Below are 56853 nucleotides of genomic sequence, written 5' to 3'. Positions count from 1 at the left end.
CCCAGCATTCACGATGCGTTTTCACGCATCAGTGAAGGGACGTCGGAAGTGTTTGGTATTACCAGCGAACGACCGGTGACGCTGCGCGCTACGCCGGTGATCCAACAATCTTGGCTCGCGCCAAGGCTCGTGGCCCTGCATCGACAGAAACCAACGATTTTGCTGCGCTTGGTCAGCGCGATTTGGCCCGACGACTTTGGGCCTGAAGGGGCCGACATCGAGATTCGCTATGGTCGGGGTGAGTGGAGTGGGCTCGAGATGTTGCCGCTGGGCGACGAGCACTTGCTGCCCGTGTGCGCCCCTGCGCTGGCGCGCTCGCTCAACGTGCCTGCAGATTTGGCCGGGCATACGTTGTTACACGCGGTGGGCTTTGGCGTTGGGTGGCCTGGTTGGCTGCAAGCGGCGGGAATAGCCCATCTAGAGTCCGAATGTCGCTCCCTCACCTGCGATAATCAGGTGATGACGCTAGCGCTCGCTAGCCAGGGCGGTGGGGTGGCGCTCACGCATCACCGACTGTTGGAGCAGCGTGAGGATTTGGTGGCCCCCTTCGATATGAGTGTACCCAGCGATGAGCGTTTCTGGTTGGTGCGGCCCAGCAAGCGCCAAGTCAGCGACGAAGCCGCAGACGTGTGGGCGTGGCTGGCAGCGTCTCGCGAGTTGCCTTGAGTCATCCAGCAGTGATTACGACTGCTGGACAAGAAATTTGCCCTTTTTCTTGCCATTTTGGTGCAGCCATGAAGAATGATGCGCCTTCATTGTTTCAAAAAGGCGTGTTTCGTATGGATGTTACTCTTCCTCCTCTGTTGACCGCGATGGTGGATCGCGGCAACGGGCTGTTATGGGGCAGTGTACTGATTTACCTGCTCATCGGCGCTGGCCTCTATTTTACGGTCATGACCCGCGCCATTCAGATTCGCTATTTCGGTCATATGTTCAAGCTGCTGCGCGGCTCGCGGCAAGCCAACGGCGGGATCTCGTCGTTTCAGGCGCTCTCGACCAGTCTGGCTGCCCGCGTCGGTACGGGCAATTTGGCGGGTGTGGCGGTCGCCATCTATTTTGGTGGCCCAGGGGCTATTTTTTGGATGTGGATGACGGCCATGGTCGGCATGGCGACCAGCTTCGTGGAGTCCACGCTGGCCCAGGCGTACAAGACCGACCATGGCGACAATACTTTCCGCGGTGGCCCGGCGCGCTATATCGAGCGCGGTTTGGGCCTGCGCTGGTTAGCGGTGCTGTTTTCGATCTGCCTGATCATTGCGTTTGGGTTGGCGTTCAACAGCGTGCAGGCCAACTCCATCGCGCAGGCCATGGAGCAGGCGTTTGCCATTCCCACCTGGGCCATGGGGCTCGTCTTGATGGCCATCGTTGCGCCGATCATCTTCGGTGGTCTGAAATCGATTGCCAAAGTCGCCGAGCTGGTGGTGCCGCTGATGGCGCTGCTGTACCTGATCTTGGCGCTGGTCGTGGTGGCGCTTAATATCAGCGACCTGCCCGCGGCCATCATGACGATCGTGCAGAGCGCGTTTGGTATCGAGCAGGCAGCAGGTGGAGCGGTTGGCTATGCGATTTCTCAGGCGATCATGAACGGGATTCAGCGCGGACTGTTCTCCAATGAAGCGGGCATGGGCTCGGCGCCTAACGCGGCAGCGACCGCCAGCACCCGTCCGGATCACCCGGCGGCTCAGGGCTTCATTCAAATGCTGGGCGTTTTTCTGGACACCCTGGTGATCTGTACCGCGACGGCGGCCATCATCATCATGGCAGGCCCTGAGCTTCTGGCGGGTGAAGAGAATAACGGCATACAGCTCACGCAAATGGCGCTGTCTAGCCATGTGGGTGACTGGGGCGGTATGTTCATTGCCATCGCCATTTTACTATTTGCCTTCACCTCGGTAATTGCCAACTACTCCTACGGCGAATCCAATATCGAGTACTTGGCAGGCCGTCGTGCGCCCCTGGCGGTGATGGTGTATCGCGTCGCCGTGCTGGGCATGATCATGGTCGGTTCGGTGGCAAGCCTGGGGGCCATCTGGAATTTTGCCGATCTCTCCATGGGCATGATGGCGATTATCAACCTCGTGGCGATCCTGCTGCTATCGCCCATCGCTTTTGCGCTGTTCAAAGATTACGACATCCAGCTCAAAGCGGGTAAAGAGCCGGTCTTCGACCCCAACCAGTTTCCGAAACTGGCGAACAAAGTAGATCCGAACGCCTGGCCGACTAAGAAATAGCCACGCATTAGCCTGCTAGGCGTCATCCGCCCCACGCGATGCTGCGATAAAAGCAGCCACGCGTGGGGCTTTTTCATGGGTGGATAGTTCGATTTTGTCGAATGTAACTCGGAAAACGTTGCGCTTTTGCTTACCGAAAAGCGACGTAGAATAGCGCTTAACCTTCCCACTGATTTTTAAGGAGTTTTCATGACCACCCATGCCCTATTAGTGACGTCTTCGATTTTGGGTGATAACGGCCAGTCCAATGCGTTAGCGAGCCATTTTCGACAGCAGGCCGCGGCACGCGAGGGCGTCAAGGTGACCCATCGCGATGTCGTTGCCAACGCGCTGCCGCACCTGGCCATCGAAGAGTTGGGCGCGTGGCAAACGCCTGCTGACGAGCGCACCGCCGAGCAGCAGGCGCTGGCCGCCCACTCGGATGAGCTGCTGGCAGAGCTGCGCGCTAATGATGTGCTGGTGTTGGCGGTACCGATGTATAACCTGGGCATTCCTTCCCAGTTGAAAGCCTGGTTCGACCGCGTGCTGCGCGCCGGTGAAACGTTCCGCTACACCGAAAACGGCCCTCAGGGGCTGATCGAAGGCAAACGGGCCATCATTCTGGCCGCGCGTGGGGGCCAGTACGCAGGCACCGAGTTCGATAGCCAAACGCCGCACCTGACAACCATGCTAGGCCTGATGGGCATCAGCGATGTGGAGGTGGTGTTTGCAGAAGGCCTGAACATGGGCGATGCTCACCGCGATACCGCGCTGAAAGAAGCCTTCCAAGCCATCGATCAGCTCGTCGAAGCACTCTAAAATCGACACCTGCTAACGAGGTCGCCATGCCACGCCCCGAACTGCTCGAACAGATCTACACCATCGTCGATCAGATTCCGGCAGGGCGAGTCACGACCTATGGGCGCATCGCTAAGATGACCGAAGGGGCCACGCCGCGCATGGTGGGGTCGGCCATGCGCCACTTGCCTGAGGGGCATCAGCTACCCTGGCATCGTGTCATTGCCGCGTCACTCAAACTGGCTGACCACGGCGGCGCGGCACGCCAGCACGAAAAGCTGCGTGCCGAGGGCGTCGCGTTCGATGCCAAAGGCCGCGTACCGCGCCACCTCGTTTGGCCGGATGAGTAGCTTTGTGGTGAATGGTGATTTGTAAGTGGTGAATGGAGTGGAGTGAATAGCTAGTTGTGAATGGCTAGTTGTGAATGGCAAAACGCCGCCCGGTGGGCGGCGTTTTTTTTGCGCGGTGATGTTGGTCGACTGGCTTTTAGTCTTCCTGCTTACTGCCGGACTTCCACGACCAGTCGCGCCAGCGTAGGTCGAAGAGATCCTTGCGGCGGTCTTTGAGGTTGGTGACCGAGCCTTCGGCGCGCACCACGGTGAGGCGGGTGAGGTCCAAGTCGGAGAAGAAGATCATCTCCGTGTTGGGCGTGGTTTCGGCCAGCACCGCATCGTGGGGGAACGCGAAGTCGGAGGGCGTGAACACCGCCGACTGCGCGTATTGGATATCCAGGTTCTCGATGGACGGCAGGTTGCCGACGCTGCCGCAAATCACCACGTAGCACTCGTTTTCGATGGCGCGGGCCTGGGCGCAGTGGCGTACCCGCAGGTAGCCGTTTTTGGTATCGACCCAGAACGGCACGAAGAGAATGTCCATGTCCTGGTCGGCCAGCAGGCGGCCCAGCTCCGGGAATTCCACGTCGTAGCAGATGAGAATGCCCACTCGGCCCGCGTCGGTGTCGAAGACCTGCAGATTGTCGCCCCCTTCGATCACCCAGTCGCGGCGCTCCTGCGGGGTGATATGTAGCTTGAGCTGCTTCTCGACCTCGCCATCGCGGTGGAACAGGTACGCTACGTTATAAAGACGGTCGTCTTCGCCCACCTCGATCATCGAGCCACCGATGATATTGATGTTGTAAGAGACCGCCATGCGGGAAAGCTCGCTCTTGAAGCGGTCGGTAAAGCCCGCCAAAAAGCGAATGGCCGCCGTTTGGTCTTTTTGGGCAGCCCGGTCCTGAAGCCCCATGAGTGGCGTGGTGAACAGCTCCGGGAAAACGGCAAAGTCGCTCTGATAATCCGACAACGCATCGACGAAATACTCGATTTGCTGCAGCGCAGCCTCCACGGAGGCGAACTCACGCATTTGCCACTGCACCGCGCCCACGCGTACCTGAGTGGGGCGAGTGTCCAGCACGTTTTCAGCGGGCTCGAACAGAATGTTGTTCCACTCCAACAGCGTGGCGTAGCCTCGGGACTGCTCATCTTCCGGCAGGTACTTGCGTAACAGACGTTTGACCTGGAAGTCGTTGGCAAGCTGGAACGACAGAATCGGATCATAAATCTCTTTGCGGGAGACTTTGTCGATGTACTGGGCAGGCGTTAGCTCGACGGCGTGCTGGTGATACTCGGGAATACGTCCGCCCGCCAAAATAGCCCGCAGGTTGAGCGAACGGCACAGCTCTTTACGCGCTTCGTACAGGCGGCGGCCCAGGCGGTAGCCGCGATAGTCTGGGTGGATCAGTACATCCAGTCCGTACATGGCATCGCCTTCCGGATCGTTCAGGATGATTTCACGATGGCCGATCAAATCGTCGTATTTGTGCGGGTTGGAGAACTCGTCGTAATCCACCTGCACGGTGAGCGCCACGCCGACCAGCACGCCATCCTCCTCGATAGCAATCTGACCATCAGGAAATTCTTGGATCAGCTTATCGATGGTGTGCTTGGGCCAAGCGCCACCAATGTCGTGATACACCGCGTCCATCAGCGACTTCAACTGATCGTAGTCGTCGCTGGCGAGGTTACGCAGATTGAGGTGCAGGTCTTCTAGGGACATAGTTCAGGGGTACCCAGTCGTCGAATGGAGATAGCCTAGTGTATCACTGCTGGGCGCTGCGCGTTTTATGCGGCGCGGCGGCGCGTACCAGCGGGCGCGTCAGCGTTTGGGCCATGATCACCCCGGCGAGAATCAGCAGGCCGCCAATGAAGTGGAAGCCCGATACCTGCTCACCTAATAGCGCCATGGCAATCAGCGCACTAAATAATGGCATGAGGTTGATGAAAATACTCGATTGATTGGCACCGATCTGGCGTACGGCGCGCATCCATAAAAACGTGGTGATGACCGAGGCGGGAATGCCCGCGTACAGGATCAGCCAAACGTTCTGCCCATCCACCGGTGTCATGGGGCCCATGAGATAGGGCGGCAGCAAGAACAACACGGCAAAACAGACCTGGGCATAGAGCATGACCCAAGGAGGCAGATTCATCGCCCAGCGTTTGAGCATCACGCCATAAAGCGCATAGCAAGTGGCGGCGACCACCATTAACGCGTCGCCCTGCGCCACCTCTAACTGCAGCAGAGAAAGTGGGTTGCCGCGGCCCAGCAGCACGGTGACGCCGATAAAGGCGAGCACGCCGCCTACGACACCGCCCAGCGTTGGGGGTTCCTTGAGAATCAAGGCGCTGAGTAGCACCGTCAGGAGCGGAACCATGGCGGCTAAAATGCCCATGTTGGTCGCGGTGGTGGTCTCTGCAGCCACGTAGGCCAGCCCTTGCCACAGCCCCATGCCCAGCAGCCCCAGCAGCGCCAGTTTCGGCCAGTTACGCACTATTTCCTCACGGTGGCGCAGAGCGGCAGGCAGCACGAAGGGCGTCATGACCAGCAGCGCGAGCAGCCAGCGCAAAAAGGCGATGCTGCTGGGGGCAATCGCCCCAACGGTCAGCTGGTTGATGGTCATGTTGCCCGACCAGATCAACACCGTGGCCAGCGGGGGTAAAAAGTACATCAACGGCATAGCGGCTTCCCTTAACTCGGTCCCTTATCGTTAGCCGGTTAATGTGACGCGCTTTGCTACGATGAGCAAGGGGCAGCGGCGTTTCGTGGTAGACCAAAGAGCAGGTTAACGAGCCGCCTAAAAGGCTGTACGTCGAACGCGCCATGTCATACGCTTGTTTGAATATGAGAGGCTAGCCACATCGATAACATTAAAGGAGCGCCGTGATGCACCCAGCGCCAGCTTATCCGCACCTGTTTCGACCGCTGACCGTCGGTCATTTGACGCTGCCCAATCGCGTTTTGATGGGGTCCATGCACACCAATTTGGAAGAGGCGCCGAACGGTTTCGAGCGTTTGGCTGCGTTCTATGCAGAGCGGGCGCGGGCGGGGGTCAGCCTTATCGTGACGGGAGGCATCGCGCCGAACGCCGAAGGCGCCGTCTTTCAGGGAGCCAATGCGCTGACGGACGCCTCGCAGGTAGCGGCGCACCGCCAGGTGGTCGAGGCGGTTCACGCCGAAGGCGGCCATTTATGTATGCAGATTCTGCATGCGGGGCGCTACGCCTACTCTCCAGAGTTGGTCGCTCCTTCAGCGCTGCAGGCACCGATCAACCCCTTTACGCCCCGGGCGCTCTCCAGCGACGACGTCGAGCAGCAAATCGACGACTACGTTCGCTGCGCCATCCTGGCGAAACAGGCGGGCTACGATGGCGTCGAGGTGATGGGATCGGAAGGCTACTTGATCAACCAGTTCATCTGCCGGCGTACCAACCAGCGTGATGACGACTGGGGGGGAGATTTCGAGCGGCGCATGCGTTTCCCCGTCGAGATCGTCAAGCGTATTCGCCAAGCCGTGGGCGAGCGCTTCCTGCTGATCTTCCGGCTCTCGATGATCGATTTGGTAGAGGAGGGCAGCTCCTGGGAAGAAGTCGTGCAGCTGGGTCAAGCCATCGAAGCCGCTGGCGCCAACGTCATCAATACCGGCATTGGCTGGCACGAGGCGCGGGTGCCGACCATCGTGACCAGCGTGCCCCGGGCCGCGTTTACCGAGGTGTCTCGGCGCATGCGTGCGGCCCTGTCGATTCCGTTGATCACCACCAACCGTATCAACATGCCCGAGGTGGCCGAGCGGGTGCTGGCAGAAGGCCATGCGGACATGGTGTCGATGGCGCGCCCGTTTTTGGCAGACCCTGAGTGGGTACGCAAAGCGCAGGCGGGCTTGGCGGATGAGATCAATACCTGCATTGCCTGTAACCAAGCCTGTCTGGACCACACCTTTATGGGTAAGTTGACCTCCTGCTTGGTCAATCCCCGCGCTTGCCACGAAACCGAGATTACCCTGACACCGACGCAAACGCCTAAGCGGGTCGCGGTCGTTGGCGGCGGCCCGGCGGGGTTGGCGACGGCCGTGGCGGCGGCTAGCCGTGGCCACGCCGTGGTGCTGTTCGAGCGGCGCAGCGAGCTGGGCGGACAGTTCAATTACGCTCGTAAAATTCCTGGAAAGGAAGAGTTCAACGAAACGCTGCGTTACTTCCGTGTGATGCTGGAGAAACACGCGGTGGATGTGCGTCTGAATACCGAGGCCACCGTAGACGCATTGGCGGATTTCGATGAGATCGTGGTGGCCACTGGAGTGATGCCCCGTGAACTGGCGCTGTTGGGCGCCGACCATCCCTGTGTGTTGAGCTATGCCGAGGCGATCGAGCAGCCCGAGCGGGTGGGGCAACGCGTGGCGGTCATTGGGGCAGGCGGAATTGGCTTCGATGTGTCTGAGCTGCTGTCTCACGAAGGCCACCCTGCTACGGATATCGACGCGTGGTGCGATGAATGGGGCGTGGATTTGGCAGTGGGCGAGCGAGGCGGCTTGAAAGCGCCACAGCCGCCGCGCTCACCGCGCAGTATCGTCATGCTGCAGCGTAAAAGCTCCAAGCCAGGCAAAAACTTAGGCAAAACCACGGGCTGGGTACATCGTGCTTCTCTAAAGCAGCGGGGTGTGCAGACGCTCACCGGCTGCGAATACGTGCGTATCGATGATGCCGGGTTGCATATTCGTCGCGACGGACAGGAGCAAGTGATCGAGGTGGACACCGTCGTAGTGTGTGCAGGGCAGGAGTCCGTGCGCGATTTGATAGCGCCGCTCACCCAGTTAGGTGGCCGCGTGCATGTCATTGGTGGCGCAGCAGAAGCGGCCGAGTTGGATGCCAAACGTGCCATCGATCAAGGCACGCGGTTGGCGGCAGCGCTGTAACGCGCATCGAGAGCGTGACGTTAACGGCACAATGGCGATAGACTGATGAATCACCCTAACTACTAAGCCACGTTAGGGATTTAAGGCGCGGGTGGCACCCAGCCTGCGCCGCACGACCGTCAGACATAAGGATTATCGTCATGCCCTCGGAGTGTACCCCACGATTTCTCGCCAGTGACAACACCTCCGGTATCTGCCCGGAGGCGATGCAGTACTTACTCGAAGCCAATCAGGCGGATGACCTCGCTTACGGCAACGACCGCTGGACCGCCCGTGCCGCCGACCGTTTTCGGGAAATGTTCGACTACGACTGCGACGTGTTTTTCGTGTTCAATGGCACTGCAGCCAATTCACTGGCGCTCTCCGCGATGGGGCGCAGCTACCACAGCGTGATTTGTCATGAGCTGGCACATATCGAGACCGACGAGTGTGGCGGCCCTGAGTTCTTTTCCAACGGTGCGAAGTTGCTCACCTCGCCGGGGGCAAATGGCAAGTTGACGCCCAAGGGGATCGAAGCGCTGGTCACCAAGCGTAGCGACATTCACTATCCGAAACCGAAAGTCGTTTCGCTCACCCAGGCCACCGAAGTGGGTACCGTCTATTCTCGCGAAGAGCTGCTGGCCATTCGCGCCATGGCAGATAAGCATGACCTTCGGCTGCACATGGACGGTGCACGCTTTGCCAACGCTTGCGCAAGCCTCAATGCATCGCCAGCAGAGCTGACGTGGCAAGTGGGCGTCGATGCACTGTGCTTCTCGGGCACCAAGAACGGCTTGGCGTTTGGTGAGGCGATCCTATTCTTCAATCGCGAATTGGCGGAAGACTTCTCCTACCGATGCAAGCAGGCGGGGCAGCTAGCATCGAAAATGCGCTATGTCTCTGCGCCGTGGTTGGGCTTGCTGGAGAGCGGGGCCTGGCTGACCAACGCCGAACATGCCAACGCCATGGCGCGTTATCTATCGGAAGGGCTACAGGCGCTGCCGGGTGTCTCGCTGATGTTCCCCACCCAGGCGAACAGCGTGTTCGTTGAATTGCCGCCTCACGCCATCGAAGCGTTGAAAGCCAAAGGATGGACCTTTTATACCTTCATCGGTGCTGGCGGAGCGCGGTTCGTCTGCGCTTGGAACACCACCGTTGAATTGCTCGATCAGCTATTGGCCGATGTGAAAGAGGTACTAGGATAGCCTGGCCAAGCGGCTAGAGCACTGCTTACACGCCACCTAAAAGGTGGCGTGTTGCGTTGTAGCGCCGAGTTGGATTCAACGCAACTAAACCTCTCCTCATACGCTCATAAGGGTATCTCAGCGGTCACATGAGCTGCGTTGAAGATAGTGTCATCACTTTTTGCTAATGCTGACTACGCTGATAGAGCGACACCTCGAATAGCACGCCGTCTGGGGTATTGGCTTGGCGGTTGCGCTGGGGGATGGGCCACAGGAGAGTTCCATGAGCATCTTTGATCACGTTCAAGACCGTTTTGCCCGCGTTCAGCAAGAGGACATGAGCCTCGAGGAGTACCTGGCGCTTTGTCGCCGCGACCCCAAGGTGTATGCCAGCGCCGCAGAGCGCATGCTGGAAGCGATAGGCGAACCTGAAGTGATCGACACGGCGAAAGACCCGCGTCTATCACGCATTTTTTCGAACAAGGTGATTCGCCGCTATCCCGCTTTTGCCGAGTTTCACGGTATGGAAGAGGCCATCGAGCAGATCGTGGCTTACTTCCGTCACGCGGCCCAGGGGCTCGAAGAGCGCAAACAGATTCTTTATTTGTTGGGCCCGGTCGGCGGCGGTAAATCCTCGCTGGCCGAGCGCCTGAAGCTATTGATGGAGCGCATTCCCTTCTATGCTATCAAAGGATCGCCGGTCTATGAATCGCCGCTTGGACTGTTCTCACCGGAAGAGGATGGTGAGCTGCTAGAGCAGGAGTACGGCATACCTGGGCGCTACCTGCGTAGCGTCATGTCGCCATGGGCCGCTAAGCGCTTGAAAGAGGCCGGCGGCGATATTTCTCAGTTCCGAGTCGTGCGCCTTTATCCGTCGCGTCTCAACCAAATCGCCATCTCCAAAACCGAGCCGGGGGATGAGAACAATCAAGATATCTCGTCGCTGGTCGGTAAAGTGGACATCCGCCAGTTAGAGCTTTACTCCCAAGACGATCCGGATGCCTACAGCTTCTCCGGCGGGCTGTGCCGTGCCAACCAGGGGCTGATGGAGTTCGTGGAGATGTTCAAGGCTCCCATAAAGGTGCTGCACCCGCTGCTGACCGCTACCCAAGAGGGCAACTACAACCCTACCGAGGGCATGGGCGCGATTCCTTTCGATGGCGTGATTCTGGCCCACTCCAACGAGTCCGAATGGCAGGCGTTTCGTAACAACCGCAATAACGAGGCGTTTCTGGATCGTGTCTATATCGTCAAAGTACCCTACTGCCTGCGGGTGTCGGAAGAGATCAAGATCTATCAAAAGCTGTTGGAAGACTCCTCCCTCAGCGCCGCGCCTTGCGCGCCGGATACGCTGCGCATGCTGGCGCAGTTCTCAGTGCTGTCGCGGCTCAAGGTGCCGGAGAACTCCAGCATCTACTCCAAGATGCGGGTGTATGACGGGGAGAACCTGAAGGACACCGATCCGCGCGCCAAATCGATTCAGGAGTACCGCGATGCGGCAGGCGTAGACGAGGGCATGCAGGGGCTCTCGACCCGCTTTGCCTTCAAGATTCTGTCGAAAGTGTTCAACTTCGACAGTATGGAGGTCGCGGCTAACCCGGTCCATCTGCTTTACGTGCTGGAGCAGGCGCTGGAGCGCGAACAGCTGCCCTCCGAAGTGTTCGAGCGTTACCTGGGCTTCATCAAGGAGTTTTTGGCCCCGCGTTACGTGGACTTCATCGGCAAAGAGATTCAAACCGCTTATCTCGAGTCCTATAGCGAGTACGGTCAGAACATCTTCGATCGCTATGTCACCTACGCCGATTTCTGGATTCAAGACCAGGAGTATCGTGATCCCGAGACAGGCGAGCTGCTCAACCGCCAATCGCTGAACGAAGAGCTCGAGAAGATCGAGAAGCCAGCAGGCATCTCCAACCCGAAAGACTTCCGCCATGAAGTGGTGAACTTCGTACTGCGGGCGCGGGCGCAAAACAACGGTATGAATCCCAGCTGGCAGTCTTACGAGAAGCTGAAAGGCGTCATCGAACACAAGATGTTTGCCAACACCGAAGAGCTTTTGCCGGTGATTTCCTTCAACGCCAAAGCGTCGAAATCGGATCAGAAAAAGCACGAGGATTTCGTGGCGCGCATGGTGGACCGTGGCTATACCGAGAAACAGGTGCGGCTGCTTTCAGAGTGGTATCTGCGCGTGCGTAAGTCTCAGTAGCGGGCTGCTTGGCCCGCATACAAGAGCGCCACGATTCGGCGCTCAAGATCGAGGTGTTGAGGAGGTCGAATGACCTACTTTATTGATCGCAGACCCAACGCTAAGCATAAGAGCGCGGTCAATCGGCAGCGCTTTTTGGAGCGTTACCGCAAGCACATCAAGCGCTCGGTGGAGGAGGCGGTCAACCGCCGCTCCATCACCGACATGGAGCGCGGCGAGAAAATATCGATTCCCACCAAGGACATTTCCGAACCCGTGTTTCAGCACGGCCCGGGTGGGGCACGCAACATCGTCTCGCCGGGTAATAAGGAGTTTTTGGAAGGTGACAAAATCCGTCGACCTAGCGGCCAAGGGGGTGGTGGCGGTGCCGGGGAAGGCGGCGCTTCCAACCAAGGAGAGGGGAACGACGAGTTTGCGTTCACCCTTAGCCGCGAAGAGTTTCTGGAGTTCGTCTTCGATGGCTTGGAGCTTCCCCATTTACAACGCAAGCCGCTCAAGTCGTTGGAAGAGATCAAAATGGTGCGCGCAGGACTGGCGCGGGATGGGGTGCCGTCACGCATCAGTATTACCCGATCGATGCGCGAGGCTTATGCACGGCGCATCGCCATGCGTGCACCCATCAAGCGTGCTTTGAAGGAGGCGCAAGAGGCGCTGGCGGCCGAGGAGCGTAAAGATCCGGTACTGCGTAATCCTGCTCGCGTCGGGGAGCTCAAGGCCGAGATCGAACGGCTGGAAAAACGTATCGACGCCATTCCCTTCATCGATACCTACGATTTGCGCTATCACCAGCTCGCCGCCCAGCCGCAACCATCGAGCCAAGCGGTGATGTTTTGTGTCATGGACGTGTCGGGCTCCATGACGCAGAACCATAAAGACATCGCCAAACGGTTTTTCTTACTGCTCTATCTTTTTTTAGAAAAGCATTACGAGAAAGTCGAGCTAGTGTTCGTGCGCCACCATACAGCTGCTAGAGAGGTGAATGAAGAGGAGTTCTTTTACTCACGAGAAACCGGCGGCACCATCGTCTCCAGCGCGCTGAACCTGGTCAACAAGATCATCGAAAAACGCTACCCCTCTGGCCAGTGGAATCTCTACGTGGCCCAGGCCTCCGATGGTGACAACTGGGACGATGATTCCAATATCTGCCGTGATCTGTTGGTGAAGCAGTTGATGCCTCAACTGCAGTACTACGCCTACGTGGAGATTACCCCGCACGATCATCAATCGCTGTGGCACGAGTACGAAGCCGTAGCGGCGCAGTTTCCCGAGCGTTTCGCCATGCGCCAGATCGTCGATGCGGGCGATATCTACCCCGTTTTTCGTGAGCTATTCAAGCGCCGCATGAGCCAAGAGCGGTAGTGCGAGTCGAGGAGTGCGCCATGAGTGTAAACCGCAAGCCCATCGCCACTGGGTCGGACTGGAATTTCAGCGTGCTGGAGCGCTTCGATGAGGAGCTTGCTAGGCTCGCCGATGAGTATCGGCTAGATACCTACCCCAATCAGATCGAAGTCATCACCACCGAGCAGATGATGGATGCTTATGCCAGCGTCGGTATGCCAGTGGGGTATCACCACTGGTCATTCGGTAAGCAGTTTCTCGCTGTCGAGCAGGCCTACAAACGTGGACAAATGGGATTGGCTTACGAGCTGGTCATCAACTCCAACCCCTGCATTGCCTACTTGATGGAGGAGAATACCTTGATGATGCAGGTGCTGGTCATTGCTCATGCCTGCTACGGTCATAACTCCTTCTTCAAGGGCAACTACCTATTCCGCACGTGGACCGATGCGGAATCCATCGTCGATTACCTCGTGTTCGCCCGCAAATACATCGCGCAGTGTGAAGAGCGCCACGGCGTGCACGCCGTCGAGCAACTTTTGGATGCCTGTCATGCGCTACAAAACTACGGGGTAGACCGCTACAAGCGGCCATCACCCATCTCGGCGGAGGAGGAGGCCAAACGCCAAGACGAGCGCGAAGCGTACCTGCAAACCCAGGTCAACATGTTGTGGCGAACGATCCCCGAGCCGCCAGCTGGCGTCGCGCCGCTCCCGGGAAGCTTGCACAGCGACGATGACCCCTTAGGGCTGCATACGGGGGGTCGCTACCCCTCCGAGCCCCAGGAGAACCTGCTCTACTTCATCGAAAAGAATGCCCCGCTGCTGGCCCCTTGGCAGCGTGAAATCGTGCGTATCGTGCGTAAGTTGGCCCAGTACTTTTACCCACAGCGGCAAACCCAGGTCATGAACGAGGGGTGGGCGTGCTTCTGGCACTACACGCTAATGAATCGACTTTACGATGAGGGTAAGGTCGATGAAGGGCTGATGCTGGAGTTCTTGCAGTCCCACGCGGCGGTCATCAATCAGCCGGGGTTCGATAGCCCCTATTACAGCGGGCTGAACCCTTACGCACTGGGCTTTGCCATCTTCATGGACATCAAACGGATATGCGATGCGCCGACCGCAGAAGATCGGGAGTGGTTCCCCGACATGGCGGGCAGCGCTTGGCGGGAGACCTTAGAGTTTGCGATGCGAAATTTCAAGGATGAGTCGTTCATCCAGCAGTTTCTATCGCCCAAGGTCATTCGCGATCTAAAACTCTTTTTGATCGTCGATGACGATCATGCGGAGACCCTGGAAGTCGCTGCCATTCACGACGACCGTGGCTATAAGCGCGTTCGCGAAGCGCTCGCGAGCCAGTATGCGCTGTCCGTTCGCGAACCCAATATTCAGGTGGTGGAAGCCGCCATTCGCGGAGATCGTTCGCTAACGCTGCACCACATTCAGGATAATCGCCGTCCTCTGGGCAGAAGTGTCTACCCTGTGATTCGTCATTTACAGGAACTCTGGGGCTTTCCTGTCCACTTGATATCAATGGAAGAGGGAAAAGTCACGCGTCGTTACCGTTGGCCCGTCGAAGAGGAGAGCAAAGAAGCGGGTTGATGATGGTATTCAGCCAAGTAATGGGTTTTTCGCCCAAAAAAACCATTACCCCGCGCAGTGCGCGGGGTAATGTCGTTGGCATTGCCAAAAAGCAGCTTACGCTTTTGCGGTCCAGGATTGGCACCAGCCTTCTGGGGCAACGCTATTTTCGGGGAAGAGCTGGCAACCCTCGGTGTCTGCATTGAAGAACATGCAGTTAGAGCAGAGTTCGCCCTCTTCATAAGCGGGGTGGTCACTCGCATCGCTGGCTTCTTCAACGTAGTTGAGCGCCTGAGCAGTAGGAGAGGACGGATCCAAGCGCGGGAGTTCCTGGGCAAAAGCACTCTTAGACAGGATTCCAGCACCAAACGGCAGGGCGGCGAGGCCAAGCACGCTGTTACGCATGAACTTACGACGGCTCTGATTAGCCATGGTGTCTCCTTATCGTCACGGTCTGACGTTTTACTACGGTGATCGGGTGGTGGTCCACCTCTTAAAACTCCGACAATTCTTATAAATCGGAGGTCTAAGGTACATGCTAGCGCATGCTAAAAATTAGTGCGAATAACCTTATAAATAGCGCGACAATTAGCCACGCCGAGCACCAGCGCTTGGCCGAGCCTTACAGGCTGCTATACTCGCCCCGTAGCGTGATAACCACACTTCATGAGCAGCGAGGGCGCCATGCAAAACGCAGTGATCTTGATCAATACCGAAAAAGGCCAGGTAAAAGCCGTTGCCGAGCGCCTAGCCGATGTAGAAGGGATCAGTGAAGTCTACTCAACTTGTGGTCGTTACGACTTGGTGGCCATTGCTCGAACCCGCGACTTCGAGAGCCTCGCCGAGCTGGTGACCGAGCGGCTCAATGCGGTGGAAGGGATCAGCGATACCGAAACGTTGAACGCCATGCAAGTACACTCTCGTCACGACCTGGAAACCATGTTTTCGCTTGGCTGGTAGTACAGGTCAGTGAAACAGTAGCTCATAAATACATAAAAGAAGTGGCTCAAAAGAAAGTGCAGGGGAGTGACGTCGTTGGGGAATTCATTTGTGCGCTGGCGCCGGCAAGGGCGGCGTCTGGGCATTGCTGTGCTGTTTGTCATGGTGGGCACCGGTCTATGGGAGTTCCAAGGACGGCAACACCAAGAGGCATACACCTGGAAAGGCGTGCCTACTTGGGAAACGTTTAGGCCTACCACCATTCATCGGGTGTTGCGTAACGACGGATTTTTGGCAGGGTGGTCGGATGTGCGTGTCGGTGCGCTATGGGTGAGCTATCAAGTCGCTGCCGTGCCGGACGACACGCGCATCGGTGGCCGACCCAATTTTCAAGCAGACTGGAGAACGCTTTGGCCCGTGGGCACCGACAGCTACTCAGGCAGTGGCTATGATCGCGGACACCTAGCTCCCAACTACGCCATTGCTGCGGTGCATGGCCGCCGTGCGCAAATCGATACTTTCTTGATGAGCAACATGGCGCCTCAACGACCTAACTTGAACCGTCAGCTGTGGCAGCGTTTGGAAGAGTCGGTGATGGACCACTTTGCGCCTCGTTTCGAGCGCTTGCAGGTGATCACTGGGCCCATTTACCCGGAGCGCTTCATGGATAACGTGTTCAATCGCGTGGGCTTCGTGGAAGTGCCGATAGCGTTTTATAAAATCATCGTCGCCCCCCACGAGGAAGCGCCTTTGGCGCTAGCGTTCATCATGCCCCAAGAGGTAAGAGGTAACGAGCCGCTGGATGATTATCTCGTCACCATCGATGAGGTCGAGGCGCGAACGGGGCTCAATTTCTTTCCAGACTTAACGCCTGCGATGGAGGCGGTGCTTGAGGGCGAGTTACGCACTCAAGGCTGGGCACTGGAAGAGGTGGCGCGTCGGCCGGGTCGCTACCAGTAAGTCGGCGGGCGAGAGTCGTTTGATTTTCGCTCGTCGTCGTGTATCACCGTAGTAGGGTTTAGGCGCGACAAATCAACATTCGCAGAGAGGAATGGGTCAAATAAAAAGAAGAAGTGCATCAACGTTTCGCACTGACGAAAAAGAAGCGTAAGAACAAAGAGAATAAAAGAAGGAAAGATATGAAAGAGTGATGCGGATGGGAACCCATCATGGTGCCCAGGAGAGGACTTGAACCTCCACGTCCGTACGGACACTAGCACCTGAAGCTAGCGCGTCTACCAATTCCGCCACCTGGGCGCATCATCTTTTCGTTTGTGGTCACAGCGCAACGTTCGTATTCGCATGGTGCCCAGGAGAGGACTTGAACCTCCACGACCATACGGTCACTAGCACCTGAAGCTAGCGCGTCTACCAATTCCGCCACCTGGGCGAACACGAACTCACTGCCGTAGCCTTTGCTACTGACTTGCCGCTGCACCATCGTGACGTCATGAAAAGGGGGTAACATGATGTCAAGTGGTGCCCAGAAGAGGACTTGAACCTCCACGACCATACGGTCACTAGCACCTGAAGCTAGCGCGTCTACCAATTCCGCCATCTGGGCAAGTGGCGCGTATGATACCCGGGTCGCCGCTAAATGCAAGCCCTTAGGCGGATTTTTTAACGCTGAAATACCATTAATGGGACGTTAGGTGGTTGGGTGATTGAACGGGCAGCGCTATACTGCGCCCATGACCAAACAAAACATGCCATGTGTCAGCTCATTAGTCGCTGATGCCGACGCCAGTTGCGTCGATAGTGATTCCCGCCCGCAGTGCCATGGCGCTGCGCCAACTGTCCGCCTCCCGCAAACGCCATCAAGGATGTTGATCGCATGAAGTACTGGACGTTAAGTGATGATCCGCACGCCGAGCGCGAGGCGCAAAAGTACGACAACCCTGCGCCCAGCCGCGAATATCTGTTAGCTGCCTTAGAGAGCTACGGCAAGCCCATCACCCATGAAAACATGAGCCGCATGTTGGGCATCGAGGATGAAGATCATCTCGAAGCCGTGCGTCGACGCATGGCCGCTATGGAGCGCGACGGGCAAGTGCTGCGTGATCGACGAGGTGCTTACGCGCTGATCGATAAGCTCGATCTGATTAAAGGTAAGGTGCTTGGGCATCGCGATGGTTTTGGCTTCGTGCTCAGAGATGATGGCAAAAAGCCGGATCTCGTCCTGCCGCCTCGTCAAATGCGGCGTGTGTTTCACGGGGATCACGTGCTGGTACGCATTAGTGGTCGTGACCGTCGCGGTCGTGATGAAGCGACCATTGCCGATGTGATTGCCCGTAATACTCAAACCATTGTCGGTGTATATCGTAGTAACACGCCGGAGTTTGGGGTGTTGATTCCTGAAAACCCGCGTATTACGCAAGAAGTGATCATCCCACATACCGCCTGTGGGGGTGCCAAAGACGGCCAGGTCATTTCGGCCAAGATCGTGCAGCAGCCCGCCACGCGGGTGCAGCCGGTGGGTGAAGTCATCGAAGTGCTAGGTGAGCGTATGGATCCTGGCATGGAGATCGACATTGCCATTCGCAGTTACGATATCCCTGCCGAGTTTCCGCCAGAGGTACTGGATCAAACCAGCGAAATCTCTGCCGAGGTCTTGGAGGAGGATAAAAAGCATCGCGTCGATCTGCGTGATATTCCGCTTGTCACCATCGATGACGAATCTGCCAAAGACTTCGACGATGCGGTCTGCGCTTGGAAGACCAAATCCGGTAGTTGGAAGCTGTTGGTAGCGATTGCCGATGTGTCGCACTATGTTCGACCCGGCACTGCGCTGGATGATGAAGCGCGTACGCGTGGGAACTCGGTTTACTTCCCCGGTCAAGTCGTCCCGATGTTGCCGGAGCTGCTCTCCAATGGCCTCTGTTCGCTGAATCCGCATGTCGACCGCCTGGTGATGGTGTGCGAGATGAATATCTCCAAAACCGGCGCCATTAGTCGCTACTCGTTCTATGAAGCCGTGATGAACTCCCATGCACGCCTGACCTATAACAAGGTGGCGGCCATGCTGGACGGCGAGAGCGAAGAGGGTGAGGCGCTGCGTCGTGAGCATGCGGAATTGGTCAAGCCGCTCAAGAACCTGCACGAACTCTACGGCCTGCTGCGTACCGCCCGTGAAGAGCGGGGCGCGATCGACTTCGATACCACCGAAACGGCGATCATCTTCAACGATGAGCGCAAGATCGAAAAAATCGTGCCGCGAACGCGTAACGACGCTCACAAGCTTATCGAGGAGTGCATGCTGGCCGCCAACGTGGCCACGGCGCGCTTCCTGGACAAGCACGACCTTCCAGCGCTCTACCGTATTCACGAGCGGCCCACGCCCGAGCGTTTAGACAAGCTGCGCCTGTTCTTGAGTGAGCTGGGGCTTTCCGTGGGTGGGGGCGACGAACCCACGCCGCAAGATTATCAAGCGCTACGCGAAGCCATCGCTGACCGACCGGATGCCGATATCATTCAGACGGTCATGCTGCGCTCGATGAACCAGGCCGTTTATTCGCCTCAGAACGAAGGACACTTCGGTTTGGCGTACCAGGCGTATGCGCACTTTACGTCACCGATTCGCCGCTATCCCGATCTCTTGGTTCACCGCGCTATTCGCTCGGTCATTCGCGGGCCGCGCCAGACCAATACGGTCGTGCGGGTAGAAGGGGCACCGGTAGAGCCGCCGAGCAAGTGGTGCCCCTATACCTTCGAGCAAATGCTGGAACTGGGCGAGCACTGCTCGATGACCGAGCGGCGCGCGGATGAAGCGACTCGCGATGTCGAGAGCTGGCTCAAGTGTGAGTTCATGTCCGATAAGCTTGGGGAGACGTTCGAAGGCACGATTGCCTCGGTGACTCAGTTCGGCCTGTTCGTGCGCCTCGATGACTTCTATGTCGAAGGGTTGGTACATGTAACGTCACTGCCCTCGGACTACTACCACTACGAAGCCGAGAAACATCGCCTGAAAGGGGAGCGCACGGGGACTACCTACCGCTTGGGCGACGGTCTGACCGTTCAAGTGGCGCGTGTCGATATGGACGATCGGAAAATCGACTTTGGTTTGGCCGACGACAAGCCGCGCCCGCGTCGTCAGCCCCGTAAGCGTCGTGGCGAAGAGGGTGGACCCAAAGCGGCCGCCGCCACCGATAAACCGCCAGCGCGTCGCGGCCCGCGCCGCACGCGCAGCGGCTCGCGCAAACCATCAGCGAAAAAGGGGTGAGCATGAAATCGTCGTCGTCTCGACGTCACCCTCAAAAGGCCATCCGCACGCCGGATGGCTTGGATCACGTCTACGGCGTTCACGCCCTCGAGAGTCTGCTCGAGCGGGGAGAGGCACCCCGCGAGCTGTGGGTTCAGCAAGGGGCGGGTAACCGCTTGAAAGAGCTGGTGGCAAGCGCCCAGGCCAGTGGTGCACGCATCAAAGAGCAGCCCCGGGATGTGCTCGATCAGCTCACCCAGGGCGCGGCGCACCAAGGCGTGGTGGCGTTTTGCGCGCCTTTGACGCCCGAAGGGGAAGAGTCGCTGTGGTTGAAATTGCGCGCCTGGCAGGCATCTACACCGCCCCTGCTACTGGTGCTCGATGGCGTCACCGATGTGCATAATTTCGGTGCCTGCCTACGCAGTGCCGATGCCGCCGGGGCCCACGGCGTGATCGTGGCGAAAGATAAAGCCGCACCGCTCAACGCCACGGTCAGAAAGGTGGCCTGTGGGGCGGCGGAAGTCGTGCCGGTCTATCAGGTCACGAATCTATCGCGCACGTTGGCCAAGCTCAAAGATGCGGGTGTCTGGATTACCGGTACTGCCGGTGAAGCAGAGACCAGCGTGTTCGAGATCGACATGACGGGTCCTACTGCACTGGTGATGGGCGCCGAAGGCAAGGGCATGCGCCGGTTGACCCGGGAAGCCTGCGATAATCTCGCCAAGCTGCCCATGGCCGGGCAAGTGTCGAGCTTGAACGTCTCGGTGGCCACCGGTATCTGCCTGTTCGAAGCCGTTCGCCAGCGGCAGCTTGCAAGTTAGCGGCCAGCCCACTAGAATGCTTGCGCCCGTTTATTCATAAGCGGGCGTTCGTATGGATAACTCATCCGTACGATTAACAGTTCTGCTTGATGCGCTATCTCGGCTGTTCGCGGCCTAGAAAGGGCATTTCAGTTAACTCCTTGCTTCCCTGTCGCCGTTGAGGCATCTGCCCCAGCGCGCATCGGAAGCTGCCAAACCGCAAGGAGATTCCATGCGTCATTACGAAATCGTGTTTATGGTCCACCCGGATCAGAGCGAGCAAGTGCCGGCTATGGTCGAGCGCTACACCAGCATCGTTACCGAAAACGCTGGTACTGTGCATCGCCTGGAAGATTGGGGCCGTCGTCACCTGGCTTACCCGATCAACAAGATCCACAAAGCCCACTACGTGCTGATGAACGTCGAGTGCACCGGTGAGACTCTCGAAGAGATCGAGAACATCTTCCGTTTCAACGACGCCATCATCCGCAGCCTGGTCGTTCGCTGCAAAGAAGCGATCACCGAAGCGTCTCCGATGATGAAGCCGGCAGAAGAGAAGCGTCCGCGTCGCGAAGAAAAACCGCGCGCTGAAGCTGAAGAAACTGCCTGATTTTATCCACCGCACGTTTTAAGGAGCTAGTCCATGGCACGTTTTTTCCGTCGCCGTAAGTTTTGCCGCTTCACCGCTGAAGGCGTCAAGCAGATCGACTACAAAGATCTCGACACGCTGAAGGCTTACATCACCGAAACCGGCAAGATCGTTCCGAGCCGCATCACCGGCACCAAAGCACGCTATCAGCGTCAGCTGGCGACCGCTATCAAGCGTTCACGCTACCTGGCACTGCTGCCCTACTCCGATAGCCACCAGTAAGCGTTTGACGTGATGCTGGCACTCGCAAGATGGCTGATGCGTGGCACGCCCTATGCCGCAGGCGGGGCAGCGCTAGCAGCGTTAGTGCCCTGGCTGTTTTGGTTGGGTGCGGCCATCGCAGCGTTAGTGACCTTGCGCAAGGGCTTTGCTCCCGCGCTACCGGTGATTATCGCTGCGGCATTACCAGCTGGTTTCTGGTGGGCGCAGGGCGATGTGATTCCGCTGGCGAGCGTACTACTCGTCTCGCTAATGGCGGTCATATTGCGCGAAAGGATGCGCTGGAGCGAAGCTTTGATCGTTGGCACCTTAGCGGCCGCGGTCATGGTTCAGCTTGGCATCTTCAGCCCGCCGGGTGGCACCGAACTCATGCTGGAGCAACTGCGCGAGAGCTCGCAAGAGATCGACCGCATGCTCACGGAGTTTGCCAACCAAGGCATCGATACGACGACTCTGGCCGCCATGGTCATTGGCGGCGTCACGGGGTTGGTTGTGCTGTTAGCGGCCATCGCATGTCTGGCGCTAGCACGCAGCTGGCAGGCTGGGCTTTATAACCCAGGTGGCTTTCGTGATGAGTTTCATGCCTTGCGTTTGACACCCAAGGAGCTCGCTATCTTAGTGGGGCTTGGGGTGGCAGGCATGGTGCTGGGAGCGCAGGCGCTGGCCATGCTGAGTTGGATTCCGCTGCTGATCGCCGGTATTGCGTTAGTGCACGGGTTTATTGGAATAAAGGGGATGAACGGGCTGTGGCTGGTAGCATTCTATGTGCTGCTGATCACGACCTGGCCCACGATTCTCATTGTGCTGCTGTTGGGGCTGATCGATACATTCGCGAACGTTCGCGCACGCCTTGCCCGCAGCAATTGACAAGAGGTTTACGAGATGGAAGTCATTCTGCTCGACAACATTGGTAAGCTGGGCGGCCTGGGTGACAAAGTCACTGTCAAGCCCGGTTATGGTCGTAACTACTTGGTACCCTACGGTTTAGCCGTACCGGCCACCAAAGAGAACGTAGAAGCGTTCGAAGCGCAGCGTGCCGAGCTCGAAGCACAAGCCGCTGAGCGTAAAGCCGAAGCCCAAGCACGCGCTGAGCAGCTCAACGACATCGAACTGTCGTTGGTGTCCAAAGCCGGTGACGAAGGCAAGCTGTTCGGCTCTATCGGTCCGCGTGACCTGGCCGACGCCATCTCCTCTGCTGGCATCGAAGTTGCCAAGAGCGAAGTGCGTATGCCGCAGGGCCCGATTCGCCAAACGGGCGAATACGACATCGACCTCCACCTGCATGCAGAAGTGGACGCCGTTGTACGCGTGGTCGTTGTCGCCGAGTAATCTCGCTCGCCAACGCTAACGCCTCAAAGGGCGCGGGATCTCCCGCGCCCTTTGTCTTTTATGAACCGCTGACGAGTGTGATTCGGCCAGTGGTGTGAAGGAAGCTGCCCGGCTAAGATAAGCGCCGTTGGCAACGCGTTACATTTAAGGAGCTCGCTATGCAGGACCAGCCCTCTGCTGATCAGGAAACGGCGGCGCTAAAGCTGCCGCCGCACTCGCTAGAGGCGGAGCAGTCGGTGTTAGGCGGGCTCATGCTAGACAATCAAGCCTGGGATAACGTGTCCGAGCGCTTGGTCGCCGACGATTTCTATCGCTATGAGCACCGTTTGGTGTTCAACGTGATGATTCACTTGGCGGAATCAGGGCAGCCGCTCGATGTGGTCACGCTGTCCGAAGCGCTGGAAGCGCGGGACCAGTTGGATACCGTCGGCGGGCTAGGGTTTCTGGCGGAGCTTGCCCGCAATACGCCCTCGGCCAGCAACATACGCGCCTACGCGGATATCGTTCGCGAACGCGCCACGCTGCGCAAGCTGATTCGTGCCGCCAACCAAATCGCCGAAGGGGCGTTCTCACCGCAGGGACGACCCGCCGATGAGCTGTTGAACGAAGCCGAGCGGCTGGTGTTTCAAATTGCCGAAGAGCGCCCCAAAACCGGTGGACCTATCGGTATGAGCGATCTGCTCACCAAAGCGGTCGACCGCATTGATGAGCTATTCAACCTCAAAGGCGAGATGACTGGTCTCTCCACCGGTTTCCGCGATCTGGACGAGATGACCTCGGGTCTGCAGCCCTCCGACTTGGTGATCATCGCTGGGCGTCCATCGATGGGTAAGACGACATTCGCCATGAACTTGGTCGAGCATGCGGTCATCTCTAGCGACAAGCCGGTCATGGTGTTCTCCATGGAGATGCCCGCAGAGTCGCTGATGCTACGGATGCTCTCTTCACTGGGGCGCATCGACCAGACGCGCGTTCGCTCGGGCCAGCTGGAAGATGAGGATTGGCCAAGGCTCACATCGGCTGTCAACCTTCTCAAAGACAAACAGCTGTTCATCGATGATACCGCCGCGCTCTCGCCCAATGAGATGCGCTCGCGACTGCGCCGTATCGTGCGTGAGCACGGCAACATGGCGCTGATCATGATTGACTATCTTCAGTTGATGCAGATCCCTGGCTTTTCCGAAAACCGCACGGGGGAAATCTCTGAGATCTCACGCTCTCTGAAAGGTTTGGCAAAGGAGTTCAACTGCCCGGTCGTGGCGCTTTCGCAGCTTAACCGCTCGCTCGAACAGCGCCCCAACAAGCGCCCCGTGATGTCGGATTTGAGGGAGTCGGGCGCGATCGAGCAGGATGCGGACGTCATTGCCTTCGTTTACCGGGATGAGGTGTATAACCCCGACAACCCAGATAACCAGGGCATTGCGGAGCTCATCATCGGTAAGCAGCGTAACGGGCCGATTGGCACCGTTCACATGGCTTTCATTGGTAAATACACGCGCTTCGAGGATTTGGCGCCCGATAGCTATGGCGAGGCGTTTGGCGATTAACTTGAGCGTCATGGGGGAGAACGTATAATGCGCACCCTCATGAGCAGTTCGCCTCGAGCAGATAGAGAGACAGGAGTAACAAATGGCAGGTGGTTTTAGGCGCGGTAACCGCAAACGTCTTCCGAAACTGGAAGGCCGTGGTGAACTCCAGTCGCTAGAGCGCGAAGGCCCTTTCAAAGAGTGGCTGGGCATGCCCGATCTCTATCGCTACTTTTTGGTGGTGGAGGGGGAGAAGTACAGCTACCAAACCGAAGATGCTGAACTCCCCGTCGTGGTAGGCGACAAAGTGGTGTTTCGCTATAAAGAGACCAAAGGTGGGAACTGGATCGATCGTAACTCGCTGGGCAAAGCAATCGACCCCTCCGAGTATCAATAAGTCGACCGTTAGTTGACGATTGAGACAGGAACTCTTCCCTGTTATTGCCGTCTTAGGCAGTTAGTGCCAAGGTAATATGATTGTCATGGAGCCGCTTCATGCTGTGTTCCATGACGATGACCAATAACAGGAGGGAACCATGGAACTGAAAGCGCTGAAACAGTTCGTCGTGAATCACGACAATTTTGAAATCCGTGTGATTACCCATTCGGGTAGTCGTTTTTACCAAGTCGAGCTTGAAGATGTAGAAGGTGAGCGCCACATGTTGATGCAGCGCGGTAAACCGATGCTGTTTCGCTCACTGGATGACGTTTATCTAGAGCTCAAGCGTGCGGGTATCCATCGCGCCTACTTAGTGCAGCACGTGCCTCAAGATGAGGTGATTGGCCGCGACGCTCATTATAGTGCGCCGCTGACCTCGCGTATGCCGCTCGTCTTTTGATCCAGCCGCTGTATTAGCTGACGGTTTTACCCTGTCGTTTTTCCCACCATCGCCCCAGCCGAATACGGCGACGGGCAAAGAAACGGTAGCCTGCATCCATCATGCTGCGCAGGCCCGGTAAGCAAGATAGCTTTACCAGCCGCCGGTAGCCCAACACCGCATAGAGGGCCCGGCTGGCGTCCATCCCGATGAACCACCTCCCTTCTTGATCTTGCAAATGCAGTTGGCCCATCATGGCGTCGAAACTGCGACCGACCTCGTCTGGCTTGAACTCGCTGCTCTGAATATCGACCAGCCGAACGCGAGACCGATGGCGGTGTTTGGCGAGCCAAGCGACTTCCACTCGGCAAAAGGGGCAGTCCCCGTCATGGTAGAGCGTGACCGGAGCCTGGGCATCCAGCGCTGCGAAACGGCTCATGAGCGGTTCTCCGAGTTAGATGTAGAGGAAGCGTGTTGGGCAGCAGAGGCATAGCCCTTCGTATGCGCCGGTTGGCCGTAGCCTTTACTGGTTGGCAGTTTGGCAAGGAATTGCTCGGCCTGCTGGCGAATGGCCTCGCGCTTCTCCTCTTTCATGCGTCCTAACGAGCCATAAATGAGCTTCATTCGTGGATTACGGTTGAGCCGTTCCGCATTGGTTTCCAAAAAGTGCCAGTAAAGACTGTTGAAAGGGCAGGCTTTGGGGCCGGTCATCTGTTTGGGCGAGTAGCGACAGTGCTGACAGTGATCAGACATCTTATCGATGTATTTACCCGAAGCGCAGTAAGGCTTGGAGCCCATCAAACCGCCATCGGCGTGCAGTACCATCCCGAGGGTATTAGGCAGTTCGACCCACTCGCAGGCATCGGCGTAGACGGCGAGGTACCAGTCGCACAGCGCTTCGGGCTTGACGCCGCACAGCAGGGCAAAGTTGCCGGTGACCATGAGTCGCTGGATGTGGTGCGCATAGCTGTTGTCGATGGTCATTTGAATGGCGCGCTGCAGGCAGCGCATGTCGGTGTTGGCGTCCCAATAAAACGCGGGCAGCTCGCGGGTGAAGCCTAGCTGGTTCTCCTGTTTGTACCCGGGCATGTGCGTCCAGTAGAGCCCGCGCACGTATTCGCGCCAGCCGAGTATTTGGCGGATGAAACCCTCTACCGCATTGATAGGCGCTTTGCCCGCATGGTAGTGCGCCTCGGCGGCGTCACACACTTCCATCGGCGAGAGCAGGCCAATGTTCATCGCCGCAGACAGGCGTGAGTGATACAAAAAGGGTTCTCGGTCACTAATGGCATCTTGGTAGCGGCCAAAGTCTGCTAGCCCGTGTTCGATGAAGTGGTTCAAATCGACCAGTGCCTGCCGCCGGGTGACCGGCAAGTTGAAGGTCTCCATCGTTCCCATGTGATCAGCGAAATGGTCAGCGGCGTCCTTAAGAGCTGCTTTTGTCACGTCATCCTGGCCGTGGTTGGGCAGCGCAGGAAAGCTCAGCGAGGTATCGATGGGCTCGCGGTTGTCGTGGTCGTAATTCCACTGGCCGCCGCTGGGCGTGTCGCCCTCCATGAGCAGGCCGGTACGCTTGCGCTGCTCGCGGTAGAAATACTCCAGGCGCAGCTGTTTGCGGCCCTCTGCCCAGCGTGAAAAGTCGTCCGGTGTGGTGAAGAAGCGGTCATCTTCCCACAGCTGCCAGGGGAGGGCGTTGTGTTGGCGCTGCTGCATGTCGTTCCACAGCCGCCACTCGCCGGGGCGGGTAACGCGAATTTCATCACAGCCGTACTGCTTGGCGAGCCGCTCGGCTTCTTCTATCAGCGACTGGGTGTTATCGCCATCATTGATGCGGCTGTAATGCACCGTATAGCCTTTGTCTCTCAAGGCGTCGGCAAAGTGGCGCATGGCGGCCATGAAAAGACCGATCTTATGCAGATGGTGCGGCACGTAGCGTGCTTCTTCGGCCACTTCGCACAGCGCCACCACCGCATTGGAAGGCGCTTCGCGAAGGGTTGACAGCGTCAGCGTGAGCTGATCACCCAGTACCAGGAGTAACGGCTTGGACATGAGTTGGCCTGCAGTTATACAAATAATGTTGATAGTATAACTTTATGCCGCGACTTTGCTGAAAAGTGTTAAGATTTTGCCCATTACGTACACCCGAGGAGTTAGCGAGATGGCCGATAGCATCGTGAAGGATCAACCCGGTGAGGGGCGCTTGGCCCACGCGCCCAGCAGCCACCCTGCCGTTCCCCGCGCCAAGGTGGGCGTCGTTCTAGCGAATCTGGGAACGCCCGATGCCACCGATTACTGGTCCATGCGTCGCTATCTCAGCGAGTTCTTGTCCGATAAACGAGTCGTAGATTATGCCGGATGGAAATGGCAGCCTCTTTTGCAGCTCATCATCCTAACCAAGCGTCCGTTCTCCTCGGGCAATGCGTACAAGAGCATCTGGAATAACGAGAAGAACGAAAGCCCGTTGCTGACCATCACCCGTGCACAAACGGAAAAAATGACCGAGCGCCTGAAAGCGCTTTACGGCGACGATGTCGAGGTCGATTTCTGTATGCGCTACGGCAATCCTTCAACGGACAGCGTGCTCAAACGCATGAAAGAGAAGGGTTGTGAGCGCATCGTCTTCTTCCCGCTCTATCCGCAGTACGGCTCGCCCACTACCGCTACTGCCAATGATCAAGCGTTTCGTACGCTGATGAAAATGAAGTGGCAGCCCTATATCCGTACCGTACCGGCCTATTTCGAGCATCCGACGTATATCCAGGCGTTGGCTAACTCGGTACAAGAGGCGTACGACGGCTTCGATAGTCGTCCCACCAAACTCGTGGCGAGCTATCACGGCGTGCCGGAGCGTTATCTGATGGAGGGTGACCCCTACCACTGCCAGTGTCAGAAAACGACACGCCTACTGCGTGAAAAGCTGGGGTTGAGCAAAGAGGAGGTCGATACTGCGTTTCAGTCGCAGTTCGGTCCTGAAAAGTGGGTCGGTCCGCAAACGGTCGACCATGTTGCCGAACTGGCGAAACAAGGGCACAAGCACATTGCGATTCTTTCGCCAGCCTTTTCCTCTGATTGTGTCGAGACCCTCGAAGAGATCAAAGAGGAGATCCACGATAGTTTCATGGAAGCGGGTGGTGAAACCTTTAGCTACATCCCTTGCTTGAACGATCGCGATGACCATATCGATGCACTATTGGCGGTAGTGAATAACGAATTATCGGGTTGGTTACCAACAACGTAACGTCATATGGCGGTGCATAAAACCGCCTAGCGTATTGCGCTAGGCGGTTTTTTATTGAGAACGACTTTCCTAGAAAAGTGGGAAGGGTTGGTATAAGGTTTGTGGATATAAAATCACACTTATTCAACGCTCGAACGGCTGCTGACGTGTCGACAAGCGGCCGTTTTGAGGTGAATGCACGCAATTAGGGAGAAGGCGCCGGATGCAATTTGCCGTATTAATGGGCTTCGTGTTGGCAGCGCTGTCACCGCTGCTCAACCGCTGGTTTGGGGAGCGAGCAAGCCTGCTGCTTGCGCTATTTCCGGCACTTTTGGCCGCTTGGTTGTTAAGCCAAGCGCCGTTGGTTCTCCATGAGGGCCCTCAGCTATTGGCGTGGTCGTGGGTGCCGTCATTGGGTATCAGCTTAAGCTTTTTGCTCGATGGCCTGTCGCTGCTGTTTGGCTTGCTGATTACGGGGATCGGCACCTGCGTCTTGGTCTATGCAGGTGGCTATTTGAAAGGTCATCAGGATATGGCCCGTTTCCATTTGGCTCTGGTCGCGTTCATGGCCTCCATGCTGGGGCTCGTGCTCGCCGATGGCCTGCTTACGCTATTCATTTTTTGGGAACTGACCAGCATCACCTCCTACCTCCTGATTGGCTTCAATCACCAGGATATCGAGGCGCGTAAATCGGCACGTCAAGGTTTGTTCGTGACGGTGGCCGGTGGGTTGGCACTGATGGCAGGGCTAGTGCTGCTGGGTGTAGCAAGCGGTAGCTGGTCTCTCCATGACATTCTGCGCGCCGATGAGGACCTTCGCCAACACGCGCTCTATACCCCCATGTTGATCTGTTTGTTGCTGGGTGCGTTTACCAAATCGGCGCAGTTCCCTTTCCATTTCTGGTTGCCCAACGCCATGGCAGCGCCAACGCCCGTGTCCGCCTATCTGCACTCCGCCACCATGGTGAAGGCGGGCATTTACTTATTGGCACGGCTGCAGCCCGAGCTGGGTGGCACTGCCCTATGGATGACGATACTCTCCGTGGTCGGAGCGACCACCATGCTGACCGGCGCTTTTCTGGCGATTCATCACACCAACATCAAGAAGTTGCTGGCGTACTCGACGGTCATGGCGCTGGGTACGCTGACCATGCTGTTAGGCATTGGCTCCGAGTATGCCATGACAGCGTTCGTGACGTTCTTGCTGGCCCACTCACTGTACAAAGGCGCCCTGTTCATGGTGGCGGGGATTCTCGATCACGAAACCGGTACCAAGGATGTCACGGCCATGGGGGGACTGCGCAGCGTGATGCCCGTGACGGCGACCATTGCACTGATAGCAGCGCTTTCCTTGGCGGGTGTGCCACCGTTACTCGGCTTTATCGGTAAAGAGCTAATGCTCGAAGCAGCGCTAGGCGCCGAGCGTGTCCGGTCAATATTGGTGGTGTTCGCCTTTATGGCGGCCGTGTTGACCATTGCGGTGGCGTCCATCATCGCGCTGCGACCTTTTTATGGCGCACGCCATGAAACTCCTAAAACGCCCCATGAAGCACCGCTAAGCATGCTGATCGGCCCAGGCCTATTGGCCCTTGGATCGCTCGCGCTTGGCTTAGCGCCCGCCATGTTGGGAGCCGATGCGTTATTGACGTCGGCGGCCACGGCAGTGGCGGGGGAGGCGCTGCCGATCTCGCTGTCGCTGTGGTATGGCGTCAACATGGCGTTGATCATGTCCGTGGTGAGCCTACTGCTCGGTTTCTTTCTCTTCAAGCGTTGGGACAGTGTACGTGGCCAGTTGGCCAGACTGACCCCCGTGATGCGCTATGGGCCCGAAGCAGGCTACGAGGGCCTGATGAATGGCATCGTGCGCTTTTCCGAGTGGCAAACTCGACTCCTGCAAAACGGCTATATGCGTAACTATATATTGGTGATGCTGGTCGTGCTGATTGCGCTAATCGGCAACTCCATTTTGTTGCGCCATTCCCCCCAGCTAGCGCTCGAGCTAGACGTGCGCTTTCACGAAGTGATCGTGGTGGGCACCATGGCGATGGGGGCTCTGTTCGCCACGATTTCGCGCTCTCGGTTGGGAGCCGTTGTCTCGGTCGGCATCATGGGCTTCTCCATTGCGCTGATCTTCATTCTGTTCAGCGCGCCGGACTTAGGCATTACCCAACTGCTCGTTGAAACCATGACGGTGATTCTGCTAGTCCTGGTGCTCTTCCGGCTGCCTCGCTTCTCCAACCTCTCCACGAATCTGGAGCGCATTCGCGATGGGTCGGTTGCAGCGACCATGGGCGTGCTGATGCTCTTATTGATCATGACGGCGTGGAGTATCGATCAGTTCGAAAGCATCTCGACCTACATGGTCGAGAACAGTGCGCCGCTTGCCCATGGTCGAAATATCGTCAATGTCATCCTGGTCGATTACCGTGCCCTCGACACCTTGGGTGAGATGTTCGTGCTAGCGTTGGCCGCCATTGGCGTGATTGCCATGCTCAAGCTTCGCCACGGCGAAACGGAGGGTAGGACAAATAGTGGCGAAAAAGCCAGCGTGAAGGAGCCCTACGATGGTTAAATCAGGCACGATCATTTTAAACACCGCAGCGCGCTTTCTCATGCCGCTGCAGCTCATGTTCTCGGTCTTCCTGCTGCTGCGGGGGCATGATGAGCCCGGGGGAGGATTCATTGCTGGGCTCGTGGCAGCGGGCGCGTTCACTTTGTATTTATTTGCCTTTGGCGTAAGCGCCACGAAAGAGGTACTGCGCATGGTCGACCCGCGAGACTTGATCGGCGCAGGACTCTTTTTTGGGATGATCTCGGTAGTGCCCGCTTGGTTCATGGGGCAGCCTTTTCTGACTGCTCAGTGGTGGACGATTCCGGTGATCGACTTCAAAGCCTCGACGCCGCTGATTTTCGATATTGGCGTCTATCTGGCGGTACTGGGCTCCGTCATGGGTATGGTCATGGCATTAATGGAGGTGGATAAGGATGAGCCATAAGTCCCTTAGACTCATCGAATCGGGAGGTCGCCGATGGAACCGTTAATGGCCCTCGTCATAGGCCTGCTCTACGCGACCGCCATATTCATGATGTTGCGTCGCTCTATCGTCAAGCTGGTGATTGGTCTGCTGCTGCTGTCCAACGCCGCTAACCTGTTAATTTTTACCACGGCCGGTATGACGCGGGGTGCGCCCCCCCTGATCCCCGAAGGCATGATGCAGCCATTGGGTGGCGTTGCCGACCCCTTGCCGCAAGCAGTGGTATTGACGGCTATCGTGATTGCCTTTGGTGTATTGGCGTTTGCGGTGGTGCTGATTCGCCGCGCTTATGAAATCGTCAAGGCGGATGACTTGGACAAGATGAAGGATACCGACACGTGAGGCCTGAAGTCGCACTTCCCGTTTTACTGCCGCTACTTTCTGGGGCCATTTCGCTGATGTTTTGGCGTTCGCGCCCGATGCAGCGTTTTATTGCCGTGGCGGGCAACGTCGCGCTATTCGTCGTCAGCCTGTGGCTGTTCGTTGCGGTCTTGGAAGATGGCTACATCACCATTCAAATGGGCAGCTGGCCAGCACCGTTTGGGATCACGCTCGTCGCTGACATGCTCAGCGCTGTGATGATACTGCTCACCGGCATCATCGGCTTGGCCATGGGGATTTACTCCCTGGCGACGACTGGCCGCGGCCACGAAAAATTTGGCTACTACCCGCTGATGCATTTGCTACTGGCGGGGGTGGCGGGCGCCTTTTTAACGGGCGATATCTTCAACCTCTATGTCTGGTTCGAAGTGATGCTGGTGGCCTCGTTTGCGCTCCTCACGCTCGGTGGCGAGCGCGCCCAGATGGAGGGCGCCATCAAGTACGTCACGCTCAACCTGCTGGCTTCGGTGATTTTTCTCAGCGCGGTGGGGTTGCTCTACGGCACGGTGGGAACGCTCAATATGGCCGATATTGCGCTGCGCATGGATGAGGCCGAGCACAGCGGTATGGTCGAAGTGCTGGCGGTGATGTTCATGGTGGCCTTTGGTATCAAAGCCGCCGCGTTTCCGCTATTTTTTTGGCTGCCTGCGTCCTATCATACGCCGCCGGTGGCGGTATCGGCGTTGTTTGCGGGACTGCTCACCAAGGTGGGCGTTTACTCGCTGTTTCGGGTATTTACGCTGATCTTTGATCAAACCATGGGCTACCTCCAAGACATCATGCTGTGGGGAGCAGTATTGACCATGGTGACCGGCGTGTTAGGCGCCGCCGCTCAGTATGAATTTCGTCGTATCCTCTCGTTTCATATCGTCAGTCAGATTGGTTACATGATATTGGGACTGGCGCTCTATACGCCGCTGGCCATTGCCGGCGGTGTGTTCGCGATCATGCACAATATCATCGTCAAGACGAACCTGTTCTTGATCAGCGGCATTACGCATCGCCTCCAAGGGACGTACCAGCTCAAAAAAATGGGTGGGCTCTATCGTGAGCGGCCTTGGCTGGCCGTCGCGTTTTTTATCAGCGCGTTTTCTCTGGCGGGTATCCCACCGCTCTCGGGGTTTTTTGCGAAGTTCGTGCTGGTGCGCGCGGGCTTTGAGGCAGAGGCTTACGTGGCGACCGGCATCGCTCTGGCCGTGGGTTTGATGACGCTCTACTCCATGGTGAAGATCTGGAACGAAGTGTTCTGGAAGGCGCTACCTGAAGAAAACCAGGTGCCCGAAACACCGACACCGACTGGCGATGACGGCCGGTTGCTGAAGCCCAGCCTGTGGATGATGTATCTGCCTGTCGTGGTGCTGGCCATGATGTCCCTGCTCATTGGCGTGTTTGCCGAACCCATCATGCTGGTGATGAACCAAATAGGCGATCAATTGATGACGCCTTCAGGCTATATCGAAGCGGTACTCGGTGCCTCCGCAAGCGCGGAAGCAGCGCTACTGGATCCCCTTGAGATACAGGCCGAACGTGTCGATGACCGCTTGGAGGAAACACCATGACAGGCGCCATTTGGAACCTCTTGCTTGGTTTGGCCTGGGTGCTGCTGAGCGGCGACTTCTCCGGGTTGAATTTGTTGGTAGGGATGATTTTTGGCTATATCGCGTTGCTGCTGATCGAGCCTCAAGTCGATGGGTTGAAAGGCTATCCTGCTCGTGTGCCGCGCTTCATCGGCTTTCTCGGCTTTTTCATCAAAGAGTTGGTTCAGGCCAACTTACGCGTGGCATTCGATATCCTGACGCCGCCTTGGCACATGCAGCCGGGGGTCATTGCCTTACCGCTGTCGGCACGCACCGAAATGGAGATCACCCTGGTGGCGAATTTGATTTCGCTCACACCGGGTACCCTGAGCCTAGACGTGTCCGATGACCGTAAAGTGTTGTATATCCATGCGATGTTCCTGGACGACGAAGAGGAGCTTCGGCGCAATTTGAAAGAGATGGAACACAGGGCACTGGAGTTATTTCGTTAATGGAAACCGTGATTTTAATTAGTCAGGTGATCATGGGCTTGGCGCTCGTGCTGACCTTCGTTCGCGTGGTGCGTGGACCTAGTCTGCCAGATCGCGTAGTGGCCCTAGAACTGTTCTCGACGACGGTCGTGGGGTTGGTCGGTGTGTATGCCATTCAATCGGGCGTCTCCAGCTTTTTGGATGCGGCCATCGTCATTGCGTTGATGGGGTTTTTGGCCGCGATTGGCTTTGCACGCTTCTTGGAACGGGGAGGGCCTCGGGATGATTGATGCCATCAAAGGCGCCATGCTGCTGGTTGGCGCGAGTTTTATGCTGCTAGCCGCCGTAGGGCTCCTTCGCTTGCCCGATCTACTGACACGCATGCATGCCACCACCAAAGCCGCCGCGCTGGGTGTGATTCTGATCATGTTGGCCTCGGCCATGCATTTTGCCGAGGTAGGGGTCGTCGCTCGTTCGTTAGCCATTATCGTGTTCATTTTGATCACCGCACCTATTGCCGCCCACGTGATTGGCCGAGCCGGTTACTTTGTAGGTTCTCGGCTTTGGAGCGGCACGGTCAAAGATGAGCTGCGCCCTAACTACGACCCGCTCACCCATGAGCTGAAAAGCGGTATGGAGACGCAAGAAAACGCGAAGCGCCACCCTCGCAATACCGATCCCGACTAACGTTAAGAGTCACCGTAATTAAGAGAAGCCACCCAGGTTGGGTGGCTTTTTTTATGCGCGACTTAAAAGAGGGTAGGTGCGTGTTATGGCAAAGTCGAGGTATCAATTTATATACAATAATTGTACTGTATAAGTTATTATGTCCATGTATTACGGCGTAGCGTGGCATAGCCAGCACGCAGCGAGATGGATAGATGAAACGGAAACACGATTTACCGCAAAAAGACTGCGTTCAATGCCAGCGCCCATTTACTTGGCGGAAAAAATGGGCGCGCTGCTGGGACGAGGTGCGCTTCTGCAGCGAACGTTGCCGTCGCGAGGCCAAGCAGCACAGCACGCCGAGGAGGCAAGAGCATGAACAGCACGACTGACATTGTCTGGCTGCAGGATAATCTGCGTGTCGCCGACAACCCCTTATTACATTTCGAACACTGCCCACATCAGCTACTCTGCCTTTACGTGCTCGACCAGCGTTGGCTCCAGGCGGCCGTGCCGGGTGAAAAGACGCCTAGGCTAGGACCAGCGCGTTTGCGCTTTTTATGGCAAAGCTTGATGGAGCTTCGCGGAGAATTGTTGCGCCGAGGTAGCGACCTGTTGGTGCGCATTGGCGACCCGGCAGCGGTCGTCGTCGAACTGGCTACCTCGCTTGATGCGCGTGAAGTCCGAGTGGCTGAACACTCAGGATGCGAAGAGTCGAAGAACATCACTCGCGCGGCTGCCGGTTTGCCCGATAGTTGCCGACTTTACCGTGCAGATAGCGGTTATTTGATCGACGCTGCTGCGCTGCCGTTCGAATTGGACGCGTTGCCATCCAGTTTTTCCGCGTTTCGTCGCAGTGTAGAAAAACAGTGTGAAATACCGCCTCCCTTACCCGCGCCGGTCACCCTGCCAGGCTGGCCTGACGGTGCGCCACGCGGTTTCCCACCGTTGAAGTCGGTGTGTGAAACCAGCGCCGCTTGGCAACCCGATAATCGTCAGGGGTTCGTATTCGTGGGCGGCGAGTCGGCAGCGAACGATCGTTTACAGCACTACTTATGGCGTCAAAACGGCGCGGAGTCTTATAAGAAAACGCGCAATGGCCTGCTAGGCGCCAACTTCTCCACGCGCTTTTCTCCGTGGCTTTCCCGTGGCTGCCTATCAGCCCGCCAAGTGAATCACGAAGTAAAAGCGTGGGAGGCCGAGTTCGGTAGCTGTGAATCAAGCTACTGGATCGTCTTCGAACTTTTATGGCGCGACTATTTTCATCGCGCTGCGCAGCTTGAAGGTGCGTCACTGTTCGGCCGTGATTCGCTGCCCGCTGCGAATGCGGCTTTCGATACGTGGCGTAACGCCGATACCGGTGTCCCCTTCATTGACGCTGCCATGCTCGAACTCAGGCGTACTGGCTGGATCTCTAATCGGGCTCGACAAAACGTCGCGAGCTTTTTAGTCAAAGATCTTCAGGTCGACTGGCGGTTAGGGGCTTGGTGGTTCGAACACTGCCTGATCGATTATGACGTGGCCAGTAACTGGGGCAACTGGCGCTACATTGCCGGAGTGGGACGCGATCCGCGGCAGGATCGCTACTTCAATGTATTGAAGCAGGCAGGCCACTACGACCCGAAAGGGCTTTACGTGGCCTACTGGTTACCTGCTCTCGAATCGTTGCCTTATGGATTGGAGCGCCACCAGCCCTGGCGTGTGGCACCTTCTCAATTCAAGCAGCCTTGCGTGTTGCCGGACGAGTGGCAGCGCTGGTTGATTGCTGCTACCGAATTCGAAGAAACGGATGAGTAACGATGGCGCGAATGGAGTCTGAAAAACGCTTGGCATGGAGCTTAGGCTTGGCCGGTCTGCTGCCGTTCATCGGTGGCGGCCTCGCCGCTTGGTGGGCACCGCCTGTCTGGCAGGTCAGTGCCATCTATGGCTTTACTTACTACAGCGCCGTGATTTTGTCGTTTTTAGGGGGCATTCATTGGGGCAGTGCGCTTCAAGTGCCCCGTGACAACAACGTACGGCGGCTAGTACTGGCCATGGTGCCTAGCCTGATAGCGTGGCCCGCTTTGCTATTCAACACGGTGACCGGGCTTTGGGTGTTGTTGGCAGGGTTTCTGTTGATGGGAGGCTACGATATTAGCCGGGAAGGGCGCGAAGGCTTTCCCAAGTGGTATCTGATCCTGCGCTGTGTGCTAACGGTGAGTGTGGTGATGCTCCATTTTGTGGTTTTGGGGCGCTTGTCTCTCTGAGGCTGGTAACTCGTTTATTTCTGAGCCATCATCAGCCTCACGCTAAGGATTGCCAAGAGATGAATACTATGACGTCACGCCCCAGGTCATTGAAACGTAATGGTTCGATACGTACCCGCCGCCACCTGCTGTGGCCACTGTTGGCCGCTGTTACTTTATACGTCCCTGCTGTGACGGCAAGCCCCCAGCTCATGACGGAAGTCGACGCCCGCGCCGCAGAGCAGGTGCGCTATGGCAACTTCAATGAGTGGCTCGGCGAGTTCCGCCGCTATGCCGCCAGCCAAGGTATCAGTGAGGCCACGCTTGCGTCGGCGTTCGATGGGATTCGTTACCGGGAGCGGGTCATCGAGCTAGATCGTTACCAGCCAGAATTCGTCCGTGCCATTTGGCAATATTTAGATAGTGCTGTGTCGCCAACGCGTATCGACAATGGACGAGAGACGCTGGCGCAGCACCGCGAGACAGCGCATATGATGCAACAGCGCTACGGTGTCCCCGCCGAGATCATCGTAGCGATTTGGGGCGTGGAGAGTAATTACGGCAGCAATTTTGGCGATTTCTCGACACTCGAATCCCTCGCGACGCTGGCCTACGATGGCCGCCGACGAGAGTTCGCCCGGGGTGAGCTGCTGGCGGCCCTGCGCATCATCGACCAAGGGGACATTGCCGCCGAACAGATGAAAGGCTCCTGGGCGGGGGCGATGGGGCATACCCAATTTATCCCCAGCAGTTTCGAAGCCTACGCGGTGGATGGCGATGACGACGGGCGGCGCGATATTTGGGGCAGTATTCCCGATGTCATGGCGTCGACGGCGAACTATCTTGCGCGCGCTGGTTGGCAGGCAGGCCAACCCTGGGGTGCTGAGGTCAGGTTACCCGACGACTTTGACTACTCGCAAACCGACCGTAAGAGCAGCGCCGAATGGGCTGCACAAGGTGTGCGTGCCGTTCGGGGTGAGCTTCCCTCTTTCGATAGCGCTGCGGTCATCGTCCCGGCTGGGGCGAGTGGCCCTGCGTTCATCGTTGGTCCCAATTTCCGCGCGATTCTGCGCTATAACAATGCAACGAGCTATGCACTAGCCGTGGCGACGCTGGCCGATGCCATTGCCGGACGCGATGGCATCGCGCAGTCATGGCCCCGGGATGAGGCACCTTTGACGCGTGACGATGTCAGAACGCTCCAGCAGCGCTTGAACGATGCCGGTTACTCGGTAGGTGTCGCGGATGGCATCATGGGGCCGAATACCCAGGCGGGTTTGAGGGCTTTCCAGCGCGACCAGGGGATCGTTCCCGATGGCTTCGCCACTCAATCGCTGCTGGAGCGGTTACGTTAATGTTCAATCGTCGATGTTTCACCAAGGATGAGTCGAGATGGTAAAAACTGGCTTAGGAGTATGGGGTGCCAGCGTGCTGGCCAGCACGCTACTGTTGGGAGCGACTGCACAGGCAGAGGACGCTCAAACGCAAGACAACGTCTTCGGCTGGGTCGAAAATGCCTATATCGAGCCCTGGGGCATCGCGGTCAAAGCCAAGCTGGACAGCGGGGCGTTGACCTCTTCTCTGGATGCCCGAGACATTGAAATGTTCGAGAAAGAGGGTGAGGAGTGGGTGCGCTTTCGTTTGAAGCTGGAAGATCAAGAGAGCGGTGACACCTTTAGCGACCAAATCGAGCGTCCTCTCTATCGCGAGCAAACCGTGCGCGGCGCCGGGGGGCGTGACGAGCGCCCGGTGGTGCTGATGGACGTGTGCATGGGGGATACCATCTACGAGGAGCAGTTTAGCCTGCGTGACCGAGAAGAGATGATCTATCCGCTACTATTGGGGCGTCGTACCATCAGCCACCTGGGCTTGCTGGACGTACGCAATACGTTTCTACAGGAACCCGAGTGTGGAGAAAACGCTGCGTACGTTCCCCACGACCCAGAAGACGACCAGTCTTGATCCTTTATTAGTCAGGTAGCACTCAAAACAGCCGTGACAGCAGCGCGGTGACGGCTGTTTCGACGCGTAGGATGCGCGGTCCCAAGTGCATGCCCTCGCAGCCTGCCTGAATCAGTTGCTCCACCTCCCAAGGAATGAAACCACCTTCAGGACCGACCAGTAGCAGAGTGGGTTCATCCACGTCGCGTGGGCAGGCGTTTTCCATTCCCGGGTGAGCGACTAGCCCGCGACGTTCGCTCAGTAGTTGCGGGAGCTGGCCTTCTAGAAACGCTTTGAAGCCCTTGCACAGCGTCACATTGGGCAGCAGGGTATCTCGTGCTTGCTCGAGGCCCAGCACTAAATGTTGATGAATCTTGTCAGCCCTTAGCTCCGGTGATTGCCAATAGCTCTTTTCTACCCGTTTAGTATGCAGCAAGGTGATCTCTTTGACGCCCAGCGCCGTCACGTGCTCTAGCGTTCGCGCTAACATACGGGGGCGCGGCAAGGCCAGCACGAGGTGAACGGGCAGGGCGGGGGGCGCCGATTCACAAAGATCCTCCAGCGCAAAGAGCGCTTCGTGTTGACTGAGTGTTATCAGCGAGGCTTTACCCATGGCGCCGCCCTGAATGCCCACCGTCAAGCGGTCGCCCTGTTGGGCACGGTGTACGTCGTGTAAATGGGTCAAGCGCCGCGCATCGGTAATGCGCGCGTGGTGAGCGTCGACCTCGCTTGGGTCTAGCAGTATCAAATTCATAGTCGTCGTCTATTGGTCCAAGGAAAGGCGTGCTTAACACCACGAATCCGCTAAGCTGGCTTGCATGGGCGCGTGTTGCAGGCACAATAGCAGCAACGGCGACAAAAGCCTTTATCGCGTTTAAGGAGATGCGCTGTGCGCGTAATTCGTAAATATGCCAACCGCAGGTTGTACGACACCCAGCAGAGCCGTTATGTCACGCTCGAGGACCTGCGCCGTTTGATCATTGAAGAAGAGCCGTTTCGCGTCGAAGATGCGAAAAGCGGTGAAGATCTAACGCGCACCATCCTGCTATCGATCATTATCGAACAAGAACAGGCGGATAGTGAAGCCGAAGTGTTTTCCAATGACCTGCTGGCGCAGCTGATTCGTGTGTACGATATGTCCTCTCCACTGCCGCTGGCACGCTACTTGGAGCAGGGCACGCAGCTAATGCTAGAGCAGCAAAAGCGGATGCAGACCCAGTGGCAGCAGGCCATGCGCCACTCGCCGATCGAGTTCATGCGTGAATTGGCCGAAGAGAACATGCGGTTTTGGCAAAACGCGCTCAACCAGCCTACCCAGACGGACGATGACGAGACATCGGACAAGCGTTCCTAAGGCCACGGGGTGGTACGTTGTGGCATAATGCCGCCCATCGACGCTCTCCCGTTTAAGAAGGATACCCATGAAAGTTTTGATGATCGGTGGCGGTGGCCGCGAACATGCCCTGGCGTGGAAACTCGCCCAGTCCAGTGATGTCGAGCAAGTCTTCGTCGCGCCTGGCAACGCAGGGACCGCAACGGAGCCCAAGCTGACCAATGTGGCCATTGGTGTCACCGACCTAGAGGCACTGGTCGCGTTTGCTCAGCAAGAGCAGATTGCCCTGACCGTCGTTGGCCCAGAAGCGCCGCTCGTCGAAGGTGTCGTCGACCGCTTCCAAGCCGCCGGTTTGACGATTTTTGGCCCCAGCCAGCGCGCCGCCCAGCTCGAAGGCTCCAAGTCGTTCACCAAGGACTTTCTGGCCCGTCATGACATTCCCACCGCGGCCTACCAGACGTTTACGGCCGTAGAGCCTGCGCTAGCGTATTTGGCTGAGATGGGCGCGCCGATCGTGATCAAAGCCGACGGCTTAGCGGCGGGTAAAGGGGTCATCGTGGCCATGAGCGAAGCGGAAGCCGAGGCGGCGATTCGCGATATGCTCGAAGCCAATGCCTTTGGTGATGCGGGCGCGCGTGTCGTCATCGAAGAGTTTCTCGACGGCGAAGAAGCGAGCTTCATCGTCATGGTAGATGGCGAAAACGTCGTTCCGATGGCGACCAGTCAGGATCACAAGCGCGCCTACGATGGCGACACGGGCCCCAACACGGGCGGCATGGGCGCCTACTCCCCTGCGCCGGTCGTCACGCCCGACGTCGATGCGCGGATCATGGAGCAGGTCATTCTCCCCACCGTGCGCGGTATGGCCGCGGAGGGGAACGCGTATACCGGCTTCCTGTATGCGGGGCTGATGATCGATGCGCAAGGCAATCCCAAAGTCATCGAGTACAACTGCCGATTTGGTGACCCGGAAACCCAGCCGATCATGATGCGCCTTACCTCCGATTTGGCGGCGCTCTGTTTGGCTGGCGCAAAAGGCGAGCTGGCCGGAAAGCAGTGTACGTGGGATTCCCGTGCCGCCGTGGGCGTGGTGCTGGCCGCGGGTGGGTATCCCGGTAGCTATCGTAAAGGCGACGTGATTCACGGCTTGGACGATGCCGAGCGGGCGCAGTGCAAGGTCTTCCACGCGGGGACGGCGCAAAATGCAGAAGGTGAGATCACTACGGCCGGTGGGCGCGTGCTGTGTGTCACGGCCTTGGGCGACAGCGTCTCGGCGGCTCAGCAGCAGGCGTATCGAGGGGTTAGCGCGATTCACTGGGAAGGCGTCGAGTTCCGCCGTGATATCGCCTTCCGCGCCATTGCGCGGGAGCAGTAAAAAGCGACTTTTCCCGGTCATATCGTCACCCGACAAGGAGTAAAGCAATGGAGCGTGTCTCGCTGGACTTCCCTTTGGCAGCGGTCATTCATCGCCATTCGCTGACGGTGCGGGTGACGGATATGAATTATGGCCGCCACTTGGGGCACGATGCCCTGGTGTCGCTGCTTCATGAAGCGCGGGCGAAGGCCTTTATGGCCTTGGATCTGCCGGAGTGGGATATGCACGGCTACCCCAGCGTGGTCGTGGATCTCGCCGTGCAGTATCAACAGGAGGCGCGCTTTCCTGACGCGCTGGTCATCGAAACGGCGGTGCCCGAGCCCGAGGGCAAAGCGTTGACGATCTATCAGCGGGTCATCAAGGCAGATACAGGCGATGTCGTAGCGACCGCGCGAGTCAACAAGCTGCTACTGGACCTGGCGGTGGGGCGGCCGGTGGCGATTCCCGATGCGCTAAAGCAAACGCTGGCGGATGCCCGGGGGGGATAAATGTCGCGAGAATATCCCATCATCGCGGTGACGGGCTCGTCAGGGGCGGGGACCACGACCGTCCGCCGCAGTTTCGAGCGCATGTTCCTCCGTGAAGACGTGCATGCGGCCATGGTGGATGGCGACGCTTTCCACCGCTATACCCGCGATGATCTCAAACGTATTTTCCGCGAAGAGCCGGAGCGTAAGGACGAGCTGTCTCATTTTGCCGTCGAGGCCAACCTGCTCGACCGCTTGGAAGGCCTGTTCATCGAGTACGGAGAGCACGGTACCGGCACGTTTCGGCACTACATTCACGCGGAAGACAAGCAGAAAATCGAGGCGGGTTATCGCGTAGGCACTTTCACCGAGTGGCAGTCACTGCCCTGCGGTACCGATCTGCTCTTTTATGAAGGGTTGCATGGCGGCTTGGTGACGCAAGAGTACGATATTGCCCGTCACGTCGATTTGCTGGTCGGCGTGGCACCGACGATGAACCTGGAGTGGATTCAAAAGATCGACCGTGACACCAAACTGCGCGGCTACTCTCAGGAAGCGGTCATTGATACCATTTTGGGGCGTATGGATGATTACGTGCGCTATATTCAGCCGCAGTTTTCGCGTACTCACATCAATTTCCAGCGGGTGCCCACGGTCGATACCTCCAACCCCTTCGAAGTGCAGGATATTCCCACCGATGCCGAGTCGTTCGTGGTGATTCGTTTTCGTGACCCGTCGACGGTGGATTTTCCATGGCTGCTGGCGATGATCCAAGATTCTTTTATGACCCGTCCGCATACCCTGGTGGTGCCCGGTGCTCGTATGTCCTTGGCGATGGAGCTGATACTCGCACCGCTGGTTCGCCACCTGCTATCGCAGCGCCGTTTTCGCTAAGGCGGCGCTGCTCGACCGACCATAAACGCGCCAAACGTAAGGAGGCTGCGATGGAGTGCCTATTCTGTAAAATCATTAACCGCGAGATTCCGGCAGACATCGTGTTCGAGGATGAGCACGTACTGGCGTTCAACGATATTAACCCCCAGGCGCCAACGCATCAGCTCATCATTCCTAAAAAGCACATCCCAACGCTAAACGATATCGAAGCAGACGACGTGGCGCTCGTAGGTCGCTTACAGCACACCGCGGCACAGCTCGCCAAACAGCAAGGCTTCGCGGAAGACGGCTATCGAGTGGTGATGAACTGCAATGAGATGGGTGGGCAGACCGTCTACCATATTCATATGCATCTACTGGGCGGTCGTGAGTTTACTTGGCCTGCGGGGTGAGACGTTCGTCAGACACGTTTCCATCGTCATAAAAAAGCCCTGCATGAGCAGGGCTTTTTGCGTCGAGGAGCACGACGTTAGGCGTCGATACGCTTGTACTTCATGCGCTTCGGCGTGTCGTTACCGACGCGTTTTTTGTGGTCCTCTTCGTACTCGGTGTAGTTACCGTCGAAGAACACCACTTCGGAATCACCTTCGAACGCCAAAATGTGCGTGGCGATTCGATCCAGGAACCAACGGTCGTGAGAGATCACCATCGCGCAGCCGGGGAAGGCGAGCAACGCCTCTTCCAGAGCGCGCAGCGTTTCGATGTCCAGGTCATTCGAGGGCTCATCCAGCAACAGTACGTTAGCCCCCTGTTTCAGGGTCTGCGCTAGCTGCAGGCGACCCCGCTCACCGCCGGACAGCTCATCCAAACGTTTTTGTTGGTCGTTGCCCTTGAAGTTGAAACGGCCCACGTAGGCGCGTGAGGAGACTTCATAGCCGTTGATATTGAGAATGTCCTGCCCGTCTGACACGGCTTCCCAAACGGTCTGTTTATCGTCTAGCGCATCGCGCAACTGCTCGACGTAAGCGATGTCGACGGTTTCACCGATCGCCACCTCACCGGCATCCGGCTGTTCTTTACCGGTGACCAGCTTGAACAGTGTCGATTTACCCGCGCCGTTACCACCCACGATCCCGACGATGGCGCCAGGGGGGATGGTGAAGGAGAGGTCTTGGTAGAGCAGCTTGTCATCGAAACGCTTGGTGACGTTGTGGAACTCGATCACCTTGTCACCCAGGCGCGGGCCAGGCGGAATGTAGATCTCGTTGGTCTCGTTACGCTTCTGGAAGTCGCCAGACTGCATTTCTTCGAAGCGGTTAAGGCGCGCTTTGCTCTTCGCCTGGCGGCCTTTGGCATTGCTGCGCACCCATTCGAGCTCTTGCTTGATGGCTTTCTGACGAGACGCTTCTTGCTTCGCCTCTTGGGTCAGGCGCTGCTCTTTCTGCTCCAGCCACTGGGAGTAGTTGCCTTCGAACGGAATGCCCTGCCCACGGTCAAGCTCGAGAATCCAGCCCGCAACGTTGTCCAAGAAGTAGCGGTCGTGGGTGATTGCCACGACGGTGCCATTGTAGTCGTGCAAAAAGCGCTCCAGCCAAGCCACGGACTCTGCATCCAGGTGGTTGGTGGGCTCGTCGAGTAACAGCATGTCAGGGCTGGAGAGCAGCAGACGACAGAGCGCCACACGGCGACGCTCACCGCCAGAGAGGTTGCCGACTTTGGCCTCCCACGGCGGCAGGCGTAGGGCTTCGGCGGCCACTTCTAGTTTGCGCTCGATATTATGCGCGTCTGCCGCTTCGATGATGTTCTCCAGACGTGCTTGCTCGCTGGCAAGGGCATCGAAGTCCGCGTCAGGTTCGGCGTAAGCGGCGTATACCGCATCGAGCTTTTCCTGTGCTTCTTTGATGGCACCCAGCGCTTCTTCGACGGTATCACGGACGTTTTTCTCGTCATCTAGCTGCGGCTCCTGGGGCAAATAGCCCACATTGATACCGGGCATCGGACGAGCTTCACCTTCAAACTCTTTATCGACACCGGCCATAATGCGCAGCAGCGTGGATTTACCGGCACCGTTCAAACCCAGCACGCCAATTTTGGCGCCGGGGAAGAACGAGAGCGAAATATCCTTGAGAATTTGCTTTTTGGGCGGCACGACTTTGCCGACCCGGTTCATGGTGAATACGTATTGCGCCATGGAAATCCGTTAGGTTGTAGTAAAAGCGAGACCAGCAAGAGGCTGGCTTGGTGCACAGATGATAGTGCCCCGCGCGGCTAAAGGCCAGTAAACCCGCGTTGCAAGAGGCGCCCAAAAAGAAGGGCACGTCTAGGTGCCCTCCGGGTCATCATTACTCTTCTTCGTCCCAGTCGTCTTCGATCGCCCGCTGCAGGCGACGCTCTTCCAGCCACGCTTCTACTTGGCGACGTGCACGCAGGGTATCCGCTTTACTGGGTTTGCTTTTACCATAGTGGTCGTCGTTGACGGCATCCACAGTGTCGAAATCGTCTGCGTCAAGACCGTCGTTGGTATAGGTGTCACGATTTAAGGGGTCACGGCTCATGGTATGCCCTCCAACCCAAGCCGGCGCACCGGCATCACAACGGCTTCTTACGCTATAGGAAAATGCGTAAAAAGCGCCTAACGCTCATTAAGCGCCTAGGCGCTATATAGCGCCACTGGGTTGGAAGTTCAAGCGTTTTTGACGCATGTGTCATGATTGTGGCGTGGGAGCGGTCTCTAATCGTCTGAGTATTACTTATTCTTGTCGGTGCGATGACGGTGAGACGTTACTCTGCGTGCTCCTGCTGCTTTTTCAATTCTGCCAGGGCTAGCTGCGCTTCGACACGCTCCGTTACGTCCTTTTGCACCCCGATGTAGTACATCAGCTTATCGGCTTCATCGTATACCGGGGTGATGGAGAGTTCGTTCCAAAACATCGTGCCATCTTTACGGTAGTTACGTAGCACTTCGCGGGAGGGGCGACCGTCCTGCAGTGCCTCACGTATCGACATGAGCGCATCCTGATCGCGATCTTCGTTTTGTAGAAAGCGGCAGTCGCGATAGAGGATTTCGTCTGCACTGTAGCCCGTCAAACGCTCGAAGCCTTTGTTCACGTAAATCAGAATGTTTTCGTCACCTTCCTGCTCTGCAACGACAATGCCATCTTCAGAAGCGTCAACAATGCGTTCGAGTAACTCCGGGCTTATCAAGGGAGATCGTTTCATCAATGGGTTCCTGTTGCTTCTCGTCTTTCTCCGCCATGGCGCTGTGCGTCAGCGCGGGGCGCTCTTTAGTGCAGGACGATGCCGTCTTTAACACCATCAAACAAAAATAGGATAGCAAAAAAACAGCTAGCCACCGTGATTTGCTGACCATCATGGCGAGCGTCGATCGGCTTTGCAATCGGCAATATCACTCCGCTTCGGGGAGTCGGTGCGCGCTAAGCATGGCGCCGAGGGCTATCAACGCCAAAATCACCAGCAGCATAGCGCTGCCTAACCACTGTGCCAATGCGCCAATCATGCCACCAACGATGAGCATTAGCACACCAGTAAAGGTATTGGAAAGCGCAACGTATAGCGCTCTATTGTCTTGGTTAGCGATGTCGACCAAATACGTTTTGCGCCCCAAGCGCACGCCGTGGTGAACCACCACCAATAGAGCGTAGACACCCGCATAAGGCAGCACGCTCTGCGTCCAACTGCCTGGCAACCAGGCGATCAGAGCTGCCAGCAGGCAACACATAGCCGTGCCGATGGCCGCGTCGCGCATGACCCGACGGCTGGAGCGGTCCGCTCTTTTTCCCCAGATGGGGCTTGCCACCATCGCGGCCAATCCCGACACCACTACCAAAATGCCCAGCCCGCCCAGCTCGGTGCCACTTTGCTGCTGCCCCAGCAGTGCCAGGTAGGGCAGGGCGAGCGCGCTAGAGAGCAGCAGCGCACGCGCCACGTTGAAGTGAAGAAACGTAGTGTCTTCGCGCATTAGAGACATGCCGAGTTTGATGCTATCCCAGGCGTTTTCACCGCCTTCCACGGCGCCTGGCACCTCTTTGATGCGCGCAGCGCACAGCGAGTTGATCAGCCACCCCGCTGCGGCCACGCTTAGCAGAATGGCTAAGGCAATATTCCCGGGACGGTCGCCAAAGAGGACTAAGACACCCCCGGCTATGAGCGTGGCGGCACCGGCGATGCTGCCACTCCAACCCATCAGCGTACCGCGGCGGCGTTTGGCAATGGTTTTGCCGAGCACGTCTTTCGTAGCAATTGACGAGAGTCCGCGCGCTAATGACAGCATGACGAGTACGGCCAGCACCAGCCCGCCGCCAAGTGCTCCGTGGCCGATCAAGGCAAGCAGTGCTAACAGGGCGGCGGCCACGGCCTGAAGAGTGGCCCCCGCGACCCACACCCATTTACGCTGGGGCTTCAAACGAATGAAGCCGGCGACGAACAGTTGGGGGAGCAGGGCGCCTGCCTCGCGGATGGGAACGAGTAACCCCACCATCCAGACCGGTGCGCCGATGATGCCCAGCAGCCAGGGCAGGACCAGACGAGCGCTCGAGAGTTCGTCGGCGAGTTTATTGCCCAGCGATGCCAACAGGTGAAGAAAAAAGTTGCGCGGCTGTTCCTGACAAGCGCCGTCAGGAATGTCGTCGCACATCCGGCTGTCGTCATCGCCAGTAAGCCACTCATAAAGCTGCGTTTGTGAAACATCCGGTTGGGCCATCATCGGTTCCTTGGAGGTTTACTCATACAAGATGACAGAATACCCTCAGGATGCCACATAATGCTGGCAAAAGGGGTTAGTCAGCGCCGCTGCGCAGTAAAAGGAACCGATCGATAAGGATTTGCACAATGGCCCGCATTCATATTCGCTACTGCACACAGTGTCAGTGGCTGCTACGCAGCGCTTGGTATGCGCAAGAACTTCTCTCTACGTTTGGTGAGCAGTTGACAGAAGTCGCGCTCTCACCCTCTCACGGCGGTACTTTCGAGATCTGGTGTGATGACTCGCTTCTCTGGGAGCGTAAGCGAGATGGTGGGTTTCCCGACATTAAAACGCTCAAACAGCAGGTGCGCGACCAGATCGATCCTGCCCAAGACCTGGGGCATATCGACCGATGACGCAAGATCAGCAGGCAGTACTGTATGGCTTGGGCGCCGTCGCGCTTTGGTCGACCGTGGCGACGGCATTCAAAGTCGCCCTGGCCTGGATGAGCCCGCTTGAACTCATGTGGTTGGCCGCTCTGGTGTCCTGGATGCTAATGGGCGCCATCGTCGTCAAGCAAGGGCATATGCGCGTTGCGCTACGCTGGGGGTGGGGGACGGCGCTTTGGGCTGGGTTAATGAACCCCGTGGCTTACTACTTGTTGCTATTTGCTGCCTATGACCGGCTACCTGGCCAAGAGGCCATGGCGCTCAACTATACATGGGCACTGGCGATGGCTTTTTTGGCAGTGCCGCTGCTGGGACATCGTCTCACCCGCTCGGATGTAGGGGCTGGTTTGGTGGCTTACAGCGGCGTTTGGGTCATTGCTACCCGAGGAGAGGTCTTCAACGTTGCTTTCGAAGATCCTCTGGGGGTCGTTTTCGCGTTGGCATCGACACTGGTATGGGCGCTTTACTGGCTGCTCAATGCGAAAGACGCGCGGCAGCCGTTGGTAGGGCAGTGGCAGAATTTCAGTGTTGGGTTACCTGTTTTAACACTATTGTTACTTTTTGGCCCTGGCCTGCAGTGGCACGGGTGGTCTGCGCTTGGGGCTGGTGCGTATGTCGGCCTCTTCGAAATGGGCGTTGCGTTCGTGCTTTGGCAAATGGCCGTGCAGAGCGTTTCACGAACTGCCAAGGTCTCTAATCTGATCTTCTTGTCGCCGCCTGTCTCCCTTTTGCTGCTGTTCTTGGTCGTCGGTGAGCCAATGCGGCTGTCTACCCTAGTGGGTTTAATACTGATTCTGTGCGGGTTGGCGATTCAACAGATTCCCCAAGCACGGCGTGAGCCAGCGCTGTAGTGTGTTTTTTTGGCCGCTTATTGTAAATTTTTGTGACTTTTGTTTTTATAGCTTGTCACTGCCGCTAATACGATTAATTTAAGCTAATATCATCCCGTTAGGGTGATTTAACTAAGACAATATCACCAGCGACGATAGCCAGCTTCATGTTGATCTGGCAGTGTTTAGTCGGGGTAAGCAGCCCAGGGGGTGACAATGTGTCGTGTGTTGTTACGAAGGAAAGGCGACTTGCTCATCGGTAGCGAAAACGTTCATTAGGGATCTCTGGCCATGAAAGACAACGTTACAACGAAACGCACACCTCTCTCACTTCAGCGCGCTGTCCGACCCTGGACACTGACCACGCTTGCCTGTTTACCGCTGACGGCGCTTGCCCAGCAGCTGCCTTCTACGCTGTACGCGCCTGGTATGACCGATCTCAATACCACAATTCAGCAAACGATCGTGAGTAACCCGCAGGTCAATGCAGCTTGGAACAATTTTAGCGCGGCGGGAAGTGATGTGCGCGTGGCTCAGGGTAACTACCTGCCGTCGATCGACGTGACGGCCGGGGTGGGGCGCCAAGACCAGCAAAACGATGGACGTGGCAGTTACAGCAGTGACTTTGCCGAGCTCACTCTGACGCAAATGGTATTCGATGGCTTTGCGACACGCAGCGAAGTAGAGCGCTTGGATCGTACGCGCCTCATCGCTTACTTCGAGTTGCTGGGGGCCAGCGAAACGGTAGCGCTGGAAGCGTTTGAAACCTATCTAGATGTCTTGCGATTCCGAGAAATGGTCCGCTTGGCGCAAGATAACTATCGCGAACACCAGCGTGTTTTCTCGCAGATCGAAGAGCGTGCACTGTCTGGTGCTGGGCGTGGAGTGGATCTGGAGCAAATCAGCGGTCGTTTGGCGCTGGCCGAATCCAATTTGATGACCGAAGCTTCGAACCTGCATGATGTGACGGCACGTTACCAGCGGATCGTCGGTGAGCTACCACCGCAAAATATGTCGCCTGCACCCTCGCTGGCTGACGAGCTGCCCAGCGATGTCAGCGAAGCAGTGCGAATGGCCTTTGAGGGCAATCCCGATTTCCATGCGGCCATTGAGAACATTGCCGTTCAGCGTGCTGAGCAAAATGCCGCTCGTGCCGCCTTCATGCCACGCCTGGATATTCAAGGCCGTACCGGTACCAATAACCAAGACGACTCGATCGCTGGTCGCAGCGATGAGCACAGCATTCAGCTCGTGGCAAGCATGAACCTCTATCGCGGTGGTTCTGATAGTGCCGCGTTCGAAGCTGCCACGACGCGCATCGAGCAGGCCGTCAATCAGCGTGAAGTGGCGTGTACCAATGTCCGTCAGACGACACAAATCGCCTACAACGATACGCAGCGTCTTAATGAGCAGTTGCGCTATCTCAACGACCACCGCCAATCCATCGATCGCGTGCGTGGCGCTTATCAGCAGCAGTTCGATATTGGCCAGCGCACCCTTTTGGACGTGCTGGACAGTGAGAATGAGTACTTCGAGGCCAGCCGTGCCTATGCCAATGCGGAATTCGACCTGACACTGGCCCAGGCGCGGACGCTGGCCGCCATGGGGCAGCTCATGCAAACGTTGGAAGTGGTCCGTGAAGACATTCCAACCTTGGCAGAGTTGGGCTACGAAGATTTAGCGCAAGACCCTGAGATGGCCTGCGCTACCGATGGCCCGCGTGGCTTCACTCTGGAAGATTTCACCCGTGGCATTTCCGCTTCGTCGTTGTCCAGCGACACGCTCACCACCGCCTACAACGAGCCGAGTGAGCCAGTCGTGATGCCAATCGATGCGCCTGTGTACGCCAACGCAGCGGTTGAGCCTGAGGCCATCGAGAGCAGTCTCTATATTCAAGTCGCCTCGCTAAGTGCCGCTGAGCGCGCTCAACAGTTAAGCGTTGAGTTAGGAGAGCAGCTAACAAGCCAGTCACGGGTGTATGCGTCGGCGGGAAATTATCGCGTTCAACTGGGGCCGGTGGCCTCGTTCAGTGATGCTCAGGCGCTACAGCAAACGCTACAACGAATGGGGTATGGTGATGCCTTTGTCACCAATGGTTAGAGCATCCAGCGTCTATGAGTAACTAGCCATCCTCTGAGCCTGCCGCGCAGGGCGGCAGGCAAGCACTACCCATTGGGTGTGTAATACGAGTCGCTTAATGCGTTTTAGGGTAATGAGGTCTTTGTGACACAACCAAACCTGAGTAGGGCGGAGGCTCCCCATTCGCGATCGGATGAAATCAGCCCCAATGAACTAGAGGGGCGTGATGAGCTGCTTGAGTGCCTCAAGGTAATCGCTTCTTTTCATCAACATGAAGTGTCATCGGAAGCACTTCGGGCAGGCCTGCCGTTGGAACAGGGCAAATTGACGCCCTCGGTGTTTGGGCGAGCTGCCTCACGGGCGGGTTTGACGGCTAGAATTACTAAAAGTCGGCTGTCTGGACTGAATCCAGCGCTATTCCCGGTGATTCTTCTGCTCGAACCCGGCCGAGCCTGTGTCTTGTTGGGGCTGGATCTTAAGCAGAAAAGAGCCCGCGTCATTTTTCCCGAACTCTCAGAGTCGGACGTCGACATTTCTCTCGACGAGCTTTACGCGGGTTATAGTGGCGAGGCTATTTACGTTCGCCCAAAGTTTTTAGCTGATAACGCATCCGAGCCGGGCGTTAAAAAACGCCGTGACCAGCACTGGTTTTGGGGCGTTATTCGTGAAAATCGTCGGCTTTACCGCGATATCGTTCTGGGGTCGGTGGCGATTAACGTATTCGCCATCGCCATGCCCCTATTCGTTCTCAATGTTTACGATCGTGTCGTGCCTAACCAAGCAACAGAAACGCTTTGGGTGCTCGCCGTCGGTATTTTTATCGTTCTCTGCTTCGACTTGGCCCTAAGGCTAATGCGAAGCAGCTTTGTCGACTTGGCCGCCAGCCGGGCAGACGTCAAGCTCTCATCAAGTATCATGGCCAAATCACTGGGGCTGCGTTTGGAAGAGCGGCCCGCCTCGACGGGGTCCTTCACCTCCACGCTTCAGTCGTTCGAATCAGTGCGTGCCTTTATCGGTTCTGCAACCATCCTAGGCATCGTGGACTTACCGTTCGTGCTGATGTTTGCCGCCATTATTGCGCTGATCAACCCCTGGCTCGTGCTCCCTGTACTGGTTGGGATCGTATTCGTATTGCTCTACGCCTTGGCGGCTCAAGGAAAGCTCCACGAACTTTCGCAAACGACCTGGGAGGTCGGCGCGCAGCGTAACTCGCTCTTGGTCGAGTCCATCTCCCAGTTGGAAAACGTCAAAGCGTTACGGGCCGAAAGTCGCATCCAGCGTCATTGGGAAAAAGCGTCGGCCTTTCTATCCAAGACCGGCGCGCAATTGAAAATGGTCAGCACGTCGGTCTCTAACGTCGCTCAGTGGGCACAGCATAGTGTGGCCGTTTGCGTCATCATCGTCGGGGTGTATCAAATCATCCAGGGGAATCTGACTCAGGGTGGCCTGATCGCTGCCTATATGCTCTCTTCGCGAGCCATGGCGCCTATCAGTCAAGCCGCTGCACTGCTGGCTCAGTATCATCAATCCTCCACCGCACTAGAGTCATTGAATGCGGTCATGAATAAAAAGGTAGAGCGGCACGAAGGCAAGGCGTACGTAGAAAAGCCCAGCTTTGCAGGCAATATTCGCCTTGAAAAAGTGACGTTACGCTATCCCAATGAAGAGCGTGACGCCTTGAAGGATGTTTCTGTTACGGTCAAAGCGGGCGAAAAAGTGGCGCTCCTGGGGCGCATTGGCTGTGGAAAATCGTCGCTCAATAAACTCGTGCTAGGTTTTTATCAGCCCACCGCCGGGGCGGTGCTGGTCGATAATGTCGATATTCGTCAGCTCGACCCGTTACAACTACGCCGCCACATAGGCTATGTGCCTCAGGATGTCAGCCTATTTTCAGGCTCGCTGCGTGACAATATCGTGGCAGGGGGTGGTAGTGACCGAGTGGATGACGATGCGCTGCTGCGGGCCATCGAGCTAGCGGGGCTGGAAAGCTTGGTCAACAGCCATCCTCATGGCGTCGATCTGCAGGTAGGCGAGCGCGGCCAAGCGCTATCGGGTGGGCAGAAACAGTCGGTTGCCATTGCCCGCGCGTTGGTTCAAGACCCGCCCATCTTATTACTGGACGAGCCTACCAGCTCTATGGATAACGCCAGTGAAGAGACGTTCAAAGCCAATCTAAAAAACGTCGCAGCAGGCAAAACCATTCTCGTCGTAACGCATCGTACCTCGCTACTCTCTCTGGTGGATCGTATTATCGTCATGGATGCAGGTAAAGTCGTCGCCGACGGTCCGCGGGATACCGTGGTGGAAGCGCTGCGCAAAGGCCAAATCGGGAGGGCTTCGTAATGGCGCGTAAATCCTCCTCGACATCCGAACAAAAAGGCTTTGAAGCGATTGGGCGCTTCTCTGAAAAGGGCCAAAAACCGTTTCGACCCTTTATGGATCGCCTGTTTGCCAAACGAGTGACCTCCGCGCACCTCAATCGTGACTGGGCGAGCGACACCGACTGGGCGCGAATGCAGCAAGAGCCCATTCGGGCGCGGCTGTTTCTTTATACGGTTCTGTTGGCGATCGTGGCGCTGCTGATATGGTCTTACTTTGCCGCTATTGATGAAGTGACCCGCGGGTCTGGACGGGTGATTCCTGCCAGCCAACTTCAGCGTATCCAGTCCTTTGACGGCGGGGTGATCGAACAGATCATGGTGCGGGAAGGGCAGATGGTGAGCGCCGGTGAGGTGCTGATGCAGATCGACCCGACCCGGTTCGTCTCGGATTTTCGTGAAAATCGCGCCCAGCGATTCGCTTTGGAAGCCCGCGCTGAACGTCTGCGTGCGCTGGCGACCGGTACGGCTTTCGAGCCCTCCGAAGAGCTACGCCAGGAAGTGCCCAACATCGTCATGCAAGAGCGTGAGGTATACGAGAGCCGACGCGAAGAGCTGGCGAGCAAAAGAACGTGTTAGAAGATCGCGTTCGCCAGCGCGAGCAGGAGTTGCGTGAGGCAGAGTCACGACGGGATACCGCTGCGCGTGAGGCTAGCATGGCCAGCCAGGAGCTGAACCTGACGCGGCCACTGCTGGCCTCGGGAGCGGTTTCTGAAGTCGAGGTGCTGCGTTTACAGCGGGAAGTTTCACGAGCATCTGGTGAGAGGAGTCAGGCCGATGCAGCGGTTGCCCGCCTGCAGGCAGCCGTCGAGGAGGCGCAAACGCAGCTGCGAGAGCTGGATGCCGAGCGTCGAAGCGAGTGGCGTAATGACCTCGCGCAAGCGCTGGGCGAGCTCAACGCACTACAGCAGTCGGGTACGGGGCTGCAGGATAGAGTGCGGCTGACGGAAATTCGCTCGCCGGTGGATGGCATCGTGCAGCGTATTCACATCAATACCATTGGCGGTGTTGCCCAGCCTGGCCAGGAAGTGGTGGAAATCGTGCCTACCGATGATCAACTGCTCGTGGAAGCACGGATTGCGCCTCAAGACATCGCCTTCCTTCACCCAGGCCAGCCAGCCACCATCAAGCTCACCGCCTACGACTATGCCATCTACGGCGGTCTACAGGCAGAGCTTGAGCACATCAGTGCCGATACCATCACCGATGATGACGGCAACACGTTTTATCTGGTGCGAGTGCGCAGCTTAGAGAATGAAAACGTAGCCGACCGGCTGCAGGTAATACCGGGCATGACGGCGCAGGTCGATATCGTCACCGGTAAGCGAACGGTGATGCAGTTTATGCTGAAACCTGTTTTAAGGGCGTGGCGAGATTCCATGGGGGAGCGCTGATGAAACACTGGTTTATCACAACAGATGGCAGTTTAAAGGCGCGGTGGAAAAAAGCGTTCCAAAATGTAGGAGCTTCGACGCCAGCCACCTACGAGCATCAGATATCACCCAACGATCTCGCTTGGCTCTCGACGACCGTCGAGAGCTGGCCCTCACTACTGCCTAAATTAGTCGAACAGGGTGCCATTGTCGTGGTGCTTAGCTACACCCCTGATGACCGAGAGGCGCTGAGTGCACTGGATCTGGGCGCAAGAGGCTATGTGCACACCCTGGCCGCCGCCGATGTGCTCAACCAAGTGGCGCTGGTCGTTACGAACCAGGGAGTCTGGGTAGGGCAAGAGTTACTGGCTAAAGTACTTGGCGGTACGTTCAAAGCTCTTCAGCAGCGTGTTGATCATGACCGCTACCAGCATAGCGATTACTTAGGGCTGCTGACCGAGCGAGAGCGCGGTGTTGCACTCGCGGTTGCGCGTGGTGCTACCAACAAGGAAGCGGCCCGCCAGTTGGATATCACCGAGCGAACGGTGAAAGCGCATTTGAGTGCTATTTTCAAGAAGTTGGAGGTGCGTGATCGGTTGCAATTGATCCTCAAATTAGCGCCAGTAGCAGAGCAGGCAGATATGTAGCTCGACTGCCGAAACGTGACAATCTCCTATATATACGTTTACTACCACGAGGCCTTAAGGGCCTCGTTTTTTTGTCCATCGGTACAATACTTTTTTGTTCCATACCCTCCTAATCTCGCTGTATATGCCACCGATCTATCTAGTCCCAACGTACTAGCGGGCGGCAACCTACAACGAGTGAGGAGTGACACATGGCGACGGCAACGGTTATCGCGATTACAGGTCAAGCATGGGCGCGTGACGAAGACGGCAACCTACGCGAATTGCGTATCGGGGATGTCCTTCAGGAAGGTGAAACGCTCATTACCTCTGCCGACGGCCGTGTCGAACTCGACTTTGCTGACGGCACGGGCGCTAACGTCGTCGAAGGTGGCCAAGAAGTCGCCGTCACATCCGATCTCGTCAGCGACTTGATCGTTGCCACCGATGCCAGTGCGCAAGATGACGATCTAGAAGCACTCCTCGCCGCGCTCGATGACGAAGATGGTGACCTGCTCGATATCCTAGACGCGACAGCCGCAGGTGCGGGTGCCGGCGGTGGCGGCGGTGGTGGCAACAGCTTCGTACGTGTTGCCCGTATCGCCGAAGAGACCGACCCCCTTAGCTTTAGTACAGAAGGCGGCTTAGAAGGCGCCGAGTTCGTTGAGTTTGATGGTGGTGCCGTTGCGGCTGACGATGGGGAGGATGTGACTGTTCCCACCCCTGCTCCAGAGCCCGGTGCTGACGTTGAGATTATTTTGACGGCTCCTCAGCAGGTGACAGAAGGTCAGCAGATTACGATAACTGCCACTGTCAGTGTTGCACCACAAGGCAGCCCGCTAGTGATTACGCTCAGCAACGGGCAGCAGATCACTATTGCCATTGGTGAGACTACCGGCAGCGTTACGTTCGATAGCCGTCCAGATGATGCCTACTTGCAGGGTGATGGATCAATTGCGATTGGCATTGATACGGCCACGGGAGGCGGATATGACACTATCGATACCACCTCTGAAGCCAATGTGATTGTTAGCGATGATAATGACATCACCACCATTACATTGACCGTTCCGGAAACCGTCACCGAAGGCGAGCCGATCACCGTCAGCGCGAGTGTTAATAACGCCCCGCAAGGCAGCCCGCTGGTCATTACGCTCAGCAACGGCCAACAGATCACCATCGCCGTGGGCGAGACCACCGGCAGCGTGACCTTCGAGAGTCGTGCTGACGATGTTTACCAGCAAGGCACCGACACGCTGAACCTGAGCATCGAGAGCGCCGAAGGCGGTAACTACGAAGCTCTCGACAGTGACGCCACCGCCGCGGTCACCATCAACGATGACGCCGACGCTACCACCATCACGCTGAGCGCCCCGAGCGCCGTCACCGAAGGCGAGCCGATCACCGTCAGCGCGAGTGTTAATAACGCCCCGCAAGGCAGCCCGTTGGTCATTACGCTCAGCAACGGCCAACAGATCACCATCGACGTGGGCGAGACCACCGGCAGCGTGACCTTCGAGAGCCGTGCTGACGATGTTTACCAGCAAGGCACCGACACGCTGAACCTGAGCATCGAGAGCGCCGAAGGCGGCAACTACGAAGCTCTAGACAGTGACGCCACTACAACAGTCAGCGTCGTCGACGATAATGACACCGTCACCGCCACCCTGAGTGCCGACGCCTCCAGCGTGGCCGAAGGCGGCACCGTCACCTACACCGTCACCCTAACCGGCCCGCAAGGCGCCGACCTCACGGGCCACAACGGCCTCGAGTTCCGCCTGGCCGATGGCAGCACCGTCACCATCGCCGCCGGACAGCTCAGCGGCAGCACCACCGTGACCGCCGCCGATGACGCCTTCGTGGGCGGCCAGGACACCCTGGTCAACCGCATCGACGCGGTGCTCAACAACAGCG

At 57.4% G+C, this 56853-nt stretch carries 54 protein-coding genes, 3 tRNA genes and 1 pseudogene (1 of these 58 only partly in view); 45 read left to right on the top strand and 13 right to left on the bottom strand.

Annotated features, from left to right (window positions below):
• The 4 genes from MHM85_RS16410 to MHM85_RS16395 all read left to right on the top strand — a co-directional run.
• A protein-coding gene (locus tag MHM85_RS16410) for a LysR substrate-binding domain-containing protein (protein WP_139526779.1) crosses the window boundary here: on the top strand, positions 1–666 show its 3' portion. The gene continues 207 nt to the left of window position 1, outside the view; 666 of the gene's 873 nt are visible here — the last part of the coding sequence; the start codon falls outside the window, past its left edge; it ends in the stop codon at positions 664–666.
• Positions 667–779: 113 nt separating this feature from the next.
• Positions 780–2231, top strand: a complete 1452-nt coding sequence (locus MHM85_RS16405; protein ID WP_139526780.1) for a sodium:alanine symporter family protein — start codon at positions 780–782, stop codon at positions 2229–2231.
• A gap of 189 nt (positions 2232–2420) precedes the next feature.
• On the top strand, positions 2421–3029 hold the full coding sequence (locus MHM85_RS16400; RefSeq protein ID WP_153843768.1) for an NAD(P)H-dependent oxidoreductase: 609 nt from the start codon (positions 2421–2423) through the stop codon (positions 3027–3029).
• Between the two features lie 26 nt (positions 3030–3055).
• A complete protein-coding gene (locus MHM85_RS16395; RefSeq protein WP_139526785.1) occupies positions 3056–3358 on the top strand; it encodes an MGMT family protein in 303 nt (100 codons plus the stop codon).
• Positions 3359–3494: 136 nt separating this feature from the next.
• Here the strand turns inward: MHM85_RS16395 and MHM85_RS16390 are convergent, their stop codons facing one another.
• Positions 3495–5063 carry a bifunctional GNAT family N-acetyltransferase/carbon-nitrogen hydrolase family protein gene (locus MHM85_RS16390; RefSeq protein ID WP_239286457.1) on the bottom strand — a complete coding sequence of 523 codons (1569 nt, stop codon included), beginning with the start codon at positions 5061–5063 and terminating at the stop codon, positions 3495–3497.
• Between the two features lie 43 nt (positions 5064–5106).
• A complete protein-coding gene (locus MHM85_RS16385) occupies positions 5107–6024 on the bottom strand; it encodes a DMT family transporter (protein WP_139526789.1) in 918 nt (305 codons plus the stop codon).
• A gap of 206 nt (positions 6025–6230) precedes the next feature.
• Here MHM85_RS16385 and MHM85_RS16380 point away from each other — a divergent pair, with 206 nt between their 5' ends.
• The 5 genes from MHM85_RS16380 to MHM85_RS16360 all read left to right on the top strand — a co-directional run bounded on the left by MHM85_RS16380 (position 6231) and on the right by MHM85_RS16360 (position 14563).
• Positions 6231–8252, top strand: coding sequence for an NADPH-dependent 2,4-dienoyl-CoA reductase (locus tag MHM85_RS16380; RefSeq protein WP_219861342.1), 2022 nt, complete (start codon positions 6231–6233; stop codon positions 8250–8252).
• Between the two features lie 140 nt (positions 8253–8392).
• Complete coding sequence (locus MHM85_RS16375) at positions 8393–9436, top strand: low specificity L-threonine aldolase (protein ID WP_139526792.1); 1044 nt, start codon at positions 8393–8395, stop codon at positions 9434–9436.
• Between the two features lie 262 nt (positions 9437–9698).
• The gene (locus MHM85_RS16370) at positions 9699–11621 is read left to right on the top strand and encodes a PrkA family serine protein kinase (protein ID WP_153843766.1); all 1923 of its coding nucleotides are present in this window, start codon (positions 9699–9701) and stop codon (positions 11619–11621) included.
• Positions 11622–11690: 69 nt separating this feature from the next.
• The gene (locus MHM85_RS16365; protein ID WP_153843765.1) at positions 11691–12980 is read left to right on the top strand and encodes a YeaH/YhbH family protein; all 1290 of its coding nucleotides are present in this window, start codon (positions 11691–11693) and stop codon (positions 12978–12980) included.
• A gap of 20 nt (positions 12981–13000) precedes the next feature.
• Entirely contained in the window at positions 13001–14563 is a 1563-nt protein-coding gene (locus MHM85_RS16360) for a SpoVR family protein (RefSeq protein WP_139526797.1), read from the top strand.
• Between the two features lie 96 nt (positions 14564–14659).
• Here the strand turns inward: MHM85_RS16360 and MHM85_RS16355 are convergent, their stop codons facing one another.
• Positions 14660–14974 carry a high-potential iron-sulfur protein gene (locus tag MHM85_RS16355; RefSeq protein WP_139526799.1) on the bottom strand — a complete coding sequence of 105 codons (315 nt, stop codon included), beginning with the start codon at positions 14972–14974 and terminating at the stop codon, positions 14660–14662.
• 252 nt (positions 14975–15226) lie between these two features.
• Between MHM85_RS16355 and MHM85_RS16350 the strand changes: the two genes are divergently transcribed.
• Positions 15227–15502: an Lrp/AsnC ligand binding domain-containing protein gene (locus tag MHM85_RS16350; RefSeq protein WP_044628486.1), complete on the top strand. Its 276-nt coding sequence runs from the start codon at positions 15227–15229 to the stop codon at positions 15500–15502.
• Positions 15503–15592: 90 nt separating this feature from the next.
• Complete coding sequence (locus tag MHM85_RS16345; protein WP_139526804.1) at positions 15593–16441, top strand: DNA/RNA non-specific endonuclease; 849 nt, start codon at positions 15593–15595, stop codon at positions 16439–16441.
• Between the two features lie 210 nt (positions 16442–16651).
• Here MHM85_RS16345 and MHM85_RS16340 read toward each other — a convergent pair.
• From MHM85_RS16340 to MHM85_RS16330, 3 genes are all read right to left on the bottom strand, one after another.
• Positions 16652–16738, bottom strand: a tRNA-Leu gene (locus MHM85_RS16340).
• Between the two features lie 46 nt (positions 16739–16784).
• A tRNA-Leu gene (locus tag MHM85_RS16335) sits at positions 16785–16871 on the bottom strand.
• Positions 16872–16958: 87 nt separating this feature from the next.
• A tRNA-Leu gene (locus MHM85_RS16330) sits at positions 16959–17045 on the bottom strand.
• A gap of 270 nt (positions 17046–17315) precedes the next feature.
• Here MHM85_RS16330 and rnr point away from each other — a divergent pair.
• The 9 genes from rnr (at position 17316) to MHM85_RS16285 (ending at position 25041) form a co-directional block, all read left to right on the top strand.
• Positions 17316–19700, top strand: coding sequence for a ribonuclease R (rnr, locus tag MHM85_RS16325; protein ID WP_219861334.1), 2385 nt, complete (start codon positions 17316–17318; stop codon positions 19698–19700).
• 2 nt (positions 19701–19702) lie between these two features.
• Positions 19703–20500 (top strand): 23S rRNA (guanosine(2251)-2'-O)-methyltransferase RlmB, encoded by a 798-nt coding sequence (gene rlmB, locus MHM85_RS16320; protein ID WP_153843763.1) that lies wholly within the window; start codon positions 19703–19705, stop codon positions 20498–20500.
• Between the two features lie 211 nt (positions 20501–20711).
• Positions 20712–21089, top strand: coding sequence for a 30S ribosomal protein S6 (gene rpsF / locus MHM85_RS16315; RefSeq protein ID WP_044628490.1), 378 nt, complete (start codon positions 20712–20714; stop codon positions 21087–21089).
• A 33-nt stretch (positions 21090–21122) separates the two neighbouring features.
• Positions 21123–21350 carry a 30S ribosomal protein S18 gene (gene rpsR, locus MHM85_RS16310; RefSeq protein WP_009097135.1) on the top strand — a complete coding sequence of 76 codons (228 nt, stop codon included), beginning with the start codon at positions 21123–21125 and terminating at the stop codon, positions 21348–21350.
• Positions 21351–21362: 12 nt separating this feature from the next.
• Complete coding sequence (locus MHM85_RS16305; protein ID WP_139526938.1) at positions 21363–22214, top strand: hypothetical protein; 852 nt, start codon at positions 21363–21365, stop codon at positions 22212–22214.
• A gap of 15 nt (positions 22215–22229) precedes the next feature.
• Positions 22230–22676 carry a 50S ribosomal protein L9 gene (gene rplI / locus MHM85_RS16300; RefSeq protein ID WP_044628492.1) on the top strand — a complete coding sequence of 149 codons (447 nt, stop codon included), beginning with the start codon at positions 22230–22232 and terminating at the stop codon, positions 22674–22676.
• Between the two features lie 158 nt (positions 22677–22834).
• A complete protein-coding gene (dnaB, locus tag MHM85_RS16295; protein ID WP_139526810.1) occupies positions 22835–24223 on the top strand; it encodes a replicative DNA helicase in 1389 nt (462 codons plus the stop codon).
• A gap of 82 nt (positions 24224–24305) precedes the next feature.
• Positions 24306–24599 carry a hypothetical protein gene (locus MHM85_RS16290; RefSeq protein ID WP_139526812.1) on the top strand — a complete coding sequence of 98 codons (294 nt, stop codon included), beginning with the start codon at positions 24306–24308 and terminating at the stop codon, positions 24597–24599.
• Positions 24600–24738: 139 nt separating this feature from the next.
• Positions 24739–25041, top strand: a complete 303-nt coding sequence (locus MHM85_RS16285; protein WP_153843762.1) for a DUF6482 family protein — start codon at positions 24739–24741, stop codon at positions 25039–25041.
• A gap of 13 nt (positions 25042–25054) precedes the next feature.
• Here MHM85_RS16285 and MHM85_RS16280 read toward each other — a convergent pair whose 3' ends face one another.
• Positions 25055–25459: a DUF393 domain-containing protein gene (locus MHM85_RS16280; RefSeq protein ID WP_139526816.1), complete on the bottom strand. Its 405-nt coding sequence runs from the start codon at positions 25457–25459 to the stop codon at positions 25055–25057.
• On the bottom strand, positions 25456–27069 hold the full coding sequence (locus MHM85_RS16275; RefSeq protein WP_239286458.1) for a cryptochrome/photolyase family protein: 1614 nt from the start codon (positions 27067–27069) through the stop codon (positions 25456–25458). Before MHM85_RS16275 ends, MHM85_RS16280 begins: the two co-directional genes overlap by 4 nt.
• A 109-nt stretch (positions 27070–27178) precedes the next feature.
• Between MHM85_RS16275 and hemH the strand changes: the two genes are divergently transcribed.
• The 13 genes from hemH to MHM85_RS16210 all read left to right on the top strand — a co-directional run bounded on the left by hemH (position 27179) and on the right by MHM85_RS16210 (position 38514).
• Positions 27179–28258, top strand: a complete 1080-nt coding sequence (gene hemH, locus MHM85_RS16270; RefSeq protein WP_139526820.1) for a ferrochelatase — start codon at positions 27179–27181, stop codon at positions 28256–28258.
• Positions 28259–28460: 202 nt separating this feature from the next.
• Entirely contained in the window at positions 28461–30809 is a 2349-nt protein-coding gene (locus tag MHM85_RS16265) for a putative monovalent cation/H+ antiporter subunit A (protein WP_219861330.1), read from the top strand.
• Entirely contained in the window at positions 30802–31233 is a 432-nt protein-coding gene (locus MHM85_RS16260) for a Na+/H+ antiporter subunit B (protein ID WP_044628498.1), read from the top strand. The genes MHM85_RS16265 and MHM85_RS16260 overlap by 8 nt, the downstream gene beginning before the upstream one ends.
• 33 nt (positions 31234–31266) lie before the next feature.
• Complete coding sequence (locus tag MHM85_RS16255; protein WP_139526823.1) at positions 31267–31614, top strand: Na+/H+ antiporter subunit C; 348 nt, start codon at positions 31267–31269, stop codon at positions 31612–31614.
• The gene (locus MHM85_RS16250; protein WP_139526825.1) at positions 31611–33212 is read left to right on the top strand and encodes a Na+/H+ antiporter subunit D; all 1602 of its coding nucleotides are present in this window, start codon (positions 31611–31613) and stop codon (positions 33210–33212) included. The genes MHM85_RS16255 and MHM85_RS16250 overlap by 4 nt, the downstream gene beginning before the upstream one ends.
• The gene (locus MHM85_RS16245; RefSeq protein WP_044628501.1) at positions 33209–33682 is read left to right on the top strand and encodes a Na+/H+ antiporter subunit E; all 474 of its coding nucleotides are present in this window, start codon (positions 33209–33211) and stop codon (positions 33680–33682) included. The genes MHM85_RS16250 and MHM85_RS16245 overlap by 4 nt, the downstream gene beginning before the upstream one ends.
• The gene (locus MHM85_RS16240; RefSeq protein ID WP_044628502.1) at positions 33682–33951 is read left to right on the top strand and encodes a cation:proton antiporter; all 270 of its coding nucleotides are present in this window, start codon (positions 33682–33684) and stop codon (positions 33949–33951) included. The genes MHM85_RS16245 and MHM85_RS16240 overlap by 1 nt, the downstream gene beginning before the upstream one ends.
• Positions 33944–34348: a monovalent cation/H(+) antiporter subunit G gene (gene mnhG / locus MHM85_RS16235; RefSeq protein ID WP_139526827.1), complete on the top strand. Its 405-nt coding sequence runs from the start codon at positions 33944–33946 to the stop codon at positions 34346–34348. Before MHM85_RS16240 ends, mnhG begins: the two co-directional genes overlap by 8 nt.
• A 194-nt stretch (positions 34349–34542) precedes the next feature.
• Positions 34543–34719 (top strand): DUF2256 domain-containing protein, encoded by a 177-nt coding sequence (locus MHM85_RS16230; RefSeq protein WP_139526829.1) that lies wholly within the window; start codon positions 34543–34545, stop codon positions 34717–34719.
• Complete coding sequence (locus tag MHM85_RS16225; RefSeq protein ID WP_219861326.1) at positions 34703–36124, top strand: DASH family cryptochrome; 1422 nt, start codon at positions 34703–34705, stop codon at positions 36122–36124. Before MHM85_RS16230 ends, MHM85_RS16225 begins: the two co-directional genes overlap by 17 nt.
• A 2-nt stretch (positions 36125–36126) precedes the next feature.
• A complete protein-coding gene (locus tag MHM85_RS16220) occupies positions 36127–36573 on the top strand; it encodes a DUF3429 domain-containing protein (RefSeq protein ID WP_153843757.1) in 447 nt (148 codons plus the stop codon).
• A 59-nt stretch (positions 36574–36632) separates the two neighbouring features.
• Positions 36633–37907, top strand: a complete 1275-nt coding sequence (locus MHM85_RS16215; RefSeq protein ID WP_231125650.1) for a lytic murein transglycosylase — start codon at positions 36633–36635, stop codon at positions 37905–37907.
• A gap of 37 nt (positions 37908–37944) precedes the next feature.
• Positions 37945–38514, top strand: coding sequence for an ATP-dependent zinc protease (locus MHM85_RS16210; RefSeq protein WP_139526835.1), 570 nt, complete (start codon positions 37945–37947; stop codon positions 38512–38514).
• Between the two features lie 22 nt (positions 38515–38536).
• On the opposite strand, the gene MHM85_RS16205 is transcribed toward MHM85_RS16210, so the two are convergent.
• The gene (locus MHM85_RS16205) at positions 38537–39247 is read right to left on the bottom strand and encodes a 16S rRNA (uracil(1498)-N(3))-methyltransferase (RefSeq protein ID WP_239286459.1); all 711 of its coding nucleotides are present in this window, start codon (positions 39245–39247) and stop codon (positions 38537–38539) included.
• Positions 39248–39382: 135 nt separating this feature from the next.
• Here MHM85_RS16205 and phaR point away from each other — a divergent pair, with 135 nt between their 5' ends.
• The 5 genes from phaR (at position 39383) to MHM85_RS16180 (ending at position 42954) form a co-directional block, all read left to right on the top strand.
• A complete protein-coding gene (phaR, locus tag MHM85_RS16200) occupies positions 39383–39847 on the top strand; it encodes a polyhydroxyalkanoate synthesis repressor PhaR (protein WP_139526839.1) in 465 nt (154 codons plus the stop codon).
• Between the two features lie 67 nt (positions 39848–39914).
• Entirely contained in the window at positions 39915–41201 is a 1287-nt protein-coding gene (purD, locus tag MHM85_RS16195) for a phosphoribosylamine--glycine ligase (RefSeq protein WP_139526841.1), read from the top strand.
• Between the two features lie 47 nt (positions 41202–41248).
• Positions 41249–41689: a thioesterase family protein gene (locus tag MHM85_RS16190; protein WP_139526843.1), complete on the top strand. Its 441-nt coding sequence runs from the start codon at positions 41249–41251 to the stop codon at positions 41687–41689.
• The gene (locus MHM85_RS16185; RefSeq protein WP_139526845.1) at positions 41690–42562 is read left to right on the top strand and encodes a phosphoribulokinase; all 873 of its coding nucleotides are present in this window, start codon (positions 41690–41692) and stop codon (positions 42560–42562) included.
• 50 nt (positions 42563–42612) lie between these two features.
• A complete protein-coding gene (locus MHM85_RS16180) occupies positions 42613–42954 on the top strand; it encodes a histidine triad nucleotide-binding protein (RefSeq protein WP_139526848.1) in 342 nt (113 codons plus the stop codon).
• Between the two features lie 77 nt (positions 42955–43031).
• Here MHM85_RS16180 and ettA read toward each other — a convergent pair whose 3' ends face one another.
• The 4 genes from ettA to MHM85_RS16160 form a co-directional block, all read right to left on the bottom strand.
• Positions 43032–44693, bottom strand: coding sequence for an energy-dependent translational throttle protein EttA (gene ettA / locus MHM85_RS16175; RefSeq protein WP_239286460.1), 1662 nt, complete (start codon positions 44691–44693; stop codon positions 43032–43034).
• A gap of 151 nt (positions 44694–44844) precedes the next feature.
• Positions 44845–45057: a hypothetical protein gene (locus MHM85_RS16170; protein WP_139526852.1), complete on the bottom strand. Its 213-nt coding sequence runs from the start codon at positions 45055–45057 to the stop codon at positions 44845–44847.
• 226 nt (positions 45058–45283) lie between these two features.
• Positions 45284–45721 carry a PAS domain S-box protein gene (locus tag MHM85_RS16165; RefSeq protein WP_139526853.1) on the bottom strand — a complete coding sequence of 146 codons (438 nt, stop codon included), beginning with the start codon at positions 45719–45721 and terminating at the stop codon, positions 45284–45286.
• Positions 45722–45908: 187 nt separating this feature from the next.
• Positions 45909–47222, bottom strand: coding sequence for an MFS transporter (locus MHM85_RS16160; protein WP_239286461.1), 1314 nt, complete (start codon positions 47220–47222; stop codon positions 45909–45911).
• A 128-nt stretch (positions 47223–47350) separates the two neighbouring features.
• Between MHM85_RS16160 and MHM85_RS16155 the strand changes: the two genes are divergently transcribed.
• From MHM85_RS16155 to MHM85_RS16125, 7 genes and pseudogenes are all read left to right on the top strand, one after another.
• Positions 47351–47620: a SelT/SelW/SelH family protein gene (locus tag MHM85_RS16155; RefSeq protein WP_139526857.1), complete on the top strand. Its 270-nt coding sequence runs from the start codon at positions 47351–47353 to the stop codon at positions 47618–47620.
• Positions 47617–48504: a DMT family transporter gene (locus MHM85_RS16150; RefSeq protein WP_239286462.1), complete on the top strand. Its 888-nt coding sequence runs from the start codon at positions 47617–47619 to the stop codon at positions 48502–48504. The genes MHM85_RS16155 and MHM85_RS16150 overlap by 4 nt, the downstream gene beginning before the upstream one ends.
• 270 nt (positions 48505–48774) lie before the next feature.
• A complete protein-coding gene (locus MHM85_RS16145; protein ID WP_139526862.1) occupies positions 48775–50583 on the top strand; it encodes a TolC family outer membrane protein in 1809 nt (602 codons plus the stop codon).
• Between the two features lie 210 nt (positions 50584–50793).
• Positions 50794–52905 carry a type I secretion system permease/ATPase gene (locus tag MHM85_RS16140; protein WP_239286464.1) on the top strand — a complete coding sequence of 704 codons (2112 nt, stop codon included), beginning with the start codon at positions 50794–50796 and terminating at the stop codon, positions 52903–52905.
• A pseudogene (locus MHM85_RS16135) lies at positions 52905–54334 on the top strand (HlyD family type I secretion periplasmic adaptor subunit). The gene MHM85_RS16140 and the pseudogene MHM85_RS16135 overlap by 1 nt, the downstream one beginning before the upstream one ends.
• Positions 54334–54960 (top strand): response regulator transcription factor, encoded by a 627-nt coding sequence (locus tag MHM85_RS16130; RefSeq protein ID WP_044628520.1) that lies wholly within the window; start codon positions 54334–54336, stop codon positions 54958–54960. Before MHM85_RS16135 ends, MHM85_RS16130 begins: the two are co-directional and overlap by 1 nt.
• Positions 54961–55151: 191 nt before the next feature.
• The coding region (locus MHM85_RS16125) for a retention module-containing protein (RefSeq protein WP_239286463.1) at positions 55152–56853 on the top strand (1702 nt) is incomplete at its 3' end.

Source organism: Halomonas sp. McD50-4 (genome assembly GCF_022348135.1).
GTDB lineage: Bacteria > Pseudomonadota > Gammaproteobacteria > Pseudomonadales > Halomonadaceae > Vreelandella > Vreelandella piezotolerans.
This window is presented reverse-complemented; position numbering and strand designations above follow the sequence as displayed.

Excerpts from the sequence above, each read along its gene's own strand:
- MHM85_RS16240 (WP_044628502.1), top strand. The coding sequence starts at position 33,682 with ATGGAAACCGTGATTTTAATTAGTCAGGTGATCATGGGCTTGGCGCTC.
- MHM85_RS16155 (WP_139526857.1), top strand. The coding sequence starts at position 47,351 with ATGGCCCGCATTCATATTCGCTACTGCACACAGTGTCAGTGGCTGCTA.
- MHM85_RS16170 (WP_139526852.1), bottom strand. The coding sequence starts at position 45,057 with ATGAGCCGTGACCCCTTAAATCGTGACACCTATACCAACGACGGTCTT.
- MHM85_RS16260 (WP_044628498.1), top strand. The coding sequence starts at position 30,802 with ATGGTTAAATCAGGCACGATCATTTTAAACACCGCAGCGCGCTTTCTC.
- rplI (WP_044628492.1), top strand. The coding sequence starts at position 22,230 with ATGGAAGTCATTCTGCTCGACAACATTGGTAAGCTGGGCGGCCTGGGT.
- MHM85_RS16265 (WP_219861330.1), top strand. The coding sequence starts at position 28,461 with ATGCAATTTGCCGTATTAATGGGCTTCGTGTTGGCAGCGCTGTCACCG.
- MHM85_RS16215 (WP_231125650.1), top strand. The coding sequence starts at position 36,633 with ATGAATACTATGACGTCACGCCCCAGGTCATTGAAACGTAATGGTTCG.
- MHM85_RS16130 (WP_044628520.1), top strand. The coding sequence starts at position 54,334 with ATGAAACACTGGTTTATCACAACAGATGGCAGTTTAAAGGCGCGGTGG.
- MHM85_RS16355 (WP_139526799.1), bottom strand. The coding sequence starts at position 14,974 with ATGGCTAATCAGAGCCGTCGTAAGTTCATGCGTAACAGCGTGCTTGGC.
- MHM85_RS16210 (WP_139526835.1), top strand. The coding sequence starts at position 37,945 with ATGGTAAAAACTGGCTTAGGAGTATGGGGTGCCAGCGTGCTGGCCAGC.
- MHM85_RS16385 (WP_139526789.1), bottom strand. The coding sequence starts at position 6,024 with ATGCCGTTGATGTACTTTTTACCCCCGCTGGCCACGGTGTTGATCTGG.
- MHM85_RS16165 (WP_139526853.1), bottom strand. The coding sequence starts at position 45,721 with ATGAAACGATCTCCCTTGATAAGCCCGGAGTTACTCGAACGCATTGTT.
- MHM85_RS16160 (WP_239286461.1), bottom strand. The coding sequence starts at position 47,222 with ATGGCCCAACCGGATGTTTCACAAACGCAGCTTTATGAGTGGCTTACT.
- MHM85_RS16350 (WP_044628486.1), top strand. The coding sequence starts at position 15,227 with ATGCAAAACGCAGTGATCTTGATCAATACCGAAAAAGGCCAGGTAAAA.
- MHM85_RS16245 (WP_044628501.1), top strand. The coding sequence starts at position 33,209 with ATGACAGGCGCCATTTGGAACCTCTTGCTTGGTTTGGCCTGGGTGCTG.
- MHM85_RS16365 (WP_153843765.1), top strand. The coding sequence starts at position 11,691 with ATGACCTACTTTATTGATCGCAGACCCAACGCTAAGCATAAGAGCGCG.
- MHM85_RS16145 (WP_139526862.1), top strand. The coding sequence starts at position 48,775 with ATGAAAGACAACGTTACAACGAAACGCACACCTCTCTCACTTCAGCGC.
- MHM85_RS16230 (WP_139526829.1), top strand. The coding sequence starts at position 34,543 with ATGAAACGGAAACACGATTTACCGCAAAAAGACTGCGTTCAATGCCAG.
- MHM85_RS16400 (WP_153843768.1), top strand. The coding sequence starts at position 2,421 with ATGACCACCCATGCCCTATTAGTGACGTCTTCGATTTTGGGTGATAAC.
- MHM85_RS16180 (WP_139526848.1), top strand. The coding sequence starts at position 42,613 with ATGGAGTGCCTATTCTGTAAAATCATTAACCGCGAGATTCCGGCAGAC.
- rpsR (WP_009097135.1), top strand. The coding sequence starts at position 21,123 with ATGGCACGTTTTTTCCGTCGCCGTAAGTTTTGCCGCTTCACCGCTGAA.
- ettA (WP_239286460.1), bottom strand. The coding sequence starts at position 44,693 with ATGGCGCAATACGTATTCACCATGAACCGGGTCGGCAAAGTCGTGCCG.
- MHM85_RS16405 (WP_139526780.1), top strand. The coding sequence starts at position 780 with ATGGATGTTACTCTTCCTCCTCTGTTGACCGCGATGGTGGATCGCGGC.
- MHM85_RS16280 (WP_139526816.1), bottom strand. The coding sequence starts at position 25,459 with ATGAGCCGTTTCGCAGCGCTGGATGCCCAGGCTCCGGTCACGCTCTAC.
- MHM85_RS16190 (WP_139526843.1), top strand. The coding sequence starts at position 41,249 with ATGGAGCGTGTCTCGCTGGACTTCCCTTTGGCAGCGGTCATTCATCGC.
- MHM85_RS16255 (WP_139526823.1), top strand. The coding sequence starts at position 31,267 with ATGGAACCGTTAATGGCCCTCGTCATAGGCCTGCTCTACGCGACCGCC.
- MHM85_RS16370 (WP_153843766.1), top strand. The coding sequence starts at position 9,699 with ATGAGCATCTTTGATCACGTTCAAGACCGTTTTGCCCGCGTTCAGCAA.
- MHM85_RS16290 (WP_139526812.1), top strand. The coding sequence starts at position 24,306 with ATGGCAGGTGGTTTTAGGCGCGGTAACCGCAAACGTCTTCCGAAACTG.
- MHM85_RS16275 (WP_239286458.1), bottom strand. The coding sequence starts at position 27,069 with ATGTCCAAGCCGTTACTCCTGGTACTGGGTGATCAGCTCACGCTGACG.
- MHM85_RS16360 (WP_139526797.1), top strand. The coding sequence starts at position 13,001 with ATGAGTGTAAACCGCAAGCCCATCGCCACTGGGTCGGACTGGAATTTC.
- dnaB (WP_139526810.1), top strand. The coding sequence starts at position 22,835 with ATGCAGGACCAGCCCTCTGCTGATCAGGAAACGGCGGCGCTAAAGCTG.
- MHM85_RS16395 (WP_139526785.1), top strand. The coding sequence starts at position 3,056 with ATGCCACGCCCCGAACTGCTCGAACAGATCTACACCATCGTCGATCAG.
- hemH (WP_139526820.1), top strand. The coding sequence starts at position 27,179 with ATGGCCGATAGCATCGTGAAGGATCAACCCGGTGAGGGGCGCTTGGCC.
- MHM85_RS16220 (WP_153843757.1), top strand. The coding sequence starts at position 36,127 with ATGGCGCGAATGGAGTCTGAAAAACGCTTGGCATGGAGCTTAGGCTTG.
- MHM85_RS16390 (WP_239286457.1), bottom strand. The coding sequence starts at position 5,063 with ATGTCCCTAGAAGACCTGCACCTCAATCTGCGTAACCTCGCCAGCGAC.
- MHM85_RS16305 (WP_139526938.1), top strand. The coding sequence starts at position 21,363 with ATGCTGGCACTCGCAAGATGGCTGATGCGTGGCACGCCCTATGCCGCA.
- mnhG (WP_139526827.1), top strand. The coding sequence starts at position 33,944 with ATGATTGATGCCATCAAAGGCGCCATGCTGCTGGTTGGCGCGAGTTTT.
- MHM85_RS16285 (WP_153843762.1), top strand. The coding sequence starts at position 24,739 with ATGGAACTGAAAGCGCTGAAACAGTTCGTCGTGAATCACGACAATTTT.
- MHM85_RS16150 (WP_239286462.1), top strand. The coding sequence starts at position 47,617 with ATGACGCAAGATCAGCAGGCAGTACTGTATGGCTTGGGCGCCGTCGCG.
- purD (WP_139526841.1), top strand. The coding sequence starts at position 39,915 with ATGAAAGTTTTGATGATCGGTGGCGGTGGCCGCGAACATGCCCTGGCG.
- rnr (WP_219861334.1), top strand. The coding sequence starts at position 17,316 with ATGAAGTACTGGACGTTAAGTGATGATCCGCACGCCGAGCGCGAGGCG.
- rpsF (WP_044628490.1), top strand. The coding sequence starts at position 20,712 with ATGCGTCATTACGAAATCGTGTTTATGGTCCACCCGGATCAGAGCGAG.
- MHM85_RS16375 (WP_139526792.1), top strand. The coding sequence starts at position 8,393 with ATGCCCTCGGAGTGTACCCCACGATTTCTCGCCAGTGACAACACCTCC.
- MHM85_RS16205 (WP_239286459.1), bottom strand. The coding sequence starts at position 39,247 with ATGAATTTGATACTGCTAGACCCAAGCGAGGTCGACGCTCACCACGCG.
- rlmB (WP_153843763.1), top strand. The coding sequence starts at position 19,703 with ATGAAATCGTCGTCGTCTCGACGTCACCCTCAAAAGGCCATCCGCACG.
- MHM85_RS16225 (WP_219861326.1), top strand. The coding sequence starts at position 34,703 with ATGAACAGCACGACTGACATTGTCTGGCTGCAGGATAATCTGCGTGTC.
- MHM85_RS16380 (WP_219861342.1), top strand. The coding sequence starts at position 6,231 with ATGCACCCAGCGCCAGCTTATCCGCACCTGTTTCGACCGCTGACCGTC.
- MHM85_RS16185 (WP_139526845.1), top strand. The coding sequence starts at position 41,690 with ATGTCGCGAGAATATCCCATCATCGCGGTGACGGGCTCGTCAGGGGCG.